Raw genomic sequence first — 40,985 nt, 5'->3', positions numbered from 1 at the left:
CGCCTACCTGCGCTCGGCGATGTTCATGCCTGCCATGTCAGCGATCCGCTGCGATCCTTATGTGAAGGCTTTTTACGACGTGCTAGTCGGTCGCGGAAAACGAAAAATGCAGGCCATCTGTGCGGTTATGCGCAAATACCTGACAGGTTTGTGGGCCTGCATACGCGCTGGAGAGGATTTCGATACGGCCAAGCTTTTCAGCGAAAAACATCTGCTAAAAGCTTGACCGTGAACAGAGTATCTACAGGGGTTCTTCGCAGACTAACGACTGGTTTTGATGCCCTCGATTGGGCAATTCTTTAGCTCTAACGATTGGATGGAAACAATGAAACGTCTGGAAGGAAAAAGCGCCCTGATTACCGGTTCCGCCAGAGGAATAGGCAGGACGTTCGCGCAAGCCTATATCCGCGAAGGCGCCAAGGTCGCGATCGCCGACATCAACCTGGAACGCGCGCAAGCCACCGCGGCAGAGTTGGGCCCCAATGCCTATGCGGTCGAGATGGACGTGACCAATCAGCAATCCATCGACGCTGCCATCGCCACGGTGATCGCCACCGCTGGCAAGCTCGACATCCTGATCAACAACGCGGCGCTGTTTGATCTCGCACCCATTACAGAGATTTCCCGGGACAGCTACGATCGGCTGTTCTCGATCAACGTTTCCGGCACCCTGTTCACACTGCAGGCCGCGGCCAAGCAGATGATCCGCCAGGGTCACGGCGGCAAGATCATCAATATGGCCAGCCAGGCCGGTCGGCGCGGTGAAGCGCTGGTCACGGTGTATTGCGCGACCAAAGCGGCGGTGATCAGCCTCACGCAATCGGCCGGTCTCAATCTCATTCCCCATCACATCAACGTGAACGCCATCGCGCCGGGGGTGGTGGACGGCGAGCATTGGGACGGCGTCGATGCGCTGTTTGCCCGCTATGAAAACCGGCCGCTCGGGGAAAAGAAAAGGCTGGCGGGTGAGGAAGTCCCGTACGGGCGCATGGGCACGGCGGATGACCTTGTCGGCATGGCGATTTTCCTGGCATCGGCCGAAAGCGATTACATCGTGGCGCAGACCTATAACGTCGATGGCGGTAACTGGATGAGCTGACTGGCCCCGATTACAGGGCCAGCCAATGCCTCAAAGGCGAAACCGATCCACCGACTGCGAGAGCTGTCCGGCCAGGCTGGACAGTTCATCGGTGGTCGAGGCGGTCTGATTGATGACCTTGCTGTTGCCTTCGGACATGCCGGCAATCATTTCCACCTGATGTGCGATTTCGTTACTGGCCAGGCTCTGCTCGCCGATCGTGCGGCTGATGTCATTGACCAGCTCTGTGGTACTGAGCGTGGCCTGGAGGATTTCGCGGATGGCGCGCTCGACGTCGGCGGTCACCGCCATGCCCTTGTCGACCTGTGCGACGCCCGCCTCCATGCTGCTGACGGCTTCACGGGTGCTTTGCTGGATGCGCGCGACCATGGCAGCGATTTCCTGCGTCGAGGCGCTGGTGCGGCCCGCCAGGCTGCGTACTTCATCGGCGACGACGGCGAAACCACGGCCCTGCTCACCGGCACGGGCGGCCTCGATGGCGGCGTTAAGCGCCAACAGGTTGGTTTGATCGGCGATGCCCTTGATCACCTGAATGATGCTGAAAATCCCCTCGGACTCCTTGTCCAGGGTGCGGATCACCTGGGCCGACTGCTGCGCCGAACGGGCAATCCCGTCCATGTCGCTGACCACTTGATGAATCACCCGACCGCCGTCCTTGGCCAGTTCCTCGGCCTGATTGGCCATGTTCAGCGCACGCTCGGCATGCCGGGTGATTTCTTCGATGCTCGCGGTCATTTCGCTGGCCGCCGCGGCCATGGTGCTGGCGGCAACGCTTTGCTGCTGGCTGCTGCCCGCGACCTGATGGCAACCGCTGCTCAATTGCTGGCTCATGCCACTCACGCCGTGGGCGTTGCTGCGAACCACTTCGATCATGCCGCGCAGGTCACGCTGCATGGTCGCCAGGCTGCGAATCAAGGTGCTGGCTTCGTCCTTGCGGGTGGGTTCGACGATAGGCTCGCTCAGGTTGCCATGGGCGATGCTGTCGGCAATCCGGCTGGCGGTTTGCAACGGCCCCATGATGCTCAGGATGACCGAGCGTCCCAGGGCGAGCAGCAGCAACAAGCTGGCAATGAGTACGGTGCCGAGGGTGAAGTTGGCACTGCTGATGGTTTGCCGAGTGCCCGTGCTGGTCTGTTGGGTGTTGGTTTCGATCAGCTCACTGAGGGTGGCCATCTGGTTTTCCAGTTGGCTGAACGCGTTATTGAACGTGCCCAGTTGCTGTTGCGCGGAATCCGGATCATCCAGCGCCAGCCCGACAATGCGCTCGGCGGCACTGATGTACGTATCGAGGCTTGGCTTGATCTTGTCCAGCGCGGCCTTGAGGGTGTCGTTGACCGGCAGCTTGAGGTTGTCACCGAGCATCTCGCGAAAATGCGCGGCATGCTCATTGAGTGAACTGCGCACCTCAGCCTTGCTGCTGGGGCTCTTGCCCAACCCAACCAGCATCGCCGACAGCACATCGGCGCGCAGTGCATCGTGCATCATGTCGGCTTCGAGGTGGTTGCGCAGCGCGGTCATGCTGACCTCGTTGTCACTCACCGCTTCAGACATCCGGGTATTGCCCACATAGCTGACCAGACTCACGATCAGGGCGGTGAGCAAGCCAGTGCCGATCAACAAGATCAAACGTAATTTTATGGACACTCGATGGTTCCCCTGTCGGCAGGTGCGTGGTCGGCTAATTGCCTACTGTTGGGGTTATCGACTGTTCCAACCGGTTACTTAGGTTTATTTCCACGCAAGCCGATTTTTGCGACCTACGGTATGCGCGGGCTCAATGCCCGCGAATGTAGTGCTCAAGTTGCCGAATCAAATCGGCCTGCTCGACGATGGCTTCCTTGACCAGATCACCGATCGACAGCAGCCCGATCAATTCGCCCCCCTCCAGCACCGGCAGATGGCGCAAATGGCTGTCGGTCATGACCTCCATGCAGCGTTCGATACTCTGCAGGCTGTCGGCGGTCACCACCGGCGCGCTCATGATCTCGCGCACCGGCGTGCCGACCGAAGAACGCCCCTGTAGCACTACCTTACGCGCATAGTCGCGCTCGCTGATCACGCCGACCACCTGCCCTGCTTCGATCACGGGCAGCGCGCCGACGTTCTTCTCGGCCATCATTTTCAGGGCGTCGAGGACCATTTGGTCCGGTGCGATGCTGTGCACCTGCTGGTTTTGCACGACCTTCAGTTTCAGCAACTGTGCGGCTGTTTTCATCAACGTTCTCCGATACGGTTCAGCGCGGCGCTCAAGCCGCCGCGACTTCCACGACGCCGGCGTTCAAGCGCACCGGCCACACCCGCAGGCGCTGCTCCGGGTACTCCAGGCAGCTGCCGTCTTCAAGACGGAAATGCTGCTTGTAGATCGGCGACGCCACCACCAGATCACCCTTGAGACTGCCGATCAAGCCGCGGCCAATCACGTTCGCGCCGGATTGCGGATCATGGTTATCGATGGCGTAGAGGGTGCGGCCTTCGGCTTGTGGCAGGTAGAACAGCGCCACCTGGGCGCCGTCGAGCCAGACGACAACGCCGGAGTTGCTGACCAGATCCTGTTGGCTGCACACCGCCTGCCAGGCTTGGCCATTGGCCGCGGTGGCAAGGGCATCGACACGCTGGGTATTGGACTGGCTCATCAGGCATTCTCCTCGGTGACAGGGATAAGGTTGAGTTCGGCGGCCATGATCGGCCGGCGTTGACCGCGCTCCTGAACAAAATGGATGTCCGGATCCGGGCGCTGATCGTTGACGAAGGTGCGGAAGCGCTTGAGTTTTTCCGGGTCTTTGAGGGCATTGGCCCATTCGCATTCGTAGCGGTTGACCACCAGTTGCATCTGCGATTCGAGCTCTTCACCAAGCCCCAGGCTGTCGTTGATGATCACGTCCTTGAGGTAATCCAGGCCGCCCTCCAGGCTTTCGCGCCAGACCGAGGTGCGTTGCAATTTATCGGCGGTGCGGATGTAGAACATCAGGAAGCGGTCGATGTAACGGATCAGGGTTGCATCGTCCAAGTCAGTGGCGAACAGCTCGGCATGGCGCGGGCGCATGCCGCCGTTGCCGGCCACATAGAGGTTCCAGCCGTTCTCGGTGGCGATCACGCCCACGTCTTTGCTCTGCGCCTCGGCACATTCACGGGTGCAGCCAGAAACGGCGAACTTGAGCTTGTGCGGCGAACGCAGGCCTTTGTAGCGATCTTCGAGGGTAAGGGCCATTTTCACGCTGTCCTGCACGCCGTAACGGCACCAGGTGCTGCCCACGCAAGACTTCACGGTACGGGTCGATTTGCCGTAGGCGTGCCCGGTTTCGAAGCCGGCCTCGATCAGCTCGGACCAAATGTCCGGCAACTGATGCAACTGCGCGCCGAACAGGTCGATGCGCTGGCCGCCAGTGATCTTGGTGTAGAGGTCGTATTTCTTCGCCACCACGCCGATCGCGATCAGTTTGTCGGCAGTGATCTCACCACCAGCAATGCGCGGCACGACCGAATAGGTGCCGTTCTTCTGCATGTTGGCCATGAAGGTATCGTTGGTGTCCTGCAACGGCACCAGCGAGGCGTCCATGATCGGCTGGTTCCAGCACGAGGCGAGGATCGAGCCCACTGCAGGTTTGCACACGTCGCAACCGGTGTGTCCGCGGCCGTGCTTGGCCAGCAGTTCTTCGAAAGTGATCACCCCTTCTACCCGCACCAGCGCATAAAGCTCTTGGCGGGTGTAGGCGAAGTGTTCGCACAGGCTCTTGTCGACACTGACGCCACGGGCAATCAGTTCATGCTCGAAGACTTGCTTGAGCAGCCCCGCGCAACCGCCGCAACCGGTGCAAGCCTTGGTCTGCGACTTGAGCAGGCCCAGGTCGGTGCAGCCGCCGTCGATGGCCGAGCAGATCGAGCCCTTGGTGACGTTGTGGCACGAGCACACCGTTGCCGACTCGGGCAACGCGCCCGGGCCCAGGGTTGGTGCGCCGGCGGACGATGGCAGAATCAGGCTGGCCGGTTCCGACGGCAAGGCAATGCCGTTCTGCATGTATTGCAGCAAGGTGTCGTAATAGCTGTTGTCGCCGACCAACACCGCACCGAGCACACGCTTGCTGTCGGCATCCACCACCAGGCGGCGGTAGCTGGCCGTCGCTTCATCGATGAACTGATAACTGCGCGCACCCGGTGTCTGGGCGTGAGCGTCACCGATGGAACCAACGTCAACACCGAGCAGTTTGAGCTTGGTCGACATGTCGGCGCCCTGGAACGGCTCGGCGGCTTGATCGCACAGCAGCGACGCGACGCCACGGGCCATCTGGTAACCGGGGGCGACCAGGCCGAAGAGGCTGCCATTCCAGGCGGCACACTCGCCGATGGCGTAGATGTGCGGATCGCTGGTCAGGCACTGGTCGTCGATCACCACACCACCACGCGGACCGATGTCCAGCGCGCATTGGCGGGCCAGCGCGTCTTGCGCGCGGATGCCGGCGGAGAACACGATCAGGTCGGCTTCGAGAAATTCGTCGGTGGCAAAGTTCATCCGGTAGCGGTACTGCTCGCCGGCACTGATCGACTGCGTGCCACGGGACAAGTGCACACCCACGCCGAGCCGCTCGATTTGCGCCTTCAGCGCCAGGCCGCCCTGCTCGTCCAGTTGCACCGGCATCAGGCGCGGGGCGAATTCCACCACATGGGCTTCCAGGCCCAGGCTTTTCAGGGCATTGGCGGCTTCCAGACCGAGCAGGCCACCGCCGACCACCACGCCACGCCGGGCATTGGCCGCCGCCGCACGAATCGCATCGAGGTCTTCAAGGGTGCGATACACCAGGCGCGAGTCGCCTTCGGCGCCTTCGATGGGCGGCACGAAGGGATAGGAGCCAGTCGCGAGAATCAGTTTGTCGTAAGCGACACAACCTTGTGCGGTGATCACCTGGCGCCGGGCGCGGTCGATTTCCAGTACCGGCACGCCCAGATGCAAGGTGACGCCCGGTGTCTGATACAGGGAGGCTTCGCCCAGGGCCAGCGACTCGGCATCGCGACCGCCGAAATACTCGGACAGATGCACACGGTCGTAGGCACGCATCGGCTCTTCGCTGAAGACATGCAGCCGGTAGTGGTCGAGGGCGCCGCGCTCGATGAGCTGCTCGACACAATGATGTCCGACCATGCCATTGCCGATCACGATCAGCGTTTGCAGTTTGTTCAATGCGGCAACATTGGAATTCATAGTAAGCACCCAGCCAAAGCCAATCACGGTTAAAAAAGCAAAAAAAAAACGCCTGAAACCTCTCGGTTTCAGGCGTCTTTGCCTGTTCTTCGCGGTGTTCGACCTGGCGCCTTCGCCTGATCCACCGATGTTGCCCACGACCTGCTCGGCCGGTCGATCTTCGTTGATCGACGGGGCGGCCCACTGCGTGGACCTTTGATCGATGTAATGCAGCGATTGTGCCAGTTGCGGATCGACGTTTTCGAAACGCCGTTTCAGTGAGGTCTTATCGGGGTTTGACGTGGTTTCCCTTCAGGGTGATCGAAGATCGGATGATTCGGTTTTTGCCTTGGCATAGTGCAGGCCATGCGCGACGAGCTTCATAAAAGTGCGTTTGCGCGTCTGATCTTCCGGTGTTGCGGTGGTATTGGCCTGCCCTCACCTGATAGCCTGAGCCCCCTTGCCTGCATGTCTCTGATGGATCATCGGCGCGCGAAGACGCCGCGATGATCACTTCACCCCCATTCAATCAAGACAACGGTGACTCTCTTGATCAGCAGCACCCCCACATTTGCCCGCGATATCGACGGCAAAGCCATCTCTGCCAAGGTCCTCGACGAGGTCCGGGAAGAAGTTCTGGCCCTGGCCGGCCAACAGATCTACCCCGCTCTGGCGGTCCTGTTGGTCGGCGACGACCCGGCCAGCCATGTGTATGTGCGCAATAAACTGCTGCGCGCCAAGGAAGTTGGTATCCGCTCTCTTGAATACCGTCTGCCGGAAACCGCCAGCCAGACCCAGGTTCTGGAGCTGATTGCACAACTCAACGCCGACCCCACGGTAAACGGCATCCTGGTGCAACTGCCCTTGCCGGCTCCTATCGATGAACAGGCCGTGATTCATGCCATCGACCCGATCAAGGACGTGGACGGTTTTCATCGGGAAAACGTTGGCGGGCTGGTACAAGGCATCGAAGTGCTGACTCCGTGCACGCCCAGCGGCTGTATGCGTCTGTTGCACGAAACCTGCGGTGATGACTTGAGTGGTTTGCACGCGGTGGTCATCGGCCGTTCGAACATTGTCGGCAAGCCGATGGCGACCTTGCTGCTGCAAGCCAACTGCTCGGTCAGCGTGGTGCACTCGCGCAGCGTCGATGCCCCGGCGCTGTGTCGCCTGGCGGATATCGTGGTCGCGGCGGTGGGCCGGCCAGCGTTGATCGACGCCAGTTGGCTCAAACCCGGTGCGGTGGTGATCGATGTCGGCATCAACCGCATCACAGACGAGTCCGGCAACCGTTTGGTGGGCGATGTCGACTACGCCAGCGCCCGCACCGTCGCCAGCGCGATCACCCCGGTTCCCGGTGGCGTCGGGCCGATGACCATCGCCTATCTGTTGAAGAACACGTTGATCGCCAGCCGGTTGCAACGCGCGGCACAGGCTCGCGGGCAGCAGCCCGAAGACGACCTGGCGTTGAACTGAGCACAACGCACACGGCCCACCTGAGTGTGGGCCGTGTCGGTTTTGCACATCCTCTTGTTTATTTCCCCGCGTGCAACACCTGCGTTTGCGGCATCGCCGAAGAGTGGTGGTTGAGAATCTTCCACTGTCCGCCCACCTGCTCATAAACGAAGGTGTAGCGCGCCTGCACCTGGCGGGTCTTGCCATCGGCTTCGGTCAACGTAAAGGTGTAGACGCCACTGTCCATGGCCACGTTGGCGCCTAATGGGCGAATCTCACGGAAGTTGATCAAGCCCACCGGCTTGAGCGCCATGAAGTGATCGAAGTAGTCCTTGATCTGTGCCGGCGTGGTGCGCACCTGATTGGAAACCGTCGGTTGCAGCACCGCGTTCGGCGCATACAGGTCGACCACGCTCTGAACATTGCCACTCTTCAACGCGCTGTTCCAATGGTCAAACAGGGCGGCGATTTCACGATCCTTCGCGTTGGTCGGTTGCTGCGCCACGCTGCTGTAAACGTAAGGCACCGCTTCCAATGCCTGAGCCAACGGGGCGGTCAGGGTCAGGGCGAACAACAGGGCGATGGTTGAGGTCTTGAATTTCATTGCGCTATTCCAATGATGGTCGATGGGCGCACTGTGCCGCCCGGAACGCGACCCGCCATCGGCCAACCGGAGCCATTTGCCTATGCCATTCGGCAGATAGCGCCCTGCCCCGCTAACAAGGTTTAATGACGCCCCTGCCCGAACGGGCGTGCCCGCGCCGGAACCTGCCCATGCAAAACCCTGATCATGACCCCGGTAGCGCCCTGGCCATTCGCACTCAATATCGGCAGTCGCAAAGTCGCGCCGCGCGGCTGCGGTTGCTGGTGGATACCGGCCAGGAGCTGACCCAACTGGCTCCCGAGGCCATGCGCCAACGGGTGTTGCAACGGGCCTGCGCCTTCCTGGCGATGGACCATGCCCTACTGCTGGAATGGGACATGGATGCGCAGGTCAGAACCACCGCCAGTCAAGGCAGCAGTGATCGTTTGCACAGCCTCGAACACCTCGCCGACACCACGATGTGCGCACCGCAATGGCAGGAGCAGCCGAGCGCGGATCTGCCTAATGTGTTGCGGGTGCCTTTACGCGGTGGCGATGGTGCCGCCTTCGGTGCGTTGGTGCTGGCCAACAGCGTCAGCATCAGTGCACCGGACACCGAAGACCTCGAATCCCTGCAATTGCTCGCCACCCTGCTGGCCGCCCACCTGGAAAACCAGCGCTTGCTCGACGCATTAGTGACCCGCGAGCGCACCATGTCCGATCTGGTCCATAGACTGTTCCGGGCACAGGAAGACGAACGCAAACGCATGGCCTACGACCTGCACGACGGCCTGGCACAAACCCTCGCCGGGCTGCATCAGCGCCTGCAAGGTTTTGCCGGTCGCTGCCCGCCATTGCCCGATGAACTTGGTGCGGACTTACAGACGATTCTTGCACTGGCCCAGCATTGCGTCGGTGAAGGCCGGCAATTGATCCGTGGCCTGCGTCCGACGGTGCTCGACGACTTTGGCTTGCTGAAAGCGGTCGACAAAGAGGCCGATCGCCTGCGCGAGGCGGGGATCAAAGTGAACTGGAATGCGCGTTGCGAAGCACGTTTGCCCAGCCAGGTGGAGATCGCCCTGTTCAGGATCGCCCAGGAAGGCATCAACAATATTCTCAAACATGCGCAGGCCAGCCACGTCGTGCTGGCGCTGCAACTGCATGAAGGACAAGCCTCGCTGCGGGTGGACGATAACGGCCAGGGCTTTGCCATGGAACAACCCCTCGACACCTGCGGTGCCCGGCACCTGGGGCTTGCCGCGATGCAGGAACGCGCGAGCCTGCTGGGCGGCGAATTCACCTGCATCAGCCATGCGCACGGCGGAACTCAACTGCGCGCCACCGTCCCCTCTGGCCTGAATGGAACCCCTCAATGACTGACGCTATACGACTGGTGGTCGCGGACGATCATGAAGTCACGCGCACCGGCTTCGTCTCGTTGCTCGCCGGCCTGACGCAATTCGAAGTGGTCGGCCAGGCGTGCAATGGCCAGCAAGCACTGGACTTATGTGAACGCCTTTTGCCCGACATCGTCATTCTCGACATCCGCATGCCGGTGCTCAACGGGCTGGGCGCGGCACGCCTGCTTCAAGAGCGCCTGCCGAGCCTGAAAGTGATGATGTTCACCATGGACGACAGCCCCGATCACCTTGAAGCCGCCATGAACGCCGGCGCTGTGGGCTATCTGCTCAAGGATGCCAGCCGTAATGAAGTGATCGACGCCTTGCAACGTGTCGCCGCCGGCGAGCAGGCCCTCAACAGTTCAGTCAGCGCGCAGTTGCTGCGCCGTCTGACCGAGCGCAACGCCAGCGGCGCCGCCCCCGTAACCCTGACCCCACGGGAACGCCAGGTGCTGGGGCTGGTGGCCAGCGGCATGAGCAACCGTGAAATCGGCGCAAAACTCGGCATCACCACCGGCACGGCCAAAGCCCACGTGGAACGGGTCATCGGCAAACTCGGCGCCGCCGACCGCACCCAGGCCGCTGTGCGTGGCATTGCGCTGGGTCTGGTGAGCCAGTCATGAAAGCGTCAAACGCCCGCCGCTGGGCCGACCTGCCGTTACGCGGCAAAGCCCTCGTGGTGATTTCCCTGCCGTTGGTGATTCTGTTGCTCTCGCTGGTGCTGATCTACACCACCGAACGGCAGACCGCGCGCGCGGAAGAAGACGTGCGCCGCGTGCTGCTGGTGCAAGGCGATATTCAGGCGGTGCACACCCTGCTCGCCGAGGCCGCCGCCAGCGTGCGCGGCTACCTGCTGACCCATCGCGAGGATTTCCTGCCGGGTTACCGGCAAGCCAAGCCCTTGATCGAATCGGCCCTGCAACGACTCGACCGCAACGTTCGCGATCAGCGGGTGCGCAAACATCTGGAGGCGATCACGCCGCTGATCGACACCAAGGTCGAAGGTCTGGTTGAACTGCTCGATGATCGCAACGCAACCCCAGAGTCGATCACCACGATCCTGATCAACAACAAACATGTCCTCGACGAACTACGCGAACGCATCAGCGCCATGCGCACGCTTGAGGACACCCTGCTGGCCGAGCGCACCGCAGCGGCGGCCTCCACTCGACAGCGCCTGTTGTTCTCCACCTTGTTGGCCGCCGTTTGCGGGTTGTTCGGCGCCATTGTCGCGGTGCTGTTTCTGTCCAAAGGCATCGTCGCCCGGGTGCAGCAGGTTCAGGGCAACGCCCAACGGCTGGCACTCGGTCAGCCGTTATTACCGCAACCGCCGGAGAACGATGAGATCGGTCAATTGGGCACGCGCCTGGTCGAGGCCGGGCTGTTACTGGCCGAACGTGAACGAGCCTTGCGCGACAACGAAGAACGCTTGCGGCTGATCATCGACGGGGTGAAGGACTACGGTATTTTCGCCCTCGACACACGCGGCTTCGTCACCAGTTGGAATGCCGGCGCCGAACGAATCAAGGGCTATACCGAACAGGAGATCGTCGGCCAGCATTTCTCGGTGTTTTATCTGCCGCAAGAATGTCCGCAGCATCCCGACATGGCGCTGCGCGAGGCCACACGCAATGGTCATTACATGGAAGAGGCCTGGCGTTGCCGCAAGGATGGCAGCCGCTTCTGGGCCAGTGTGGTGATTACCGCGCAGTACGACAGCAGTGGCGCCCTGCGCGGGTTCTCCAAGATCACCCGCGACATCACCGATCGCCGTGTTGCCGAGATCGCGCTAAGTACTGCGCGGGAAGAAGCGGAGCGCGCCAGCCGCGCCAAAAGCGAGTTTCTGTCGCGCATGAGCCACGAACTGCGTACCCCGCTCAACTCGATTCTCGGCTTCGCGCAACTGCTGGATATGGATTCGCCCAAAGGGCAGCGGGCGCAGATCGGTCACATCCTGCGGGCCGGGCAACACCTGCTGACCCTGATCAACGAAGTGCTGGACATCGCCAAGATCGAAGCCGGGCGGCTGCCACTCAACGTTGAAGCCGTGCCCCTGGCGGTGGTGCTGCAAGAAGCCCTGACGCTGGTGTCGCCCATGGCCTGCGACGCCGGCATTCAACTGGTCGAACTGCCGATGCTGGCCGCCGACAGCGGGATTGTCGCCGATCGGCAACGGCTGGTTCAGGTGCTGCTGAACCTGTTGTCCAACGCGATCAAATACAACCGACCCCAGGGTCAGGTGCACATTGAAGTCAGGGTTCATCAACAACGAATTGCGGTATCGGTCTGCGATACCGGCAAGGGCATTGCAGCTGATCGGCAGGACCAACTGTTCAAGCCGTTCGAGCGCCTGGAGACCGACCCGAACGTGGAAGGCACGGGCCTCGGCCTGGCGTTGAGCAAGAGTCTGCTGGAAATGATGAACGGCAGCCTGACCGGCAAAAGCCAGCCCGGCAACGGCTCCAGTTTCACCCTGGAACTGCCCTTCGAGCGATTGCCGTCAACCACTGAACCACCTGCGGCACTGATCAGCCCGCCAACCGCAACGCCCGCCCTCGCCGCCCCCGATTACCAGGGCAAAGTGCTGTGCATCGAAGACAATCTGTCGAGCCTGGCCCTGATCGAAACCCTGCTGCAACGACGGCCACACATCCAGTTGCTCTCAAGCATGCAGGGGCAAATGGGCCTGGACCTGGCCCGGCAACATGCGCCGCAGCTGATTTTGCTGGATGTGGCACTGCCGGATCTTGATGGTTTCAACGTTCTGCAGCGCTTGCGTCTGTCCTCCAGCACCCGCGCCACGCCCGTGCTGATGATTACCGCCGATGCCAGCGACCGCACGCACCAGGCCTTGCTGGAAGCAGGAGCGACCGCGGTGCTGACCAAGCCGATTCATATTCCTTCATTCCTCGCCCACCTTGACCAGCACCTACCGGAGCCCGTGTGAACACCGACCTGCGTATTCTGATCATCGACGACCAACGACCCAACCTCGATTTGATGGAGCAGTTGCTGGTCCGCGAAGGCCTGACCAATGTACTGAGCAGCACCCAGCCGCTGCGAACCCTGGACCTGTTCAACAGCTTCGAGCCGGACCTGGTGATTCTCGACCTGCACATGCCGGAGTTCGACGGCTTTGCCGTGCTCGAACAGCTCAACCGGCGCATTCCAGCCGGCGAATACCTGCCGATCCTCGTGCTCACCGCCGACGCCACCCGCGATACCCGCCTGCGCGCGCTGGCCCTGGGCGCCAAAGACTTCATCAGCAAGCCATTGGACGCCCTGGAAACCATGCTGCGGGTCTGGAACCTGCTAGAGACCCGCGCACTGTATAAAGCCCTGCGCACGCTGGTCCCTGCGGATCAAATCGAGTTGCTGCGTCAGTTAAGGCCGCAACCAGTTAGCTGATTGCAGGGGCGGAATCACTGACGATTTGCCGCTGAAAGCCAGGTTGCGTGGCTGGCTCGGCGTCCTCACGGCTGGCGGCTGCAGAAAGCCCAGCAAGGCCCGCTGCGTGTCATGCCAGGCCGTGGGGTGTTCCATGTCGAGGAAATGCCCGGTGTTCTCGATGGTCTGAAACTGAGCCTTGGGGGTGTGCGCCGCAAACAGACGCGCGTCTTCCACCGAGGTGTACTCATCCCATTCACCGTTGATAAACAGCAGCGGGACTTCGATGGCATCGGCACAGGACACGTAGCAGTGAGTGTCCTGGGTCAACACTTCATTGACGTGAAAATGCATCTGCCGGTATTCGTGTTCGTCCAGGCTGCTGACATGGCGTTCATTGAAACGTTTGAACAGCGACGGCAGATGCTTGCCGATCGTGCTGTTGATCAAACGCCCGACATTGCGCCGATCGCAGGCATGGAGAAAGTGCCGCCCGCTCTCCAGATACTCACGCATCGGCGTGTTGATCCGCGCGGCGAATGAACTGATCACCGCCTTTTCGATCAGGCGCGGCCGCTGGGCCAGCGCTACCAAGGTCGCCGCACCGCCCCAAGAAAAGGACAGCACGTGCTGGGCGCGAAAGTGCTCGATCAACTCCAGCAGGATTGCAGCCTCGTCTTCCTTGCGGATCGGCTGGTCATGCAGGTTGTGTTGTTTCGATTGACCGGCGTAGGGCTGATCGTAGAGGACCACATTGAAGCGTGGCCGCAGGTAACGCACCGTTTGCGCAAAGGATGCGGTCGTTGCCAGCGAGCCATTGACCAGAATGATCGTCTTGTCAGCAGCGGCGTTGAGATAGTGCTCGGTATAAACCTTGTACTTCTTACCAATCTCGACGATGGCAGTTTTCGGCATCATTTCATTCTATTCCTTGAACAAATTGGACCAGACACAGAGCGTGATCGACCGTCCGGCTTCCTCCGGGCAAGCCTGACAGCACAAACCAGCGACAACGGTACAAGGGCGCTGAGATGAACGCCATGACCAATGAGTCACAACCCGACCAGCGGTTTCCAGTTAAGCAGGAATTCTTCCGTGTGCAAGCTCACAAGCTCGAAAGTGTCTGCCCAGACGCTTCGCCGGCATCAGCCTATGCTTGTTGATTGCCCCACCCTTTTCATCTGCCCAACAAGGAGTTGAAAAATGTCGCTGACGCTTTACTACCACCCGCTGTCGTCGTACTGCCACAAAGTGCTCATCGCGCTCTACGAAAACGGCATCGGGTTCGACAGAAGAATCATCGATCTCACGGACGCCGTCGACCGCACAGAGCTTCAGGCATTGTGGCCAATCGGAAAATTCCCGGTACTTCGCGATCATGCTCGTCAACGTAACCTGCCGGAGTCCAGCGTCATCATCGAGTACCTGGATCGCCTGTATCCAGGTGAACAGCGCCTGGTTCCGGATGATTGGGAGACCGCGCTGGAGGTGCGCTTATGGGACCGGTTTTTCGACAATTATCTACAAACACCGGTCCAACGGATTGTCAGTGATCGACTACACGCGACCAACGGTGATTTGACCAGGGAACGGGCCGCGCTTGCGACGGCGTACAGCATGCTCGAGCGCCGGATGGCGTCCAGAATCTGGGTGGCCAGCCCGGACTTTAGCCTGGCCGATTGTGCCGCCGCCCCGGCGCTGTTCTATGCCTGCACACTGGTGCCGTTCCCCGAGGACTACCAGCACTTGAGCGCCTATTTCGACCGGTTGATACAGCGACCGTCATTCCTGCAGGTGATCGACGAAGCCAGGCCCTGGTTTTCGTTTTATCCGTTTGCGGATCGCCTTGCACAACGGTTTCGTGAGGCGCCGGATAATGCATGACCAGTCATTGGCCGCAATGCGATCTGTAGACAACCCGGCGTTTGCGATGTTGCTGGAGGGATTCGCAAGGCTGTGCGGGAGGGATGGGGGTCGTAGGAACTGCCCCTGCGACCGGCGGTTTACCGTTGCGCCAACTCATGCCGGATGCATTGCTCGTAATACGTTTGCTTGATGCCGGCAGGCTTGAGATGTGAAGGGCTGTTATAGGTTTGCTCCGTGATGCCCATGGCCGTCATGCGCATCCACGGCCGGGGAAACTTGCGCGATTGCAGCTTCTTGCGTGCTCCGTAAAGCGTAAGCCCGGAAAGTTTCGAGGCTTGCGCGCCCTCGGCTATTTCCGAGCCCCAGCTGCATACATAGCGAGAGTTCTTGCTCAGTTCCTTTGCCTGGGCTCCAAACGAGATAGCCACCAGGGCAAACGCTGCAGTCATCCATACCAAAGTTCGCATATCGCCAATGCCTAACCTGCTGAAAAGAAAGCGAGTTTGACAACGAACCGAAGATTTGGGGGCCAGCAGTTTGCCTCATTTCATGGTTGATTCTCTTTGCCAGGCCCGATGCAAAAGATCGATGACTTCCTGGTCCGACGTCTGAGTAAAGTCCGTATACCAATGGCCGATCGATACCAGCCAATCAGGGGTGAGCGGGCAAATCAGCTCGTCCACTTCGTCACGCAGCGCCTCTGCCGTTTCCATGGGGGCCACCGGCACGGCAACGACGATGCGTGATGGTGCTTGCAGGCGCACGGCCTGTATCGCGGCCATCATCGTGGCCCCTGTCGCCAGGCCGTCGTCGATCAGAATCACCACCTGATCCTTGAGTGCCAAAGGCTCGCGGGATGCCCGGAATAGCTGCTCGCGACGCAACATTTCCTGCGTTTCCTTCGCCACCACAGCGTCGAGCGTACGCTGGTCGATGCCGTTAGCCCGCAGCGCATCGTCATTGACGATTTGAATGCCACCGCTGGCGATAGCGCCCATGGCGAATTCCTGGTGGGACGGCACGCCCAGCTTGCGAACCAGCATCAGGTCGAGGCGAACCTCCAGGGCCGTGGCCACTTCATAGGCGACCGGCACGCCGCCACGGGGCAAGGCGAGGACGATGACATCGGCTCTTTTAGCGTATTTAAGCAACGGTTCCACCAGGCTTCGGCCAGCATCAACCCGGTCATGCAAGATGGTTTGCAATGAAGGACTGTGATTCATCTGAAAACCTCCCTGGGGCGGGAGCCCCAAAACGGGCAAGTCAATTTCGCCGAAGATACTCGCGACTACACCGCCAAAACGCTGCAAGGCACCTGATACAGAATATGTTCGGTCGTGCTGCCGAGCAGCTTCTCCAGGCTGCCGTATTGCGTTCTACCCATCACGATCACATCTATCTGGTGTTCGTGGGCGAACTCACTCAGCGCCGACACCGGATGCCCCGTGATGAAATGCCGGCATTCAGGGGGCACGCCGAACCGGGCGGCCAACTTGAGGAATGAGGTTTCCAGGTCCTTGCGCAATTCCCGGGTAAGCTCCGATAGCGTCAGGCCACCGCCCAGATCCGCCAGAAAAGCGGCCGGAATGTCACACGCGAACAGCAGATGCAACTCGGCATTGCATTGCAGCGCAAGGGCAGACGCCTGCAGGATGATCCGATCATTGAGTTCGCTGTTCGAAGGCTCGGTATCGACAACATCAACCGCGGCCACCACTTTCTGCGGCAAGGCATGGCTTTCGGCACCCACCAGATAGACTGGCACCGGACAATGGCGCAACAAACGCCAGTCCAGCGGCGTAAAGAACGCGCGCTTGAGCACGGGCTCATGCTGGACTTGCTTGATCAACAGATCGGGGTGCATTTCCGTGACGTGATCAAGGATGTCCTGGCGCATGTTGTCGGCCCAGGCGACCTCGGTTGTCACCTCGATCCCCCTGCCCTGCATTTTTTCCGCCTGTTCCTTGAGCCAGTCGCGGTGTTCCTGCAGGTAGCTCGCCCGAGCCACTTTCCGGTCGCCTTCTTCGAGCAACGACAGAATGTCCAACGAGGGGATCAGCGCAGCAATATGCAAACTCGCCCCACTGGCCTTGGCCACGGCTGCGGCATGGTTGAGCGCGGGAGACTGGCGCAGGAGCGGGTTGATGATCAGTAATAACCGTTGATACTGGCTCATGATCTGACTCCGGACAGCGATGGTGTTTTCGCCAGGCCAACAACCCGGCTTCAGCCCAGACTCCCCCCTTAAAGTCTCTTGGGCCTTGATTTATATCAATCCCCTGTGGGCGTCATTGAAGGTGCCCACTTGGGAAAGAATAGTTCACAACGGTGTTGTGCATCTGGTGCCGGGCTCGTGTGGCGAGGGGGTTTGTATGTGACTCGAAAATGGGTCACCCAGTCCCAAGAACAAACAACTCCAACATGGCCTCGACAGCATGCACCCGCAAAGACTGACCCTGCACAATGAGTTGCACGCGCGCCCTTCGCTGTATTTCGACGAGCCCGCCCACGTGTTTCATCTGGCGTTTCTGGCTAATGACGGGCAATGCGACACCCTGCTGAGTCGTTGCTGCCCCGGCCCCGTCGACCCGGATGCGGCCCAGGGCATCACCCGGCTGGAGGGGCATGCCTTGAAGTGGGAGCGACACGCGGAGTTCCTGACGCTGACACTGGTGGTGCCCTCTTCCAGTCAGGAGCCTGACTGGAGCCAGCCCCCCAAGACCTTGATGGACCGCGTCGAACCCTTCATGCAGCACGTGATCAACGCCGTGCAGATTGTGGTGCGCAACGATGCGTCGTTTTCCGGCGATCTGTCGGCTTATGGATTCAAAGACCCTTGCGGCTCATGCATCGGCGGTGGCGATGCGACAGTCTGGAGCGATTTTCGCCTGAGCGAGGACGGCACCAACCGTTTCCTGTTCGTCAACAAGCGCCTGAATGCCTATCGCCAAGGCCGGATGATCCGCCGTCTGCTGGAAATCGAAACCTACCGCATGATGGCGTCGCTTTCCCTTACCACCGCGAAAACCTTGAGCGCTCAGCTCAACGTCTTCGATAAGACATTGGTCAACCTTTCGGAACGTAACGCCGGCCCCGATACCGACAATGCGAAAGCGTTGTTGACTGATATCGCCAGTCTGTCGGCGCAAGTGGTCAGCAGCACCGCGAAAACCCGACACCGCTTCAGCGCCACCCAAGCGTATGCCCAGCTGGTTTTCGAGCGTTTGGGCGAACTCAGGGAAACTCACGTGGGCGATTGCCAGCGACTGGGGATCTTCATCGAAAGACGCTTCAAACCCACCGTCAGGTACTGTGACGTCACCGAACAACGCCTGGAGCAACTGGCCAAGAGCGTGGCCAACCTCGGGGATCTGCTGCAGGCGCGGGTGCAGGTTGAAATGGAAGAACAGAACTCGGAAATCCTGAGCAGCCTGAACGCTCGCGCCGATACCCAAATAAAAATCCAGCGCGCGGTCGAAGGCTTGTCGATTATCGCCATCACCTATTATTTGCTGAGCCTGTTCAAGCTGTTCTACTCGGGCCTGCACACCCTGGGCGCAGACATTTCCGCGCGGGACGCCATGCTGGCCATGACCCCGCTCGCGCTGTGCATCCTGCTGTTTATTTTGATCAGGATCAGAAAGGCCAAAGAACACTGATCAATCGGTTGGCGGCGTTCAAGGCTTGCGCAACAGGTAGGTATCCATGATCCACCCGTTGGCCAACCGCGCCGCCTTGCGCACCCGCTCAATTTCATCGGCCACGTCTTTGAGCTTGCCGCTGATCAGGATTTCATCCGGCGTCCCCAGATAGGCCCCCCAGTAAATGTCTGTCTCCTGATCAGCCACGTGATGGTAGGCATCTTGCGCATCCAGCATCACCACCAGGCTGTCGGCATCGCTTACCTGGCCGGCCGCCAGTCGTCGACCGGTGGTGATTTCAACTGAGCGACCGATGCTGTTCAGCGGCACTTTATGTTGCGCCGCCAACGCCTGCACGCTGGTGATGCCGGGGATCACCTCGAATTCGAACAGACAACGACCGGACGCCAGAATCGCCTGCAGAATGCGAATGGTGCTGTCGTACAACGCCGGATCGCCCCACACCAGAAAACCGGCGCACTGGACGTCGGTCATTTCCTCATCGATCAGCCGCTCGAACGTCTGCTGCTTGGCACGGTTCAGGTCTTCGACGCTGGCGTTGTAGTCCACATCCCCGCGCTCACGCTCCGGGCTGTGGGCTTCAACGAAGCGGTAGTCGCGATCGGTGATGTAGCGCTCGCAGATCTCGCGACGCAGGTCGATCAGTTTGTCTTTGCTCTGGCCCTTGTCCATGAGGAAAAACACGTCGACCCGGTTCAAAGCTTTCACCGCCTGCATCGTGATGTAGTCGGGGTTGCCGGCGCCGACACCGATGACCAGAAGTTTTTTCATCACAGCACTCCTTCGGGGTCCATGCCCGTCAAGCGTAACCGCCAGCGACCGTTGAACCGCAATTCGATGGCCGACAGCGGTTCGACGTCGATCTGGTTGAACGCCGTGCCCTGCAACACCTGCATCAGCGCGGCGCGAATGACAAACGGATGGGTGATGGCAACGATATGCTCCGGTGTCGCCTCAAGGGTCTTCAGCCACGCGGCTACCCGCTCACCGAGCTGCGCCACCGATTCTCCGCCGTGGGGCGCCGACGTCGAGTCGTTGAGCCAGGTCTGAAGCGTCTCGGGTTCGGATGTTTGCAGGTCGTCGATCGACGTGCCCTTCCAGCGTCCGAAATCGCAATCCCCCAGTGCCGTGACAATCTCCACGTTGTCGCCAAACAGCTCAGCGGTTTGCCGGGTCCGCAGTTCAGGGCCGCAGAGTAAACGTGGTGCTCGCTTGAACTGACGACAGCGCGAGCCCTTCGCCGATTGCCAATCCATTTCCACTGGTTCATTCGTAGGAAAACGCGCCAGTTTCTGTGCAACGGTTCGAGCGTGGCAAATCAGGGTCAAGCGGGTTGCCTGCACGAAGGTTCTCTCTGTCGATGGGATAAAAGATGGCACGATGCCGCGAACGATCGGTTCATTGTGCCGCAAGAAGCTCCCTCTGGGTGCCTTCCTCGTAGCAGCTACGACATTGGTGTCACAGCGTCCATTTTATCCCCGGGCAGGGTCGATATCTCACACCACTATGGGCGATGTCCTACAACGCCTGTCTGCATCCACGCAGCCCCGCACGCACGGCGGTTTCGCCCCATTTTAGTGCTTTCAAAATCCGCACAAAAATTCACTAGACATGTAGCACACGTTACATAAATACTAATTTAGCGATTTATGAAATGAAACCGACATACCCATCCAGCAGGAGCCCGGATGCCCCCTCTCAGAGACCTGATCACCGAGCCCGGCCTGGACTTCACGCCGTCGGAACGCAAAGTCATACGTGCCTTGCTGGACCAGTACCCGCGTAACGGACTGGGCCCGATGTCACGCTTGGCCGAACATGCCGGTGTCAGCGATCCGACCATCGTGCGGCTGATAAAAAAGCTTGGCTTCAGCGGTTACGCCGATTTTCAGGAAGCCTTGCTCAGTGACATGGATCACCGCCTGCGCTCCCCCAGCACCCTGCTGCAACCCCGCGCCCAACTCAAGAAAGATGACCCCTGGAGTCACTATCTGGCGGACAGCCAACGGGCACTGGTAGAAACCCAGGCGCTGACCCAGCCCGAAGATGTGCGGATTCTGGTGGAGTGGCTGCTCGACACCCGCCACCAGGTCCACTGCTTTGGCGGTCGCTTCAGCAGTTTCCTCGCCAACTATTTGCTCAATCACCTGCGCCTGTTGCGGCCCGGCTGTTTCGCCCTGGAAGACAACTCGCAATTGCCGGACCGTTTATTCGACTTGCAACGCCAGGACGTGGTGCTGGTGTTCGACTACCGGCGCTATCAGTCTCAGGCCCTGCGGGTCGCCAATGCGGCAAAAAACCGACATGCGCGCGTCGTGCTGTTCACCGACATCTACGCATCACCGCTGCGGGAAATAGCCGACCTGATCATCAGCGCACCGGTGGAATCGGCGTCGGCCTTCGACTCGATAGTGCCGGCGCTGGCCCAGGTTGAAGCACTGATTGCCTGCCTGACCCTGCGCAGCCCCGATCTGGCCGATCGCCTGGAAGGCATCGATGCCCTGCGAGCCGACTTCGACACTCACCTGCTGGAGGATAAATAAGGATGTTCATGCTCCCCCACCATTCGCCCCGGGACTTGCCATTTGCCGCCGACCACACCGCGCTGTTACTGGTGGACATGCAACGTGCCTGGCTCGAACCGCAGTTCGACCCACACCTCAACGAGCCGGATGCCGGCTACTTCCTGACCCGCGCCCGCACGCAGGTGGTGCCCAATCAACGCAGGCTGCTCAATGCCTTTCGCAGCGCCCGGCAAAACGTGTTGCACACACTCATCGAAAGCCTCACCGCCGATGGCCGCGATCGTTCGCTGGATCACAAACTCTCGGACATGCACCTGCCCAAGGGCAGCCCGCAAGCGCAAATCATCGAAGAGCTGACGCCGACCGAAAACGAAATCGTGCTACCGAAGACCTCTTCCGGGGTGTTCAACTCCACCAGCATCGACTACGTGCTGCGCAACCTTGAAACCCGCCACCTGATCATCGCCGGCATCGTCACCGACCAATGCGTCGACATGGCCGTGCGCGACGCCGCCGACCGTGGGTATCTGGTAACGCTGGTCGAAGATGCCTGCGCCACCTACACCGAGCAACGACATCACGCCTGCCTGAACGCCATCAAGGGCTACTGCTGGATCACCGACACCCAGACGGTGCTTGGCCGGTTGCAGGAGATCCAGCCATGAGCGAACGCCTGTCACCACTGCCCATGACCACCATTGTCACCACCGACCTGATCGGTGTGACACGCGGCCGTTCCTTCCCCACCGACGAACTCGATGCCTATCAAGCGGCCGGTTGCGGCTGGGTGCCGGCCAATAGCGCCCTGACCCCGCAAGACATCATCGCCTCCAGCAACCCTTGGGGCGCATATGGGGATTTACGGCTGATTCCAGACTTGAGCAGCCGGGTGACCGTCAACAACGGCCCGGATGCCACTGCTCCGGCGCTCGACTTCATTCACGGCGACATTCGCGAAACCGATGGCCGTCCGTGGGGCGCCTGCCCTCGTACGCTGTTGCGCAATGAGGTGGAGCGCTATCGCGATGAGTTGGGGTTGCAGGTCAACGCCGCGTTCGAACACGAATTCAACCTCGACAGCGGCGCGGCGGAGCACCTGGCGTTCTCTCTGGAAGCCCAGCGCCAGGGCGCCGGGTTCGGCGGCTGGCTGCTCAGTGCACTGCGAGCCGGCGGCGTCGAGCCGGAAATGTTCCTGCCGGAATACGGCAAGCACCAGTACGAAATCACCTGCCGCCCGGCCCTTGGTGTCGCTGCCGCAGACCGCGCGGTGAACGTGCGCGAGATCACCCGTGAGATCGCCCGGCAAATGGGCCTCAACCTGAGTTTCGCCCCCAAGACGGCCGAGCATGCCGTGTGCAACGGCGTGCATTTGCACGTGAGCCTGCAAGACATGGCCGGCCAACCGGTGATGTATGACGCCGGCACCGCCAACGGCCTGTCGACCCTCAGCCAGCATTGGGCCGCCGGCGTTCTGCATTACTTGCCGGCGCTCTGCGCCTTCACTGCGCCGACACCGGTTTCCTACCAACGCTTGCAGCCCCATCACTGGAGCGCTTCCTACGCCTGCCTCGGCCAACGCAACCGCGAAGCGGCGCTGCGGATTTGCCCGACCGTCAGCCTGGGCGGCAAATCCGTGGCGATGCAGTACAACCTGGAATTTCGCGCCATGGACGCCACCGCCTCACCGCACCTGGCCATGGCTGCATTGCTGATCGCCGGACGCCTGGGTATCGAGCAGCGCCTGGCGTTGAACGCGATCACCGATGAAATCCCTGACTCCCTGAACGAAGAGCAACGCCAGGCCCGCGGCATCGTCGCCCTGCCTTCGTCGCTGTCCCGGGCACTGGATTGCCTGCGCAACAGCGAGGCGCTGATCGAAGCCCTGCCGAGCGCGTTACTGGACACCTACTTCGCCCTGAAAACCGAGGAACTGACGCTGACGGAACAGCTCTCGCCCGCCGACCTCTGTGAGCACTATGCGCGCCTGTACTGAATCCGCCGAACTGGGCCTCTACACCCGGCCTGCCTACACCCTGAGCCGGGAAGCTTCCGAGCACCCGCTGATTCTGGTGTGTGAACACGCCAGTCGTTTTATCCCGGACGGGTTAAACGACCTGGGCCTGAGCGACGAGGCCGCCCGCGAACACATCGCCTGGGACATCGGCGCCCTGGCGCTGGCCGAGGGTTTGGCCGAAGCACTGGGCGCGACCCTGTTGGCGGCCAACTATTCGCGGCTGTTGATTGATCTCAACCGCCCGCGCCACGCGCCGGACAGCATTGCGTTGCAGAGCGAGATTTATCAGGTGCCGGGCAATCGCGATCTGGATGAGGCTACCCGTGAATACCGCCGGCACTGCCTGTTCAAACCGTTTCATGCACGCTTGCAAACCTTGATCGACGCCCGTGTGGAGCAAAATAAACCGGTTCGAGTGGTGGGGATTCACAGTTTCACGCCGATATATTACGGCCAGCCACGATCGCTGGAAGTCGGCGTGTTGTACGGGCAGGCCAGGGAGTACGCCCAGCAGGTGATCGACGGGTTGAGCCGGCATCCATTGAAAGTCGCCGGTAATCAGCCGTACAAAGTCGATCCGCTGGTTGACATGACCGTGCCGGTTCACGGCGATGCACGCGGGCTGGACTCGGTGCTGATCGAGGTGCGCAACGATCTGCTGCGCACCCCCGAGGACGTCAGTCGCTGGACCGACTATCTGGCGCCACTGCTATAGCAACAGCTTCAAACTCGCAGCGTGCAGCTGCTTTCATATCAAGGAGAACGGCTTCATGGACATTGAAGAATTCGGCTACAGGCAAGAGTTGAAACGTAGCCTGTCACTGACCGACCTGGTGGTGTACGGGATGATCTTCATGATCCCCATCGCACCGTTCGGCGTGTATGGTTACGTCAACGCCGAAGCCCCCGGCATGGTGCCGCTGGCCTACATCATCGGCATGGTGGCGATGCTGTTCACCGCCCTCAGTTACGGCAGCATGGCCCGGGCCTTTCCGGTGGCGGGCTCGGTGTATTCCTACGCACAACGAGGCCTCAACCAACATGTCGGGTTTATCGCCGGCTGGCTGATGCTGCTCGATTACCTGCTGATTCCACCGCTGCTCTACGTGTACGCAGCAATGGCGCTGAATCATTTGTACCCGGATATCCCGAAAGTCGGCTTCATCCTGGCCTTTCTGGTCAGCGCCACCTTCGTCAACCTGCGGGGCATCACCTTCACCGCGCGGATGAACATCCTCTTCCTGCTGGCGCAACTGGTGGTGCTGGGGATCTTCCTGTTCTACGCCTGGAATGCCTTGCACAGTGGCGGTGGCAACGGTCAGCTGACCCTGGCGCCGCTGTACAACCCCGAAACCTTCGACTTCGCCCTGCTGATGCAAGCAGTGTCGATTGCGGTGCTGTCGTTCCTCGGTTTCGATGCGATTTCCACCCTCGCCGAAGAGATCAAGGGCGACCCGGGCCGCAGCGTCGGCAAGGCTGCTCTGATCACGTTGCTGGTGATGGGTGTGATCTTCGTCGTGCAGACCTGGATTGCCACCGACCTGGCCGCCGGCCTGGGCTTCAAGTCCGCCGACACCGCGTTCTATGAAATCGCCGAAATCGCCGCTGGTAGCTGGCTGGCCACCCTGACCGCCGTGGCCACCGCGCTGGCCTGGGGTGTGGCCGTCGCCATCACCTCCCAAGCGGCGGTTTCGCGACTGCTGTTCGGCATGGCCCGAGACGGCAAACTGCCAAAAGTGCTGGCCAAAGTGCACCCGAAACACAACACACCGTACTTGAGCATTTATCTGGTGGCGGTGCTGTCGCTGGTGATCTGCTACCTGTTCATCAACTCGGTAGACACCCTCACCTCCCTGGTGAACTTCGGCGCCCTGAGCGGCTTCATGCTGCTGCACCTGACCGTGATCAACTACTACTGGCGTCGGCAGAAGTCCGGCCAGGTGATCCGTCACCTGATCTGCCCGGTCATCGGCTTCATCATCGTCGCGGCCATCATGTACAACATGGGCGTCGATGCACAGAAACTCGGCCTGATCTGGATTGCCCTGGGCCTGGTCTATCTGTTCTTCCTCAACAAACTGGGTGCCAGCACCGCACTGCCCGACCCAAGCAACGGCTGACAAGAAAAAGAGCAACGTCTGACATGAATTCAGGCGACTGCCGATTTTACGCGTGGAAACCGACAGTGATAGTCAGGTTCGGTGCAAGCCGCCGAACCCTTTGATACAGGAGTATGTCCATGCTGGTCTTACGTCCAGTCGAGTTAACCGACCTGCCCCAGTTACAGCAGCTGGCGCGCGACAGTCTGGTGGGGGTCACGTCCTTGCCGGACGACACCGAACGCCTGAGGGAGAAAATTCTCGATTCCTGTGCTTCGTTCGAAAAAGACGTCCAGGGCCAAGGCCCGGAGAACTATTTCTTCGTGCTGGAAAACCAGACGACTCGCCGTCTGGTCGGCTGCTCGGAAGTGCTCGCCACCGCCGGGTTCGGCGAGCCGTTCTACAGTTTGCGCAACCGCCATTTCACCAGCGCCTCACGGGAGCTGAACATCGAGCATGGGGTGCCGGCGTTGTCGTTGTGCCAAGACCTCAGCGGTCACTCTTTGCTACGCGGTTTCCATATCGACTCGGCACTGGAGCGCACGCCATTTTCCGAGTTGCTGTCCCGGGCGCGGCTGCTGTTCATTGCCGCCCACCCGACGCGTTTTGCCGAAGCGGTGATCACCGAGATCGTCGGTTACAGCGACGAACAGGGGCAATCGCCGTTCTGGGACGCGCTGGGCAAGCATTTCTTCGATTTGCCTTACGTCGAGGCCGAGCGGCTTTGCGGCCTGCAGAGCCGGACATTCCTCGCTGAATTGATGCCGCAATACCCGATCTACGTGCCGATGCTGTCGCAGGCTGCGCAAGATTGCATCGGCCGGATCCACCCCGATGGCCAAGAGGCCTTCGACATTCTGGAACGCGAAGGCTTCGAGACCAACAGCTACATCGACCTGTTCGACGGCGGCCCGACGCTGTACGCCCGCACCTCAAGCATTCGTTCCATCGCCCAGAGCCAGTCCGGCACGGTGCAAACGGGCTCGCCCATCGACGCCCGTGGCAGTTACCTGGTGAGCAACGATTCGTTGAAGGGCTACCGCGCCATCGTCGCCGAGCTGGACTACTGCGCCGGGCAACCTATCGCCTTGAGCGCCGAGATGTGCGCGGCCTTGAACGTGACCGACGCCAGTGCGATCCGGCTGATCGCCCTGTGAGCGGCAACCGGCCCCGAGCCCAACGACAGCGCCCGAGCAGGCGCGAAGAAGGAGCTGCATCATGATTTTGCGCCCGGTTCAAATGACCGATCTGCCCGCTTTACTGGATTTGGTACAACGGGCCGGCCCCGGGTTCACTACCCTGCCGGCCAACGAAGAGCGCCTGGCCCACCGGGTGCGCTGGGCCCAGCGGACTTTCGCCGGACAGGTCGAGCACGCGGATGCCGACTACCTGTTTGTGCTCGAAGACGATGATCAGCAAGTGGTCGGCGTCAGTGCCCTGATCGGGGCCGTCGGTCTGCGGGAGCCCTGGTACAACTACCGGGTCGGGCTCACGGTCAGTTCATCGCCGGACCTGGGCATTCAGCGCCAGATCCCCACGTTGTTCCTCAACAACGAAATGACCGGGCAATCGGAAATCTGCTCGCTGTTTCTGCGACACGATCAACGCTATGGCAGTAACGGTCGATTGCTGTCGCTGGGGCGTTTGCTGTTCGTTGCCGAATTCCCCCAGCTGTTCGGCGACAAGCTCATCGCCGAACTGCGCGGCAGTGCCGACGAACATGGCTGCTCACCGTTCTGGGACAGCCTGGGCCGGCACTTCTTCAAGATGGATTTCAGCCATGCCGATCACTTGTCGGGGCTGGGCAGCAAAGCGTTCATCGCCGAACTGATGCCGCGCCAGCCGCTTTACACCTGCCTGCTTACCGAACAGGCCCAAGCGGTGATCGGCAAGCCCCACCCCAATACCGAACCGGCGCTGAAGATCCTCACCGCCGAGGGGTTTGCCCATAAGGGTTACATCGACATCTTCGACGCAGGCCCGGTGATCGAAGCCCCGGTGTCGAGAATCCGCACGGTGCGCGACAGCCAATCTTTGGTGCTGGCCATCGGCACGCCCGACGACCAGGCTCCGGTATGGCTGATCCACAACCGTCGCCTGGAAAACTGCCGCATCACCACCGCCCGCGCGCGGCTGGTGGGAAATAGCCTGATGGTCGACCGCCTCACCGCCAAACGCCTGCAATTGCAACCCGGCAGCTCGGTCCGTGCGGTGCTGATGCGCAACCAACAGCAGCAGGCGGTGGCGGCGTGAACGGAAATTATCGTCCGATCTTTTGATCTTGCATCCACTGGCCAAAAAAATTCGTCATCATCCTTTCCCCGCCCGCGTGATAGCCTTTTGTTCCTTCGGCGTTGACACTTTTGCTCAAGCCCTTCCATTCCTTTATATGGTGGAACTCGTATGTCCAGGCTTTCTCATCAAGATTTGCGCCGTAATTTCCGCCAACTGCTCGCTTCCGACACCTGCTACCACACGGCCTCGGTCTTCGATCCGATGTCGGCACGCATCGCCGCCGACCTGGGTTTTGAKCTGGGAATCCTGGGTGGTTCGGTGGCGTCGTTGCAGGTATTGGGTGCCCCGGACTTTGCGTTGATCAGCCTCAGCGAGTTCGCCGAACAGGCCACCCGCATCGGCCGAGTGGCGCAATTGCCAGTCATTGCCGACGCCGACCACGGCTACGGCAACGCGCTCAATGTCATGCGCACCATCGTCGAACTCGAACGCGCCGGCGTGGCCGCCCTGACCATCGAAGACACCCTGCTGCCGGCGCAATTCGGTCGCAAGTCCACCGACCTGATCACGGTCGCCGAAGGTGTCGGCAAGATCCGCGCGGCGCTGGAAGCCCGGGTCGACTCGGAAATGGCGATCATCGCCCGCACCAACGCAGGGATCCTGCCGGTCCAGGAAATCATCAGCCGCACCCAGCATTACCAACAGGCCGGGGCCGACGGGATTTGCATGGTGGGCGTGCAGGATTTCGATCATCTGGAACAGATCGCCGAACACCTGAGCGTACCGCTGATGCTGGTCACCTACGGCAACCCGTTGCTGCGCGACGACAAACGCCTGGCCGAATTGGGCGTGCGTGTCACCATCGACGGCCATGGCGCCTACTTCGCAGCGATCAAAGCCACTTATGACAGCCTGCGTGAACAACGCCAGATCTTCACCCAGGCCTCCGACCTGAACGCCACCGAACTGACGCATACCTATACGCAGCCGGAGGACTACATTCGTTGGGCGAAAGAGTTCATGAGCGTTAAAGAGTGACGGCACAAAAGCCCTCACCACAGCGCTCGCGCGTCAGTGGTGAGGTTGCGGTCAAGCCATGTGCGCTTCTTTCGATTCGACCTGCGGCGTCACTTCAAACCGATCCGCCAGAAACGGTGTGATATCCAGCGGCAACGGCTCGTTATTCACCAGTTTGTCCAGCAGCACGCCAGTAATCGCCGAGGTCAGGATGCCGGTGCGGAAATGTCCGCAGGCATTGAGGTAACCCTGCACGCCTTTCATCGGCCCGAGAATCGGCAGTTCGTCCGGCGAACCAGGACGTAACCCGGCCCAGCAACGTTTCAGGCTGATGTCGGCGAGCGCCGGAATGCAGCGCACTGCGCCTTGCACCAGGCTGCTGATTTCCGGGTAGGTGGTGGTCACGTCGAAACCTTTGTCTTCGGTGGTGCTGCCGATCAGGATTTCGCCATTGTCTTTCTGCGCCACGTAACAGTCGCTGGTGGTCAGGCAACCGCGCAGGATCTTCGGCATACGCTCGGTCAGCAGGATCTGGCCCTTCACCGGTTTCACCGGAATGCGAATGCCGGTGGCCTGCTCGCTGAGGTCGGCGGCCCAGGCACCAGCGGCGTTGATCAGCGTATCGCAACGGAACACGCCGGCCTCGACGGTCTGCACGCCGGTGACCTGCGAGCCTTCATGCAGCACGCCGGTAACGTTGGTGTTGAAATACAGGTCCACCCCGTTTTGCCGCGCGCCTTCGGTGTAGGCATCGGCCAGGCGGAACGGGCTGACTTGATGGTCGCAGAGAAACTCCAGTGCCCCCCTTGCCTCATGGCTGACGCTTGGCTCGGCTTCACGCAGGGCCGCTTGATCGAGCCAGCGCACCTGATCCGCCAGATGCGGAATGCACGCCACGATGTGCTCGGCGTAGAGCCGGTCTTCATCGTCGTAGATCACGAATTTCAAGCCGGTCTTCTCGAACTTGAAATCCATCCCGTGATTGTCCTGCAGCTCCCGGTGCAAATCCGGGTACATCGCGTTGGACTGCAAGGCTAAATCGAAGAACGACTGCGGCAGGATATGCGGCGTGCTGGAGTCCACCGCCACCGCTGCGCCCTGGGCTTCGCGCTTGCGATTGGCGGACATCATGCGGAAGAAAATCACCCCGCAGCCCAGGCCCACCGACTCACCAATCGCCCACAAACCACCGGCCGAAGCGCGGGTCGCGTTGCCGGGTCGCTTGGCGTCGATCAGCGCGACTTTCAGGTGTTTGCGCTTGGATAACTGATAGGCGCAGGACGCCCCAATCACACCGCCGCCGGCGATGATCACGTCGTAGAACTTACTCATGGCTTGTCGCCTCCGTGCCGACAGACTGGAACGCTGAAAAAGGAATCGGGTCGACGGGAAAGCGCGGGCGCAACCAGCCCACGTCTTGCCGCCCGGTGGCTTCGCGCAAACGGTCGGTGCAATAGCCGACACACATCCGCCCCTGACAGTCGCCCATGCTCACGCGGGTACGCATTTTCAGGCTGGCCAGGTCTTGCACGCCCTGCTCCAGCGCCCGATCGATGTCGACGCGGGTCGCATGCTCGCAGCGACAAATCACCGTGTCGGCAGCCGGCAATGCGGTCTGCCCGGCACCGCGTTCGGTGTAACGGTCGACGGCGGCGCGAAAGCGCATGATGGACTTGAGTCTGGACAGGTAACGGTCACGCCTGACCCGTGCCAGCTCCGCGTCCAGCACATCCCGTTGCAGCAGGATCGACACTGCTGCGATTCGTCCCGCGAGCATGGCCGCCTCACCACCGCGAATTCCGCCCATGTCACCGGCCAGATGCACATGGGGTTCGCTGCTTTGCTGCCAGACATTGGCGCTGGCCCGCAGGTAGCCGTCATCGCTGAAGCCGTGGTCCAGGCCCATTTGCTGGCTGAGTTGGGTGCGAGGAATGAAGCCATAGCCGACCGCCAGGGTCTGCGCGGCAATCCGTTCGGCACGGCTCAGGTCTGGCTCCCAGGTGCTGGAGTACGGCGCAACGGTCACTGATTTCAACTCTTCCTCGCCTTGAGCCTCGACCACGCCCCAGCCATAGTGCATGGGAATGCCGTGCAGTTTCAGGTACGCGAGCATGCTCAAACCGTCGAGGAACAACTGCGGCTTGTTCAATAACGCGAGGCTTTCCCGGGCGATCTTGCCGAACGCGCAGGCCTCATAAACCCCGGCGACGCTCACCCCCGAAGCGTGTAGCTGGCAGGCCACCAGCGGCAACAGCGGACCGGTGCCGGCAATCACCACCGGCCCCTGGGGTTGAACCACGCCACTCTTGATTTGCAGTTGCAAACCACCCAGCAGAATCACCCCAGGCAAGGTCCAGCCGGGGAACGGTACGCAGCGCTCATGGCAACCGGCAGCCAACAGCAGCTGCGGGTATTCGACCTCTTGCAAATGCTCGTTGATGTCCAGCACCACCAACGCCCGGGTGCCTTCGGCGCCGACCACGCGGTGGTTCAAACGCACGTCGATCAGGCCCGACTGCTCGTGGAATTCTCCATGCAGTTTGGCCAGCGCTTCCGAATAGCGTGGCCCCAGGTAATCCAGTTGCACGTTATCGCGCAAGGGCCCGCGATAGACCACCCCGCCAAGACGCGAAGCCTCTTCGAGCAAGGTACAACGCACACCATGGCGCGCCAGTTCAACGGCCGCGGCCATACCCGCCGGCCCGCCGCCGACGATCACCGGTTGCAGGCTCATAAAACCTCCTGCCCGGCAATACGGTTGACCCGGGTTTCGATGCTCATGCCCTCACGCACGATTGTCTGGCAGGCGCGCCGTTTGTGCCGGCCATCGATTTTCACCAGGCAGCATTGGCATACGCCCATGCCGCAATAGGCACCGCTGATTTGATCGTGATCGTTACGGGCCACCTGGCGAATGCCCAGTGATTGAATGACCGTCAGGACGGTTTCGCCGATGGCGGCGCTGACAGTCTGGCCATTGATGCACACAGTCATATCCGCCCGCACCAGTGGCTGGATATCGAAGGTTCGGTTTATGCGTTGCATTGCGATTGTTCATCCGTGAAAGGTTCAGGTGAGATTCTTCAGCGCCATGCTGCACTACACCTTGCGGGCCACCTGACTAATAACAACGAGAAGGTCTGCACGGGTACCTCGACAGCGCATCAGCTGCGCGCCCAGACACCGTAGTCGATACCGCAGGATGGGGCTGGATCTTTGATGCTAGGAGATATCGCTGAAGGAAATATTGATCCAGGCCAGTGAAAACACCTGAGCCCACCGGCCCCAAAAAGCAAAACGCCGCTTCTACCGGAGGCAGAAGCGGCAGAGGCCAAATGCCTCGAAGGGATCAGTGCATGAACAAGGCAATCAGAATGATGATCGGGATCGGAACGCCGAGAAAGAACAGCAGTAATGAGCGCATGGTGGTTCTCCTGGGTTAACGAACAGGTGGCAGCGTCGTGGTCGTGGTGGTGGTCACATAGGCATCGGCCTCCAGATACTCCACGGCATCCCGGCGGCGACCGCCGAAGGTCGCGGCGAGGCTGGCGAAAAACGCACCGGCCAGCAGCGCGATGAACATCCACAACGCCGTCCATGCCGCTACTTTCGCGGCGGTGTCAGCCGCTTGTTGCGCAGCCAGTTTGGCGTCGGCCGCGGCTTTTTGAGTGCGGGCATACACTTCATCGACCCGACGCTCGGCATCCGCTTGCGTGAGGTTGGTCCGCTGGGCCACCAATTGCGCCAGGTAAGCCCGATCTTCGGCGGCCAGCTGACCGTCGTGGCTCAGGCTGCGCGCGAAGATGCGGGTGACGGCGCCATGGGTGGCGTCATCACTGACAGCGACCGGGCGGTCATCGCGGAACAGACTGTCGATGAAGTAACCGTACGGATCATTCGCGGGATTGCCGATAGCGCTGCCGGCAGCCTGGGTCATGGCGCTGGCGGCACCGCCGGCGACCACTGCCCCGGCCCGCACACCACCGCTGACGACGCTACTGACCGAACCGACCACCAGGGTCGCGGTCACCAGCGTCGCCACACACCAGGCCAGGAAGCCATGGGCCGTGTCACGGAAATAAACCTCATCGCCGTGCATGTACGCCCACTTCACCCGCAGGCGGCCGGCGATGTAACCGCCGAGACCGGACGCCACGATCTGTGTAAAGGCCAGCCAGACAATCGTCGAGATACCCAGGCCCTTGGCGCTCATACCTTCATTGGCCCACGGCGAGACTGCCGTGAAACCCAGGCCAAAACCGAGCAGTACGAGGATCAGCGACAACGCCGCAGCCGCTGCGGCCCCGGCGAAGATTGCGGGCCACGAGACGCCCGATAGTGTGCTGGACTCTTCGGCGACAGGATAAAAACCATCGGGGGATCTATTCATTGTTGTTGTACTCCAGGCAGTTGTTACAACTCGTCAAAAGGAGCCGTTGCAGACAGCGTGCCAGTCGCACTATTTGAATAAATCGTTCTATTTCAACAAGTTGAAAACAATGAACTTCTCAGAACCATGCACTTTGCAAGGAGCCGACGCTGGCAGCGGGTTTTATGCATTGCGCCAACCAAACTACTTGCGCTTGTAACTCTTGTTGCCGCTGGGCGTCAGGCAATACACCCCGCCTCTAGGCCCGGTGCAGAACGTACCGGTGCCGCAGGCGCAGCCATCGGTTTGCTGTAACAGCGTCTGTGGCCGCGCCTGGTTTTTAGTGCCAAACATCGCCGAACAGCTCTTCTTCGAACCGCTGATGGAGCCGTCATTGCACAGGAACAGATCGCCGTCGCAACGATCGATACCGCCCTTCTTCCCGGAACACGGTGTGTTGGCAGCCCAGGCGGATGAGCCGAACAGGCACACTAACAACAGAAATATTGGCATCCAGCCACGAACCATTAAAGTGCGCACAGTGCAGCTTCCCTTTAGAATCATGGCCGGATGATATCAATGTGCGGCCAGCCTCACGAGACCACATGAAAGTTAATTTAATCAGCCGCATGTAATTCTTGGCAAAATGCCTCAACTTCGTATTGAACCGATTATCAGGCAAGCCCTATGACCCGTATCTTGACCATCGAAGACGACGCCGTGACCGCCCGGGAAATCGTCGCCGAACTGAGCAACCACGGCCTCGAAGTGGATTGGGTCGACAATGGCCGCGAAGGCCTGGAGCGCGCCGTCAGCGGTGACTACGACCTGATCACCCTCGATCGCATGCTGCCGGAGCTCGATGGCCTGGCGATTGTCACCACCTTGCGCACCATGGGCGTGGCCACGCCGATCCTGATGATCAGCGCCCTCTCCGACGTCGATGAACGGGTGCGCGGCCTGCGCGCCGGCGGCGACGATTACCTGACCAAACCGTTCGCCACCGATGAAATGGCGGCCCGGGTCGAAGTCTTGCTGCGCCGGCAGAACACCGTGACCGCCCAGGCCACCACATTGCGGGTGGCCGATCTGGAGCTGAACCTGATCAGCCACGAAGCCAGCCGCGACAGCCAGTTACTGACGCTGTTGCCCACCGAGTACAAGTTGCTGGAATTTCTGATGCGCAACACCGGGCAGATTCTGTCGCGGATGATGATTTTCGAAGAGGTCTGGGGTTATCACTTCGACCCCGGCACCAACCTGATCGACGTGCACATCGGCCGTCTGCGCAAGAAGATCGACCCGCCGGGCAAAGTCCCACTGATACGGACCGTGCGAGGCTCGGGTTATGTCATTGCTGAACCCTTCTAACGGCTGGCGCTCCTCCAGCAGCCGTTTGCTGGCGCTTTACAGTTCGCTGTTCGTGGCCTGGAGCGGGATTCTCATGGGGGTCATGTACTACGAGGTCTCCAGCTACCTGGACACCCTGGCCAAGCATTCGCTGATGCAACGTCAGCATCTGTTTTCACGGTTTCAGGGCGAACAACTGGAAGACGCCCTCGCCGCCAGCATGACCTTCGACGTTCGCGGCATCGATGCCTATGGCTTGTTCGATGACCAGCAGCGCTACCTCTTCGGCGCCTTGCGCCAGATACCCGAAGAACTGCCGCTGGACGGCAAGATTCACATGCTCGGCGACTGCGTCGACGCCGACGACCCGACCCTGCCCGCCGACAGTTGCGACGCCGTGGCGACCCGGACCCTGGACGGGCGCTGGCTGGTGCTGGTGCGGGACAACGGTTCGTTGTTTGCCGTGACCCGGATCATCCTGCACGCGCTGTTGTGGGGCGTGTCGCTGACGATTTTGCCGGGCATCGCCGGCTGGCATTTATTGCGACGGCGCCCGCTGCGGCGGATCCGGGCGATCCAGGCCAGCGCCGAAGCCATCGTCGCCGGCGACCTGACCCGGCGCCTGCCGCTGTCCAATCGCCGTGACGAACTGGACATGCTCGCAGCCATCGTCAACGCCATGCTCGAACGCATCGAGCGCTTGATGCATGAGGTCAAGGGCGTGTGCGACAACATCGCCCATGACCTGCGCACGCCGCTGACCCGCCTGCGGGCGCAGCTGTACCGGATTCAGCAGCAGGCCGATGAAGGCTCGACACTGGCCGTGCAACTGGATTCCGTGCTGGGCGAGGCGGATACCTTGATGGCGCGTTTTCGTGGTTTGTTGCGGATTTCCGAACTGGAGGATCGCCAGCGCCGTTCGGGTTTCGTGCAACTGGACCCGGTGCCGTTGCTGCAGGAGTTACATGACTTTTACCTGCCGCTGGCGGAAGAAGGCGAACTGACCTTTGAACTGCAAATGCCCGAATCCTTGCCCGGGCTCAACGGCGACCGTGCCCTGCTGTTTGAAGCCGTGGCGAATTTGCTGAGCAACTCGATCAAATTCACCCCGCCGGGTGGCCAGGTGATTCTGCGTGGGGTAAATGACGCGGGGCATACGCGCATTGAAGTGCTCGACTCCGGCCCGGGGATTGCGCCGGCCGAGCGCGAGGCGGTATTTCAGCGTTTCTATCGCGCCGAAGGCGGCAACCCGCAAAGCGGATTCGGCCTGGGCCTGTCGATCGTCGCGGCGATTGCCAGCCTGCATGGGTTTACGCTGGAGGTGGACAGCAGCGAGTTGGGGGGCGCGCGGTTGGTGCTCGATTGCCGGCAGGACCTGATTCCCCAGGCTTGACACTTGCTCGTGTTTAACCTTGAAACGGGGCTTGTTTAAGCGCCCTCAAGGATACTTCCTGAAAGCTACAAATCCTTGCGCCGTTGCCTACGGCTGCGCCAGAATACACCGGCCTGTGCGCCTTGGGGCCGCTCGGTAACTTGATTCCCGTCACTGCCCATCAGTGATCGGGTTTAGTCGCCCGGCTAAGGTAAAGCGGTCGCATGAGCATCGTCAGTCAGGTATTCGCCTGTACTTTATGGTAGCTGTGCGCAAGGCGTCTTCGGACGCGCCGGATTTTGCTTTACCTTGCCGGTCGACTAACTTGCGCACGGCTGCCACCCTCGTTTAGTCGCCAGATGTCAAGTGAACAGCATTAAGCCCGCTCCCACAGGATTTTCCTGAGTCAGCAGGCACTCAATACCCCGGAACCTCGCGCAAAAACACCGACAAATCGGTGATCGGTGGCAAGGCCGGAATCTCGACGTACATCTGGACCACCCAGCCTCGGTGATAACTGGCGTGGTTGACCACATGCAACAGCATGGCGCCGGCACTCATGACCCCGCTTTCCCCGGACATGGAGATGAATTCGATGGGTTTATCCAGCGACTCCTCGGTCTGGGCCGAGCTCCAGCCACAGAACCATTGATCAATCTCCTGTTGCGCCATTCGCAACTCGGCGAGCTCGGTATGGAGCAGGCCGTGGGAGGTTTTGAAGTCGTGCCCCCGGCCCTCCAGATGAGCTTGCCAGATGCAATCCACCACATAGGTGTGGTTCAAGGCGCCGATCATGTTATTGAACACCGACACCCGTTTGCGATTGAGTTCCTCAGGTGGCAGCGCCATGAGGCTGTCGAAGAGTCGCTGATCAGCCCAGCGCTTGTAATCAGCGAGCATGCGGGCAGTGCGTACGTTGATCATCAGAGATCTCCCATGGCGATGGGCGCATTGCCAAGAATAGCCTTCACGGCGGGCAGTATCGTAAACGCTGATTATCGGTCATGCCGCAACCTAAAGAATCTCATCGCGAATTAAACGCTGCACCACCCGTTCGGCCAGCGCCAGGCAACTGGTCAGCCCCGGCGATTCGATGCCGAACAGATTGACCAGGCCCGGTACGCCGTGGACGTCCGGGCCGCTGATGATGAAGTCGGCGGCCGGCTCGGTCGGCCCGCTGATTTTCGGGCGAATGCCGCTGTAGGCCGGTTGCAGGCTGCCATCGGGCAACGCCGGCCAGTAGCGCCGGATCGCCTGATAGAAGCCTTCGCCACGACGGGGGTCGACGCGATAATCGACCTGCTCGACCCATTCGACATCCGGCCCGAAACGCGCCTGACCGCCCAGGTCCAGGGTCATGTGCACGCCCAGCCCGGCGCTTTCCGGTGCCGGGTACACCAGATGCCGGAACGGCGCCGGGCCACTGAAACTGAAGTAGCTGCCCTTGCACAGCCAGGCCTTGGGCACGTGCCGCGCCGGCAAGCCTTCGATCCGGCTCGCCACCTCTGGCGCAGACAGTCCGGCGCAGTTGATCAGTTCACGACAGCTCAAGGTCATCGGCTGAGCCCCACCCATGTGCAGCTCGAAACCCTGTTCGGTACAACAGGCCGATGCAAGCGGCGTATGAAAGGCCATCGAGGTGCCCCAGGCTTCGGCATCGGCCTGAAGCGCCAGCATCAAGGCGTGGGAGTCGACAATCCCGGTGGACGGTGACCAAAGCGCTGCAACACAAGACAACGCCGGCTCAAGCGCCCGTGCCTGACCGGCATCCAGTAATTGCAGGTCATCGACACCGTTGCGCCGGCCTTGTTTCAGCAACGCCTGCAAGGCATGGCGCTGGCGATCATCGGTGGCCACGATCAGCTTGCCGAGGCGCCGGTAATCGACGCCGCGCTCTTCGCAGAAAGCATACAGGCGTTGCTTGCCCTCCACGCACAATTGCGCCTTGAGACTGCCGCTCGGGTAATAGATCCCGGCGTGGATCACTTCCGAATTGCGCGAACTGATGCCCACGCCAATCCCCTCGCTCGCCTCGACCAGGATCACTTCCCGACCGCTCCGGGCCATGGCTCTGGCCACCGCCAGCCCGACCACGCCAGCCCCGACTACCACGCATTCGATATCGACGCTCACCTGCCCTCCACTCGTTCAAGCCAGCCCTGGCTGCCGATAATCGATCAGGCAGAAGAATATCGCCAGTCCATGACCACGAATCGAATACGGTCCGGGGGGAGTTCTCGGCCCTTGAGTCGGTTTTGAACAGTCTCCGGTGCATATCTCGTATCGACAGGGGAACTCCTGACCACCGCCAGGAATCCTAAATTATGTGTTACTTCCTTTACGCTTCACTTCGGAGGACGCCGTCATGCGCCGTCTGTTTCTCATCTCTTCGCTAGTGCTTTGTTTGCCCGTTGGTTCGGCTATGGCAGGTGTAGATGCAAAAGATGTCGCCACCTCAGCCGGGGTCTCCGCATCTCTGTATTCGACGTTCAAGGATCACAAATTGGCCATTCCCGCCCGGGATGACGCCTCCAGTTTTGTCGCCAGTGGCGGTACGATCCGGGGCGTTTACCTGGAGTCGGTGTTGAACGAAATTCGCCAGAATCATCCCGACCTGAAGGCCAGCGATGAAGACCTGGCCAGAGCGATCCTCGTTCAGGAAGGTATGGCAGCGGGTCACTGATATCAAACCTGAGCGGTAGGGCCAGCCCATTGAGAACGCCCCCGAGGACAGCCCTACCTCGCTTCAGCGCTGGTCTTCTCAACCCCAGCGGACAGGCGTGCCCAGCCGGCGACCAACTGTGCGCTGATGCTGACGCCGCCGCACACTACAATCACCACGTCATGGGCCTCGGCAATCGCCGGATGGTCGAGGTACGCCACCGCCAATGAAACGCCACACGCCGGTTCGACCAACTGGCGCAGGTCGTTGGCGTAACGAACCACGCCCATGATCGCCTCATCATCGCTGAGCACCACGCATTCATGCGGGAAATCAAGGATGTGCTGCACCGGCCAGGCGGCCACTTGCGCGGCGCCGAGTGACGTGGCAACGGTATCGATGCGCGGCAGTCTGACCGGGTGCCCGGCAGCGATGGCGGCAGCGAACGACGCCGCACCCTGGGTTTCGCACGCAACGATCCGACAATCCATGCGCTGATGACGGATCAGGCCGGTGAGCAGGCCCGCCAGCAAACCGCCGCCTCCCACGGATGTCACCAACGCATCGACCTGAGGGCAGTCCTCGAGGATTTCATCGACCATGGTGCTGTGTCCTTCCCACAACACCGGGTGATCGAAAGCCGGCACGTATTCGGTGTCTGCGCCCTGCGCGAGTTCTTTCGCCCGTTGATTGGCCTCGTCCCAGACCTTGCCATGGACAATCACCTCGGCACCGGTTTTCCTGATCCTGGCGCGGGTGGTTTCCGGGGTCGTGTTCGGCACCACGATGCAGGCTTTCAGCCCAAGGTTGGCGGCGGCCACTGCCGTGGCCAGACCGGCATTGCCACCGGAAGGACAGACGACTTTGCGCTTGCCCTGCTCTGCCGCCTGGCTGCACAGAAGGCCCATACCGCGCAGTTTGAACGAGCCGCTGGGTTGCAGGTTTTCCAGCTTGAGCCAGATTCGCCGGGTCGGCGTCGACAGGCCCGGGTGCAGAATCAGGGGCGTTCTGATGTGAAGCATCGTGTGCTCCTTGTGACAGCACCGGCGCGTTGAGATCTTTCAACGGGCTGGAAGCGAACGGGCAGGATTATCCTTATCCAAGCTTAGTTCACGACTACCGTCCCCATAACGCACTCCCCCCGTAGGAGCTGCCGAAGGCTGCGATCTTTTGATTTTGCTTTGCCCCTGCCTACACCACTGAAAAGATCAAAAGATCGCAGCCTTCGGCAGCTCCTACACTGGTGATATGCCTTTTGCGAAGTCAGTCATGAAAATCTCGGCCAAACTCGCGTTTTTCGCCCTCGTCACCACCCTTGCCTACCTCGCTCTCGCGGTGTTCGGGCTGGGCGGGTTGGCGGTGTTTTTCTCGCATCCACCGCTGGTAGTCATTGCGCTGGCAACCCTGGTGATGGCGATCGTGTCTTTGTTCAGCGAAGGCAATTTGAGCCCCGGCGAACGTGAAGACCGGGCCAATCGCTGGGTGCTGCCGGTTTTCGGGGTGCTTGGGTTGTTGAGCGGGTATCTGCCGGCCTACACCGACCGGATCGACTTCTGGACCTTCGGTGGCGAGGGCGTGCGTTGGCTGGGTGCGCTGCTGTTCATTGGCGGCGGCGCGTTGCGGATGTGGCCGGTGTTTGTACTCGGCAACCGCTTCAGCGGGCTGGTGGCGATTCAACCGGGGCATCGCCTGGTCACCGACGGAATTTATCGGAATCTGCGCAACCCCAGCTACCTGGGGCTGCTGATCAATGGTGTGGGTTGGGCGCTGGCCTTTCGTTCCGGCGTCGGGTTGCTGCTGGTGGCGCTGATGTTGATACCGCTGATCGCCCGCATTCGCTCTGAAGAAGCGCTGTTACGCTCGCAGTTCGGCAACGAATACGAGGCTTATTGCGCCCGTAGCTGGCGATTGATTCCGGGGATCTACTGAACTGACCACATTAGGGCCGTGTCGATTATCAAAAGTGTAAGCGGATCAGGTTATTGGCATCCACATGGCTCGTGACCGAGTCATAACTGGCCAGTGTGGCGTGTCGGGTCTGAAGGGGATGAACGTGGGTCGCGGTGATGACCATGATGTTGGCACCCGCCGCTTCGCCTGCGCGAATACCGACGTCGGCGTCTTCGAAGATCAGGCAATCGGCTGGGTCCACCTGCAGTCGACGAGCCGCCAACCGATAACCTGCAGGGTCGGGTTTGCCGGCGCTGACGTCTTCGGCGGTGACCATCACATCGGGTTCGGGAATACCGGCCGCAGCCATTCGGCGCAACGCCAGCGCGCGCGGCGCGGAGGTGACGATGGCCCATTGGTTGGCGGGCAGCGACTTGAGAAAAATCGCCGCGCCGGACACCTCGACAATCCCCTCCACATCATCGATTTCCGCCTCGGTGATCCACGCCGCTTCAGCTTCGGCATCCACCCCGGGCAACGCCAGGCGATTGATGGTGTCGATGGCGCGAACGCCATGGATGGTCGGCAGGAAGGTTTCCACATCGACGCCGTGGCGCAAGGCCCAAGTTGTCCAGATCCGCTCGGCGGCGGCGATGGAGTTGAGGACGGTTCCGTCCATATCGAACAGGAAGGCGCGGAACGGGGCGTTGTAAACGGATGCTTGGGACAAAGGGCGATTTCCAGAACCAGACGAGGATTTTCAAGCAATGTACATCACCCGCGTAGGAGCTGCCGCAGGCTGCGATCTTTTGATCTTCGCTTGTCGG

Annotated in this window: 40 protein-coding genes and 2 pseudogenes; 21 read left to right on the top strand and 21 right to left on the bottom strand. The window is 60.8% G+C overall.

What is annotated here, in order from left to right; genetic code table 11:
- Together AC1D2Q_RS29020 and AC1D2Q_RS29015 are read left to right on the top strand one after the other, a co-directional pair.
- Positions 1–226: pseudogene (locus AC1D2Q_RS29020) on the top strand (IS110 family transposase); the annotation flags it as partial.
- Positions 227–325: 99 nt separating this feature from the next.
- Entirely contained in the window at positions 326–1,099 is a 774-nt protein-coding gene (locus tag AC1D2Q_RS29015; RefSeq protein ID WP_477815476.1) for an L-iditol 2-dehydrogenase, read from the top strand.
- Between the two features lie 30 nt (positions 1,100–1,129).
- On the opposite strand, the gene AC1D2Q_RS29010 is transcribed toward AC1D2Q_RS29015, so the two are convergent.
- The 5 genes and pseudogenes from AC1D2Q_RS29010 to nirB form a co-directional block, all read right to left on the bottom strand.
- Positions 1,130–1,855 carry a methyl-accepting chemotaxis protein gene (locus AC1D2Q_RS29010; protein ID WP_419554982.1) on the bottom strand — a complete coding sequence of 242 codons (726 nt, stop codon included), beginning with the start codon at positions 1,853–1,855 and terminating at the stop codon, positions 1,130–1,132.
- Positions 1,856–1,987: 132 nt separating this feature from the next.
- A pseudogene (locus AC1D2Q_RS29005) lies at positions 1,988–2,743 on the bottom strand (MCP four helix bundle domain-containing protein); the annotation flags it as partial.
- 130 nt (positions 2,744–2,873) lie between these two features.
- The gene (locus AC1D2Q_RS29000; RefSeq protein WP_028940686.1) at positions 2,874–3,314 is read right to left on the bottom strand and encodes a CBS domain-containing protein; all 441 of its coding nucleotides are present in this window, start codon (positions 3,312–3,314) and stop codon (positions 2,874–2,876) included.
- Between the two features lie 31 nt (positions 3,315–3,345).
- Positions 3,346–3,732, bottom strand: coding sequence for a nitrite reductase small subunit NirD (nirD, locus tag AC1D2Q_RS28995; RefSeq protein ID WP_477815475.1), 387 nt, complete (start codon positions 3,730–3,732; stop codon positions 3,346–3,348).
- A complete protein-coding gene (gene nirB / locus AC1D2Q_RS28990) occupies positions 3,732–6,293 on the bottom strand; it encodes a nitrite reductase large subunit NirB (protein WP_477815474.1) in 2,562 nt (853 codons plus the stop codon). Before nirB ends, nirD begins: the two co-directional genes overlap by 1 nt.
- Before the next feature lie 528 nt (positions 6,294–6,821).
- On the opposite strand from nirB, the gene AC1D2Q_RS28985 reads away from it, so the two are divergent.
- A complete protein-coding gene (locus AC1D2Q_RS28985) occupies positions 6,822–7,748 on the top strand; it encodes a bifunctional 5,10-methylenetetrahydrofolate dehydrogenase/5,10-methenyltetrahydrofolate cyclohydrolase (protein ID WP_477815473.1) in 927 nt (308 codons plus the stop codon).
- Positions 7,749–7,806: 58 nt separating this feature from the next.
- Here the strand turns inward: AC1D2Q_RS28985 and AC1D2Q_RS28980 are convergent, their stop codons facing one another.
- Positions 7,807–8,331, bottom strand: coding sequence for an SgcJ/EcaC family oxidoreductase (locus AC1D2Q_RS28980; protein ID WP_477815472.1), 525 nt, complete (start codon positions 8,329–8,331; stop codon positions 7,807–7,809).
- Between the two features lie 170 nt (positions 8,332–8,501).
- On the opposite strand from AC1D2Q_RS28980, the gene AC1D2Q_RS28975 reads away from it, so the two are divergent.
- The 4 genes from AC1D2Q_RS28975 to AC1D2Q_RS28960 are packed head-to-tail and all read left to right on the top strand — an operon-like array spanning position 8,502 to position 13,118.
- Positions 8,502–9,686 (top strand): sensor histidine kinase, encoded by a 1,185-nt coding sequence (locus AC1D2Q_RS28975; protein WP_477815471.1) that lies wholly within the window; start codon positions 8,502–8,504, stop codon positions 9,684–9,686.
- Entirely contained in the window at positions 9,683–10,333 is a 651-nt protein-coding gene (locus tag AC1D2Q_RS28970) for a response regulator (RefSeq protein ID WP_477815470.1), read from the top strand. Before AC1D2Q_RS28975 ends, AC1D2Q_RS28970 begins: the two co-directional genes overlap by 4 nt.
- Complete coding sequence (locus tag AC1D2Q_RS28965; RefSeq protein ID WP_477815469.1) at positions 10,330–12,657, top strand: ATP-binding protein; 2,328 nt, start codon at positions 10,330–10,332, stop codon at positions 12,655–12,657. The genes AC1D2Q_RS28970 and AC1D2Q_RS28965 overlap by 4 nt, the downstream gene beginning before the upstream one ends.
- Positions 12,654–13,118 carry a response regulator gene (locus AC1D2Q_RS28960; protein ID WP_018928998.1) on the top strand — a complete coding sequence of 155 codons (465 nt, stop codon included), beginning with the start codon at positions 12,654–12,656 and terminating at the stop codon, positions 13,116–13,118. The genes AC1D2Q_RS28965 and AC1D2Q_RS28960 overlap by 4 nt, the downstream gene beginning before the upstream one ends.
- Here AC1D2Q_RS28960 and AC1D2Q_RS28955 read toward each other — a convergent pair.
- Positions 13,095–14,015 carry an alpha/beta fold hydrolase gene (locus AC1D2Q_RS28955; RefSeq protein ID WP_477815468.1) on the bottom strand — a complete coding sequence of 307 codons (921 nt, stop codon included), beginning with the start codon at positions 14,013–14,015 and terminating at the stop codon, positions 13,095–13,097. The genes AC1D2Q_RS28960 and AC1D2Q_RS28955 overlap by 24 nt on opposite strands.
- A 285-nt stretch (positions 14,016–14,300) precedes the next feature.
- Here AC1D2Q_RS28955 and AC1D2Q_RS28950 point away from each other — a divergent pair, with 285 nt between their 5' ends.
- Positions 14,301–14,981, top strand: coding sequence for a glutathione S-transferase family protein (locus AC1D2Q_RS28950; RefSeq protein WP_477815467.1), 681 nt, complete (start codon positions 14,301–14,303; stop codon positions 14,979–14,981).
- A gap of 119 nt (positions 14,982–15,100) precedes the next feature.
- On the opposite strand, the gene AC1D2Q_RS28945 is transcribed toward AC1D2Q_RS28950, so the two are convergent.
- The 3 genes from AC1D2Q_RS28945 to AC1D2Q_RS28935 all read right to left on the bottom strand — a co-directional run bounded on the left by AC1D2Q_RS28945 (position 15,101) and on the right by AC1D2Q_RS28935 (position 17,139).
- Positions 15,101–15,430: a hypothetical protein gene (locus tag AC1D2Q_RS28945; RefSeq protein ID WP_477815466.1), complete on the bottom strand. Its 330-nt coding sequence runs from the start codon at positions 15,428–15,430 to the stop codon at positions 15,101–15,103.
- 75 nt (positions 15,431–15,505) lie between these two features.
- Positions 15,506–16,186, bottom strand: a complete 681-nt coding sequence (locus AC1D2Q_RS28940) for a phosphoribosyltransferase (RefSeq protein WP_477815465.1) — start codon at positions 16,184–16,186, stop codon at positions 15,506–15,508.
- A 65-nt stretch (positions 16,187–16,251) separates the two neighbouring features.
- The gene (locus tag AC1D2Q_RS28935; RefSeq protein WP_477815464.1) at positions 16,252–17,139 is read right to left on the bottom strand and encodes a universal stress protein; all 888 of its coding nucleotides are present in this window, start codon (positions 17,137–17,139) and stop codon (positions 16,252–16,254) included.
- 259 nt (positions 17,140–17,398) lie between these two features.
- Between AC1D2Q_RS28935 and AC1D2Q_RS28930 the strand changes: the two genes are divergently transcribed.
- Positions 17,399–18,622 (top strand): DUF3422 domain-containing protein, encoded by a 1,224-nt coding sequence (locus AC1D2Q_RS28930; RefSeq protein ID WP_477815463.1) that lies wholly within the window; start codon positions 17,399–17,401, stop codon positions 18,620–18,622.
- An 18-nt stretch (positions 18,623–18,640) separates the two neighbouring features.
- Here the strand turns inward: AC1D2Q_RS28930 and cobF are convergent, their stop codons facing one another.
- Positions 18,641–19,396 carry a precorrin-6A synthase (deacetylating) gene (gene cobF / locus AC1D2Q_RS28925; RefSeq protein WP_477815462.1) on the bottom strand — a complete coding sequence of 252 codons (756 nt, stop codon included), beginning with the start codon at positions 19,394–19,396 and terminating at the stop codon, positions 18,641–18,643.
- The gene (locus AC1D2Q_RS28920) at positions 19,396–19,968 is read right to left on the bottom strand and encodes a histidine phosphatase family protein (protein WP_477815461.1); all 573 of its coding nucleotides are present in this window, start codon (positions 19,966–19,968) and stop codon (positions 19,396–19,398) included. Before AC1D2Q_RS28920 ends, cobF begins: the two co-directional genes overlap by 1 nt.
- 345 nt (positions 19,969–20,313) lie before the next feature.
- On the opposite strand from AC1D2Q_RS28920, the gene AC1D2Q_RS28915 reads away from it, so the two are divergent.
- From AC1D2Q_RS28915 to AC1D2Q_RS28880, 8 genes are all read left to right on the top strand, one after another.
- Positions 20,314–21,168, top strand: a complete 855-nt coding sequence (locus tag AC1D2Q_RS28915; protein ID WP_477815460.1) for a MurR/RpiR family transcriptional regulator — start codon at positions 20,314–20,316, stop codon at positions 21,166–21,168.
- Between the two features lie 2 nt (positions 21,169–21,170).
- Positions 21,171–21,815, top strand: a complete 645-nt coding sequence (locus AC1D2Q_RS28910; RefSeq protein ID WP_477815459.1) for a cysteine hydrolase family protein — start codon at positions 21,171–21,173, stop codon at positions 21,813–21,815.
- Positions 21,812–23,143 (top strand): type I glutamate--ammonia ligase, encoded by a 1,332-nt coding sequence (locus AC1D2Q_RS28905; RefSeq protein ID WP_477815458.1) that lies wholly within the window; start codon positions 21,812–21,814, stop codon positions 23,141–23,143. The genes AC1D2Q_RS28910 and AC1D2Q_RS28905 overlap by 4 nt, the downstream gene beginning before the upstream one ends.
- Positions 23,127–23,879, top strand: coding sequence for an N-formylglutamate amidohydrolase (locus AC1D2Q_RS28900; protein ID WP_477815457.1), 753 nt, complete (start codon positions 23,127–23,129; stop codon positions 23,877–23,879). Before AC1D2Q_RS28905 ends, AC1D2Q_RS28900 begins: the two co-directional genes overlap by 17 nt.
- 55 nt (positions 23,880–23,934) lie before the next feature.
- Positions 23,935–25,284: an APC family permease gene (locus tag AC1D2Q_RS28895; protein WP_477815456.1), complete on the top strand. Its 1,350-nt coding sequence runs from the start codon at positions 23,935–23,937 to the stop codon at positions 25,282–25,284.
- A 119-nt stretch (positions 25,285–25,403) separates the two neighbouring features.
- Positions 25,404–26,420 carry an arginine N-succinyltransferase gene (locus AC1D2Q_RS28890; protein ID WP_477815455.1) on the top strand — a complete coding sequence of 339 codons (1,017 nt, stop codon included), beginning with the start codon at positions 25,404–25,406 and terminating at the stop codon, positions 26,418–26,420.
- 61 nt (positions 26,421–26,481) lie between these two features.
- A complete protein-coding gene (gene astA / locus AC1D2Q_RS28885) occupies positions 26,482–27,516 on the top strand; it encodes an arginine N-succinyltransferase (RefSeq protein ID WP_477815454.1) in 1,035 nt (344 codons plus the stop codon).
- 150 nt (positions 27,517–27,666) lie between these two features.
- Positions 27,667–28,536 carry an isocitrate lyase/PEP mutase family protein gene (locus tag AC1D2Q_RS28880; protein WP_477815453.1) on the top strand — a complete coding sequence of 290 codons (870 nt, stop codon included), beginning with the start codon at positions 27,667–27,669 and terminating at the stop codon, positions 28,534–28,536.
- 51 nt (positions 28,537–28,587) lie between these two features.
- Here the strand turns inward: AC1D2Q_RS28880 and hcnC are convergent, their stop codons facing one another.
- From hcnC to AC1D2Q_RS28855, 5 genes are all read right to left on the bottom strand, one after another.
- Positions 28,588–29,847: a cyanide-forming glycine dehydrogenase subunit HcnC gene (hcnC, locus tag AC1D2Q_RS28875; RefSeq protein WP_477815452.1), complete on the bottom strand. Its 1,260-nt coding sequence runs from the start codon at positions 29,845–29,847 to the stop codon at positions 28,588–28,590.
- Complete coding sequence (hcnB, locus tag AC1D2Q_RS28870; protein WP_477815451.1) at positions 29,840–31,249, bottom strand: cyanide-forming glycine dehydrogenase subunit HcnB; 1,410 nt, start codon at positions 31,247–31,249, stop codon at positions 29,840–29,842. The genes hcnC and hcnB overlap by 8 nt, the downstream gene beginning before the upstream one ends.
- Positions 31,246–31,560 (bottom strand): (2Fe-2S)-binding protein, encoded by a 315-nt coding sequence (locus tag AC1D2Q_RS28865; protein ID WP_111453214.1) that lies wholly within the window; start codon positions 31,558–31,560, stop codon positions 31,246–31,248. Before AC1D2Q_RS28865 ends, hcnB begins: the two co-directional genes overlap by 4 nt.
- Positions 31,561–31,954: 394 nt before the next feature.
- Positions 31,955–32,905, bottom strand: coding sequence for a hypothetical protein (locus AC1D2Q_RS28860; protein ID WP_477815450.1), 951 nt, complete (start codon positions 32,903–32,905; stop codon positions 31,955–31,957).
- A gap of 183 nt (positions 32,906–33,088) precedes the next feature.
- On the bottom strand, positions 33,089–33,412 hold the full coding sequence (locus AC1D2Q_RS28855; RefSeq protein WP_477815477.1) for a YdcA family protein: 324 nt from the start codon (positions 33,410–33,412) through the stop codon (positions 33,089–33,091).
- Between the two features lie 159 nt (positions 33,413–33,571).
- On the opposite strand from AC1D2Q_RS28855, the gene AC1D2Q_RS28850 reads away from it, so the two are divergent.
- On the top strand, positions 33,572–34,255 hold the full coding sequence (locus tag AC1D2Q_RS28850) for a response regulator transcription factor (RefSeq protein ID WP_477815449.1): 684 nt from the start codon (positions 33,572–33,574) through the stop codon (positions 34,253–34,255).
- On the top strand, positions 34,233–35,627 hold the full coding sequence (locus AC1D2Q_RS28845) for a sensor histidine kinase (RefSeq protein ID WP_477815448.1): 1,395 nt from the start codon (positions 34,233–34,235) through the stop codon (positions 35,625–35,627). The genes AC1D2Q_RS28850 and AC1D2Q_RS28845 overlap by 23 nt, the downstream gene beginning before the upstream one ends.
- Before the next feature lie 396 nt (positions 35,628–36,023).
- On the opposite strand, the gene AC1D2Q_RS28840 is transcribed toward AC1D2Q_RS28845, so the two are convergent.
- Both AC1D2Q_RS28840 and AC1D2Q_RS28835 read right to left on the bottom strand, forming a co-directional pair.
- A complete protein-coding gene (locus tag AC1D2Q_RS28840) occupies positions 36,024–36,530 on the bottom strand; it encodes a DinB family protein (protein ID WP_477815447.1) in 507 nt (168 codons plus the stop codon).
- A gap of 90 nt (positions 36,531–36,620) precedes the next feature.
- Positions 36,621–37,739: an NAD(P)/FAD-dependent oxidoreductase gene (locus tag AC1D2Q_RS28835; RefSeq protein WP_477815446.1), complete on the bottom strand. Its 1,119-nt coding sequence runs from the start codon at positions 37,737–37,739 to the stop codon at positions 36,621–36,623.
- A 232-nt stretch (positions 37,740–37,971) separates the two neighbouring features.
- On the opposite strand from AC1D2Q_RS28835, the gene AC1D2Q_RS28830 reads away from it, so the two are divergent.
- Positions 37,972–38,289: a DUF2388 domain-containing protein gene (locus AC1D2Q_RS28830; RefSeq protein ID WP_477815445.1), complete on the top strand. Its 318-nt coding sequence runs from the start codon at positions 37,972–37,974 to the stop codon at positions 38,287–38,289.
- A gap of 53 nt (positions 38,290–38,342) precedes the next feature.
- On the opposite strand, the gene AC1D2Q_RS28825 is transcribed toward AC1D2Q_RS28830, so the two are convergent.
- On the bottom strand, positions 38,343–39,290 hold the full coding sequence (locus tag AC1D2Q_RS28825) for a pyridoxal-phosphate dependent enzyme (RefSeq protein WP_477815444.1): 948 nt from the start codon (positions 39,288–39,290) through the stop codon (positions 38,343–38,345).
- Positions 39,291–39,537: 247 nt separating this feature from the next.
- On the opposite strand from AC1D2Q_RS28825, the gene AC1D2Q_RS28820 reads away from it, so the two are divergent.
- A complete protein-coding gene (locus AC1D2Q_RS28820; protein ID WP_477815443.1) occupies positions 39,538–40,197 on the top strand; it encodes a methyltransferase family protein in 660 nt (219 codons plus the stop codon).
- Between the two features lie 28 nt (positions 40,198–40,225).
- Here AC1D2Q_RS28820 and AC1D2Q_RS28815 read toward each other — a convergent pair whose 3' ends face one another.
- Positions 40,226–40,888: an HAD-IA family hydrolase gene (locus AC1D2Q_RS28815; RefSeq protein ID WP_477815442.1), complete on the bottom strand. Its 663-nt coding sequence runs from the start codon at positions 40,886–40,888 to the stop codon at positions 40,226–40,228.
- Between the last annotated feature and the right edge of the window lie 97 nt (positions 40,889–40,985).

Source organism: Pseudomonas sp. P1_A1, assembly GCF_056406935.1.
The sequence above is the reverse complement of the archived record's forward strand: the minus strand, read 5'-3'. Positions and strand labels throughout refer to the sequence as shown.

Coding starts and splice junctions, on each gene's coding strand:
- AC1D2Q_RS28915 (WP_477815460.1), top strand. CDS start 20,314: ATGCCCCCTCTCAGAGACCTGATCACCGAGCCCGGCCTGGACTTCACG.
- AC1D2Q_RS28845 (WP_477815448.1), top strand. CDS start 34,233: ATGTCATTGCTGAACCCTTCTAACGGCTGGCGCTCCTCCAGCAGCCGT.
- AC1D2Q_RS29015 (WP_477815476.1), top strand. CDS start 326: ATGAAACGTCTGGAAGGAAAAAGCGCCCTGATTACCGGTTCCGCCAGA.
- AC1D2Q_RS28955 (WP_477815468.1), bottom strand. CDS start 14,015: ATGATGCCGAAAACTGCCATCGTCGAGATTGGTAAGAAGTACAAGGTT.
- AC1D2Q_RS28935 (WP_477815464.1), bottom strand. CDS start 17,139: ATGAGCCAGTATCAACGGTTATTACTGATCATCAACCCGCTCCTGCGC.
- AC1D2Q_RS28860 (WP_477815450.1), bottom strand. CDS start 32,905: ATGAATAGATCCCCCGATGGTTTTTATCCTGTCGCCGAAGAGTCCAGC.
- AC1D2Q_RS28890 (WP_477815455.1), top strand. CDS start 25,404: ATGCTGGTCTTACGTCCAGTCGAGTTAACCGACCTGCCCCAGTTACAG.
- AC1D2Q_RS28830 (WP_477815445.1), top strand. CDS start 37,972: ATGCGCCGTCTGTTTCTCATCTCTTCGCTAGTGCTTTGTTTGCCCGTT.
- AC1D2Q_RS29010 (WP_419554982.1), bottom strand. CDS start 1,855: ATGGCCGCGGCGGCCAGCGAAATGACCGCGAGCATCGAAGAAATCACC.
- AC1D2Q_RS28965 (WP_477815469.1), top strand. CDS start 10,330: ATGAAAGCGTCAAACGCCCGCCGCTGGGCCGACCTGCCGTTACGCGGC.
- AC1D2Q_RS28850 (WP_477815449.1), top strand. CDS start 33,572: ATGACCCGTATCTTGACCATCGAAGACGACGCCGTGACCGCCCGGGAA.
- hcnC (WP_477815452.1), bottom strand. CDS start 29,847: ATGAGTAAGTTCTACGACGTGATCATCGCCGGCGGCGGTGTGATTGGG.
- nirB (WP_477815474.1), bottom strand. CDS start 6,293: ATGAATTCCAATGTTGCCGCATTGAACAAACTGCAAACGCTGATCGTG.
- AC1D2Q_RS28930 (WP_477815463.1), top strand. CDS start 17,399: ATGCACCCGCAAAGACTGACCCTGCACAATGAGTTGCACGCGCGCCCT.
- AC1D2Q_RS28840 (WP_477815447.1), bottom strand. CDS start 36,530: ATGATCAACGTACGCACTGCCCGCATGCTCGCTGATTACAAGCGCTGG.
- AC1D2Q_RS28910 (WP_477815459.1), top strand. CDS start 21,171: ATGTTCATGCTCCCCCACCATTCGCCCCGGGACTTGCCATTTGCCGCC.
- AC1D2Q_RS28900 (WP_477815457.1), top strand. CDS start 23,127: ATGCGCGCCTGTACTGAATCCGCCGAACTGGGCCTCTACACCCGGCCT.
- nirD (WP_477815475.1), bottom strand. CDS start 3,732: ATGAGCCAGTCCAATACCCAGCGTGTCGATGCCCTTGCCACCGCGGCC.
- AC1D2Q_RS28940 (WP_477815465.1), bottom strand. CDS start 16,186: ATGAATCACAGTCCTTCATTGCAAACCATCTTGCATGACCGGGTTGAT.
- AC1D2Q_RS28855 (WP_477815477.1), bottom strand. CDS start 33,412: ATGGTTCGTGGCTGGATGCCAATATTTCTGTTGTTAGTGTGCCTGTTC.
- AC1D2Q_RS28865 (WP_111453214.1), bottom strand. CDS start 31,560: ATGCAACGCATAAACCGAACCTTCGATATCCAGCCACTGGTGCGGGCG.
- AC1D2Q_RS29000 (WP_028940686.1), bottom strand. CDS start 3,314: ATGAAAACAGCCGCACAGTTGCTGAAACTGAAGGTCGTGCAAAACCAG.
- AC1D2Q_RS28975 (WP_477815471.1), top strand. CDS start 8,502: ATGCAAAACCCTGATCATGACCCCGGTAGCGCCCTGGCCATTCGCACT.
- cobF (WP_477815462.1), bottom strand. CDS start 19,396: ATGAAAAAACTTCTGGTCATCGGTGTCGGCGCCGGCAACCCCGACTAC.
- AC1D2Q_RS28950 (WP_477815467.1), top strand. CDS start 14,301: ATGTCGCTGACGCTTTACTACCACCCGCTGTCGTCGTACTGCCACAAA.
- AC1D2Q_RS28825 (WP_477815444.1), bottom strand. CDS start 39,290: ATGCTTCACATCAGAACGCCCCTGATTCTGCACCCGGGCCTGTCGACG.
- AC1D2Q_RS28980 (WP_477815472.1), bottom strand. CDS start 8,331: ATGAAATTCAAGACCTCAACCATCGCCCTGTTGTTCGCCCTGACCCTG.
- hcnB (WP_477815451.1), bottom strand. CDS start 31,249: ATGAGCCTGCAACCGGTGATCGTCGGCGGCGGGCCGGCGGGTATGGCC.
- AC1D2Q_RS28820 (WP_477815443.1), top strand. CDS start 39,538: ATGAAAATCTCGGCCAAACTCGCGTTTTTCGCCCTCGTCACCACCCTT.
- AC1D2Q_RS28945 (WP_477815466.1), bottom strand. CDS start 15,430: ATGCGAACTTTGGTATGGATGACTGCAGCGTTTGCCCTGGTGGCTATC.
- AC1D2Q_RS28970 (WP_477815470.1), top strand. CDS start 9,683: ATGACTGACGCTATACGACTGGTGGTCGCGGACGATCATGAAGTCACG.
- AC1D2Q_RS28895 (WP_477815456.1), top strand. CDS start 23,935: ATGGACATTGAAGAATTCGGCTACAGGCAAGAGTTGAAACGTAGCCTG.
- AC1D2Q_RS28905 (WP_477815458.1), top strand. CDS start 21,812: ATGAGCGAACGCCTGTCACCACTGCCCATGACCACCATTGTCACCACC.
- astA (WP_477815454.1), top strand. CDS start 26,482: ATGATTTTGCGCCCGGTTCAAATGACCGATCTGCCCGCTTTACTGGAT.